This window comes from Pseudomonas tohonis (assembly GCF_012767755.2).
GTDB lineage: Bacteria > Pseudomonadota > Gammaproteobacteria > Pseudomonadales > Pseudomonadaceae > Metapseudomonas > Metapseudomonas tohonis.
In genome coordinates, this window is the sequence record NZ_AP023189.1 from 57672 (window position 1) to 113132 (window position 55461).

53 protein-coding genes (2 of these 53 running past the window's edge) are annotated in these 55461 nt (G+C 69.0%); 35 read left to right on the plus strand and 18 right to left on the minus strand.

What is annotated here, in order from left to right:
• The 13 genes from HSX14_RS00315 to HSX14_RS00375 form a co-directional block, all read left to right on the plus strand.
• A protein-coding gene (locus HSX14_RS00315; RefSeq protein ID WP_173174737.1) for a hypothetical protein crosses the window boundary here: on the plus strand, positions 1–429 show its 3' portion. It extends 159 nt beyond the left edge of the window; 429 of the gene's 588 nt are visible here — the last part of the coding sequence; the start codon falls outside the window, past its left edge; its stop codon occupies positions 427–429.
• A 95-nt stretch (positions 430–524) separates the two neighbouring features.
• Positions 525–1568 (plus strand): COX15/CtaA family protein, encoded by a 1044-nt coding sequence (locus HSX14_RS00320; RefSeq protein WP_173174739.1) that lies wholly within the window; start codon positions 525–527, stop codon positions 1566–1568.
• Positions 1569–1591: 23 nt separating this feature from the next.
• The gene (cyoE, locus tag HSX14_RS00325) at positions 1592–2497 is read left to right on the plus strand and encodes a heme o synthase (protein WP_173174741.1); all 906 of its coding nucleotides are present in this window, start codon (positions 1592–1594) and stop codon (positions 2495–2497) included.
• A gap of 88 nt (positions 2498–2585) precedes the next feature.
• The gene (locus tag HSX14_RS00330) at positions 2586–3221 is read left to right on the plus strand and encodes an SCO family protein (protein WP_173174743.1); all 636 of its coding nucleotides are present in this window, start codon (positions 2586–2588) and stop codon (positions 3219–3221) included.
• 81 nt (positions 3222–3302) lie between these two features.
• On the plus strand, positions 3303–3818 hold the full coding sequence (locus tag HSX14_RS00335; protein ID WP_173174745.1) for an RNA polymerase sigma factor: 516 nt from the start codon (positions 3303–3305) through the stop codon (positions 3816–3818).
• 68 nt (positions 3819–3886) lie between these two features.
• The gene (locus tag HSX14_RS00340; RefSeq protein WP_373874667.1) at positions 3887–4894 is read left to right on the plus strand and encodes a FecR family protein; all 1008 of its coding nucleotides are present in this window, start codon (positions 3887–3889) and stop codon (positions 4892–4894) included.
• Positions 4895–5035: 141 nt separating this feature from the next.
• Positions 5036–7705, plus strand: coding sequence for a TonB-dependent receptor (locus HSX14_RS00345; RefSeq protein ID WP_173174749.1), 2670 nt, complete (start codon positions 5036–5038; stop codon positions 7703–7705).
• A gap of 86 nt (positions 7706–7791) precedes the next feature.
• Positions 7792–8391 carry a heme acquisition protein HasA gene (locus HSX14_RS00350; RefSeq protein ID WP_173174751.1) on the plus strand — a complete coding sequence of 200 codons (600 nt, stop codon included), beginning with the start codon at positions 7792–7794 and terminating at the stop codon, positions 8389–8391.
• 159 nt (positions 8392–8550) lie between these two features.
• A complete protein-coding gene (locus tag HSX14_RS00355; protein WP_173174753.1) occupies positions 8551–10326 on the plus strand; it encodes a type I secretion system permease/ATPase in 1776 nt (591 codons plus the stop codon).
• A gap of 3 nt (positions 10327–10329) precedes the next feature.
• Positions 10330–11670 (plus strand): HlyD family type I secretion periplasmic adaptor subunit, encoded by a 1341-nt coding sequence (locus HSX14_RS00360; protein ID WP_173174755.1) that lies wholly within the window; start codon positions 10330–10332, stop codon positions 11668–11670.
• Between the two features lie 5 nt (positions 11671–11675).
• Positions 11676–13004 carry a TolC family outer membrane protein gene (locus HSX14_RS00365; protein WP_173174757.1) on the plus strand — a complete coding sequence of 443 codons (1329 nt, stop codon included), beginning with the start codon at positions 11676–11678 and terminating at the stop codon, positions 13002–13004.
• 174 nt (positions 13005–13178) lie between these two features.
• Positions 13179–13772, plus strand: coding sequence for a biliverdin-producing heme oxygenase (locus HSX14_RS00370; RefSeq protein WP_173174759.1), 594 nt, complete (start codon positions 13179–13181; stop codon positions 13770–13772).
• Positions 13765–14181, plus strand: a complete 417-nt coding sequence (locus tag HSX14_RS00375; protein WP_228723520.1) for a YbaN family protein — start codon at positions 13765–13767, stop codon at positions 14179–14181. Before HSX14_RS00370 ends, HSX14_RS00375 begins: the two co-directional genes overlap by 8 nt.
• Before the next feature lie 131 nt (positions 14182–14312).
• On the opposite strand, the gene HSX14_RS00380 is transcribed toward HSX14_RS00375, so the two are convergent.
• From HSX14_RS00380 to HSX14_RS00395, 4 genes are all read right to left on the minus strand, one after another.
• Positions 14313–15083 carry a MetQ/NlpA family ABC transporter substrate-binding protein gene (locus HSX14_RS00380; protein ID WP_173174763.1) on the minus strand — a complete coding sequence of 257 codons (771 nt, stop codon included), beginning with the start codon at positions 15081–15083 and terminating at the stop codon, positions 14313–14315.
• Between the two features lie 55 nt (positions 15084–15138).
• On the minus strand, positions 15139–15804 hold the full coding sequence (locus tag HSX14_RS00385; protein WP_173174765.1) for a methionine ABC transporter permease: 666 nt from the start codon (positions 15802–15804) through the stop codon (positions 15139–15141).
• Positions 15804–16811 (minus strand): methionine ABC transporter ATP-binding protein, encoded by a 1008-nt coding sequence (locus HSX14_RS00390; RefSeq protein ID WP_173174767.1) that lies wholly within the window; start codon positions 16809–16811, stop codon positions 15804–15806. The genes HSX14_RS00385 and HSX14_RS00390 overlap by 1 nt, the downstream gene beginning before the upstream one ends.
• A 241-nt stretch (positions 16812–17052) precedes the next feature.
• Entirely contained in the window at positions 17053–17805 is a 753-nt protein-coding gene (locus tag HSX14_RS00395; RefSeq protein ID WP_274384392.1) for a hypothetical protein, read from the minus strand.
• Between the two features lie 279 nt (positions 17806–18084).
• Here HSX14_RS00395 and HSX14_RS00400 point away from each other — a divergent pair, with 279 nt between their 5' ends.
• Positions 18085–19731, plus strand: coding sequence for a GMC family oxidoreductase (locus tag HSX14_RS00400; RefSeq protein ID WP_173174771.1), 1647 nt, complete (start codon positions 18085–18087; stop codon positions 19729–19731).
• On the opposite strand, the gene znuB is transcribed toward HSX14_RS00400, so the two are convergent.
• From znuB to HSX14_RS00415, 3 genes are read right to left on the minus strand one after another with little or no spacing between them, the layout of a single operon-like run.
• Positions 19728–20513: a zinc ABC transporter permease subunit ZnuB gene (znuB, locus tag HSX14_RS00405; RefSeq protein ID WP_021219858.1), complete on the minus strand. Its 786-nt coding sequence runs from the start codon at positions 20511–20513 to the stop codon at positions 19728–19730. The two genes, HSX14_RS00400 and znuB, sit on opposite strands and share 4 nt — an antisense overlap.
• Entirely contained in the window at positions 20506–21309 is an 804-nt protein-coding gene (gene znuC / locus HSX14_RS00410) for a zinc ABC transporter ATP-binding protein ZnuC (RefSeq protein ID WP_173174773.1), read from the minus strand. The genes znuB and znuC overlap by 8 nt, the downstream gene beginning before the upstream one ends.
• Positions 21306–21806, minus strand: coding sequence for a Fur family transcriptional regulator (locus tag HSX14_RS00415; RefSeq protein WP_173174775.1), 501 nt, complete (start codon positions 21804–21806; stop codon positions 21306–21308). The genes znuC and HSX14_RS00415 overlap by 4 nt, the downstream gene beginning before the upstream one ends.
• Positions 21807–21869: 63 nt before the next feature.
• Between HSX14_RS00415 and HSX14_RS00420 the strand changes: the two genes are divergently transcribed.
• From HSX14_RS00420 to HSX14_RS00435, 4 genes are all read left to right on the plus strand, one after another.
• Entirely contained in the window at positions 21870–22784 is a 915-nt protein-coding gene (locus HSX14_RS00420; RefSeq protein ID WP_173174784.1) for a zinc ABC transporter substrate-binding protein, read from the plus strand.
• A gap of 167 nt (positions 22785–22951) precedes the next feature.
• A complete protein-coding gene (locus tag HSX14_RS00425; protein WP_173174786.1) occupies positions 22952–25087 on the plus strand; it encodes an adenosylcobalamin-dependent ribonucleoside-diphosphate reductase in 2136 nt (711 codons plus the stop codon).
• A gap of 15 nt (positions 25088–25102) precedes the next feature.
• Positions 25103–25789 (plus strand): TSCPD domain-containing protein, encoded by a 687-nt coding sequence (locus HSX14_RS00430; protein ID WP_173174788.1) that lies wholly within the window; start codon positions 25103–25105, stop codon positions 25787–25789.
• A gap of 340 nt (positions 25790–26129) precedes the next feature.
• Positions 26130–27209 carry a DUF4419 domain-containing protein gene (locus tag HSX14_RS00435; RefSeq protein ID WP_173174790.1) on the plus strand — a complete coding sequence of 360 codons (1080 nt, stop codon included), beginning with the start codon at positions 26130–26132 and terminating at the stop codon, positions 27207–27209.
• Here the strand turns inward: HSX14_RS00435 and HSX14_RS00440 are convergent.
• Both HSX14_RS00440 and HSX14_RS00445 read right to left on the minus strand, forming a co-directional pair.
• A complete protein-coding gene (locus HSX14_RS00440) occupies positions 27206–28156 on the minus strand; it encodes a homoserine kinase (RefSeq protein ID WP_173174793.1) in 951 nt (316 codons plus the stop codon). The genes HSX14_RS00435 and HSX14_RS00440 overlap by 4 nt on opposite strands.
• Positions 28157–28188: 32 nt before the next feature.
• Positions 28189–28473 (minus strand): DUF2782 domain-containing protein, encoded by a 285-nt coding sequence (locus HSX14_RS00445; protein WP_111259321.1) that lies wholly within the window; start codon positions 28471–28473, stop codon positions 28189–28191.
• A 77-nt stretch (positions 28474–28550) separates the two neighbouring features.
• On the opposite strand from HSX14_RS00445, the gene polA reads away from it, so the two are divergent.
• A complete protein-coding gene (polA, locus tag HSX14_RS00450) occupies positions 28551–31298 on the plus strand; it encodes a DNA polymerase I (RefSeq protein ID WP_173174795.1) in 2748 nt (915 codons plus the stop codon).
• 251 nt (positions 31299–31549) lie between these two features.
• Here polA and yihA read toward each other — a convergent pair whose 3' ends face one another.
• Complete coding sequence (gene yihA / locus HSX14_RS00455; RefSeq protein WP_173174797.1) at positions 31550–32197, minus strand: ribosome biogenesis GTP-binding protein YihA/YsxC; 648 nt, start codon at positions 32195–32197, stop codon at positions 31550–31552.
• 175 nt (positions 32198–32372) lie between these two features.
• Here yihA and HSX14_RS00460 point away from each other — a divergent pair, with 175 nt between their 5' ends.
• From HSX14_RS00460 to HSX14_RS00480, 5 genes are all read left to right on the plus strand, one after another.
• Positions 32373–32663 (plus strand): c-type cytochrome, encoded by a 291-nt coding sequence (locus HSX14_RS00460; RefSeq protein ID WP_111259379.1) that lies wholly within the window; start codon positions 32373–32375, stop codon positions 32661–32663.
• Between the two features lie 53 nt (positions 32664–32716).
• A complete protein-coding gene (locus tag HSX14_RS00465; protein WP_111259324.1) occupies positions 32717–33322 on the plus strand; it encodes a c-type cytochrome in 606 nt (201 codons plus the stop codon).
• 153 nt (positions 33323–33475) lie between these two features.
• The gene (locus HSX14_RS00470) at positions 33476–34105 is read left to right on the plus strand and encodes a thiol:disulfide interchange protein DsbA/DsbL (RefSeq protein ID WP_111259325.1); all 630 of its coding nucleotides are present in this window, start codon (positions 33476–33478) and stop codon (positions 34103–34105) included.
• A gap of 21 nt (positions 34106–34126) precedes the next feature.
• Positions 34127–35005: an endonuclease/exonuclease/phosphatase family protein gene (locus tag HSX14_RS00475; protein ID WP_173174799.1), complete on the plus strand. Its 879-nt coding sequence runs from the start codon at positions 34127–34129 to the stop codon at positions 35003–35005.
• On the plus strand, positions 35002–37035 hold the full coding sequence (locus HSX14_RS00480) for a GGDEF domain-containing protein (RefSeq protein ID WP_173174801.1): 2034 nt from the start codon (positions 35002–35004) through the stop codon (positions 37033–37035). Before HSX14_RS00475 ends, HSX14_RS00480 begins: the two co-directional genes overlap by 4 nt.
• A 6-nt stretch (positions 37036–37041) precedes the next feature.
• On the opposite strand, the gene HSX14_RS00485 is transcribed toward HSX14_RS00480, so the two are convergent.
• Positions 37042–38463 (minus strand): DASH family cryptochrome, encoded by a 1422-nt coding sequence (locus tag HSX14_RS00485; protein WP_173174803.1) that lies wholly within the window; start codon positions 38461–38463, stop codon positions 37042–37044.
• A 196-nt stretch (positions 38464–38659) separates the two neighbouring features.
• Here HSX14_RS00485 and HSX14_RS31370 point away from each other — a divergent pair, with 196 nt between their 5' ends.
• The 4 genes from HSX14_RS31370 (at position 38660) to HSX14_RS00505 (ending at position 42542) form a co-directional block, all read left to right on the plus strand.
• Positions 38660–39340 (plus strand): hypothetical protein, encoded by a 681-nt coding sequence (locus tag HSX14_RS31370; RefSeq protein ID WP_173174805.1) that lies wholly within the window; start codon positions 38660–38662, stop codon positions 39338–39340.
• A gap of 74 nt (positions 39341–39414) precedes the next feature.
• On the plus strand, positions 39415–40008 hold the full coding sequence (locus tag HSX14_RS00495) for a MarC family protein (RefSeq protein ID WP_111259329.1): 594 nt from the start codon (positions 39415–39417) through the stop codon (positions 40006–40008).
• Positions 40005–40817, plus strand: coding sequence for an N-acetylmuramoyl-L-alanine amidase (locus tag HSX14_RS00500; RefSeq protein WP_173174807.1), 813 nt, complete (start codon positions 40005–40007; stop codon positions 40815–40817). The genes HSX14_RS00495 and HSX14_RS00500 overlap by 4 nt, the downstream gene beginning before the upstream one ends.
• A gap of 93 nt (positions 40818–40910) precedes the next feature.
• Positions 40911–42542: an EAL domain-containing protein gene (locus HSX14_RS00505; protein WP_420803763.1), complete on the plus strand. Its 1632-nt coding sequence runs from the start codon at positions 40911–40913 to the stop codon at positions 42540–42542.
• A gap of 146 nt (positions 42543–42688) precedes the next feature.
• On the opposite strand, the gene HSX14_RS00510 is transcribed toward HSX14_RS00505, so the two are convergent.
• Positions 42689–44464, minus strand: coding sequence for an ATP-binding protein (locus HSX14_RS00510; protein ID WP_173174812.1), 1776 nt, complete (start codon positions 44462–44464; stop codon positions 42689–42691).
• The gene (algB, locus tag HSX14_RS00515) at positions 44461–45807 is read right to left on the minus strand and encodes a sigma-54-dependent response regulator transcription factor AlgB (RefSeq protein ID WP_111259333.1); all 1347 of its coding nucleotides are present in this window, start codon (positions 45805–45807) and stop codon (positions 44461–44463) included. Before algB ends, HSX14_RS00510 begins: the two co-directional genes overlap by 4 nt.
• Positions 45808–46035: 228 nt before the next feature.
• Here algB and HSX14_RS00520 point away from each other — a divergent pair, with 228 nt between their 5' ends.
• The 6 genes from HSX14_RS00520 (at position 46036) to HSX14_RS00545 (ending at position 48724) form a co-directional block, all read left to right on the plus strand.
• On the plus strand, positions 46036–46860 hold the full coding sequence (locus HSX14_RS00520) for a BON domain-containing protein (protein WP_173174814.1): 825 nt from the start codon (positions 46036–46038) through the stop codon (positions 46858–46860).
• Positions 46861–46893: 33 nt separating this feature from the next.
• Entirely contained in the window at positions 46894–47328 is a 435-nt protein-coding gene (locus HSX14_RS00525; protein WP_173174816.1) for a ferritin-like domain-containing protein, read from the plus strand.
• A 251-nt stretch (positions 47329–47579) separates the two neighbouring features.
• Positions 47580–47843: a hypothetical protein gene (locus tag HSX14_RS00530; RefSeq protein WP_173174818.1), complete on the plus strand. Its 264-nt coding sequence runs from the start codon at positions 47580–47582 to the stop codon at positions 47841–47843.
• A 19-nt stretch (positions 47844–47862) separates the two neighbouring features.
• Positions 47863–48057 (plus strand): hypothetical protein, encoded by a 195-nt coding sequence (locus HSX14_RS00535; protein ID WP_173174820.1) that lies wholly within the window; start codon positions 47863–47865, stop codon positions 48055–48057.
• A 31-nt stretch (positions 48058–48088) separates the two neighbouring features.
• Entirely contained in the window at positions 48089–48250 is a 162-nt protein-coding gene (locus tag HSX14_RS00540) for a DUF1328 domain-containing protein (RefSeq protein WP_021218842.1), read from the plus strand.
• 9 nt (positions 48251–48259) lie between these two features.
• Positions 48260–48724, plus strand: coding sequence for an inhibitor of vertebrate lysozyme family protein (locus HSX14_RS00545; RefSeq protein ID WP_173174822.1), 465 nt, complete (start codon positions 48260–48262; stop codon positions 48722–48724).
• Between the two features lie 306 nt (positions 48725–49030).
• Here the strand turns inward: HSX14_RS00545 and wrbA are convergent, their stop codons facing one another.
• Entirely contained in the window at positions 49031–49627 is a 597-nt protein-coding gene (wrbA, locus tag HSX14_RS00550) for an NAD(P)H:quinone oxidoreductase (protein WP_173174824.1), read from the minus strand.
• 139 nt (positions 49628–49766) lie between these two features.
• Between wrbA and HSX14_RS00555 the strand changes: the two genes are divergently transcribed.
• On the plus strand, positions 49767–50993 hold the full coding sequence (locus tag HSX14_RS00555) for a nucleoside recognition domain-containing protein (RefSeq protein WP_173174826.1): 1227 nt from the start codon (positions 49767–49769) through the stop codon (positions 50991–50993).
• Between the two features lie 172 nt (positions 50994–51165).
• On the opposite strand, the gene HSX14_RS00560 is transcribed toward HSX14_RS00555, so the two are convergent.
• From HSX14_RS00560 to HSX14_RS00575, 4 genes are all read right to left on the minus strand, one after another.
• Positions 51166–52203, minus strand: coding sequence for a DUF5924 family protein (locus HSX14_RS00560; protein WP_173174828.1), 1038 nt, complete (start codon positions 52201–52203; stop codon positions 51166–51168).
• A 91-nt stretch (positions 52204–52294) separates the two neighbouring features.
• Positions 52295–53686, minus strand: a complete 1392-nt coding sequence (locus HSX14_RS00565; RefSeq protein ID WP_173174830.1) for a M16 family metallopeptidase — start codon at positions 53684–53686, stop codon at positions 52295–52297.
• A 60-nt stretch (positions 53687–53746) separates the two neighbouring features.
• The gene (locus tag HSX14_RS00570; RefSeq protein WP_173174832.1) at positions 53747–55330 is read right to left on the minus strand and encodes a methyl-accepting chemotaxis protein; all 1584 of its coding nucleotides are present in this window, start codon (positions 55328–55330) and stop codon (positions 53747–53749) included.
• Positions 55327–55461 carry the final stretch of a putative bifunctional diguanylate cyclase/phosphodiesterase gene (locus HSX14_RS00575; protein ID WP_173174834.1) on the minus strand. 2097 nt of this gene lie beyond the right edge of the window, so 135 of the gene's 2232 nt are visible here — the last part of the coding sequence; the start codon falls outside the window, past its right edge; the stop codon is at positions 55327–55329. The genes HSX14_RS00570 and HSX14_RS00575 overlap by 4 nt, the downstream gene beginning before the upstream one ends.

Sequence of the window (55461 nt, forward strand, 5' to 3'; positions counted from 1 at the left end):
GCGCTGATCGGCAACGGCCAGACCCGCGCCGACCTCGGCGTGCAGGGCGCGGGGGACGAGGCGCTGTGGCAGCTGCTGGTCACCGCACCGCAAGGCTGCGAGGCCGACTGCCAGGAACTGGTCTACGTCGCCCGGCAGATCCACATCGGCCTCGGCCGTGAGGCCGGGCGGGCCAGCCACGCCTTCGCCGTCGGCCAGCCCTTGTCGGCGGACTACCAGCAGACCCTGGAACGCGAATACCCGCGCCTGCAGCGCTACGGCCTGGACCCGGCCGTGTACGGCAAGGCGGTGGAGAGCGACGTCACCGGCCCGCAGCTGTGGATAGTCGACCCCCACGGCAACCTGGTGCTGCGCTACGACGCGAAGATCAAGGGCAAGCAGATCCTCAACGACCTGCGCCACCTGATGAAGCTTTCGAATATAGGTTGAGGGCAGCGGCAAGCTTCAAGCTACAAGCGGCAAGAGGGTCAGCTTTCTCTTGCAGCTTGAAGCTTGCAACTTGCAGCTGAGAACGGAGTTCTCCCATGCCAAGATCATCCCGTCCCGGTTTCTACCTTGCGGTGCTGGCCACCGCGCTGGCTGTCGTGGTGGTGCTGCTGGGCGCCTACACGCGGCTGACCCATGCCGGCCTCGGTTGCCCCGACTGGCCGGGCTGCTATGGCTTCATCAGCGTGCCCAAGACCGAAGCCCAGCTGGCCCACGCCGAGGTGCATTTCCCCGAGGCGCCGGTGGAGGCCGACAAGGGCTGGAACGAGATGATCCACCGCTACTTCGCCGGCACCCTGGGCCTGGCCATCCTCGGCCTCGCGGTGCACGCCCTGTTACGGCGCGGGCGTGACGGCCAGCCGCGCAAGCTGCCGCTGCTGCTGCTCGGCGTGGTCATCGCCCAGGCCGCCTTCGGCATGTGGACGGTGACCCTCAAGCTCTGGCCCCAGGTGGTCACCGCGCACTTGCTCGGCGGCTTCACCACGCTGGCGCTGCTGTTCCTGCTCAGCCTGCGCCTGTCCGGTGCCTTCGCCCCGCTGCAACTGCCCGCGCACCTGCGCCGCCTGGCGGCACTCGGCCTGTTGCTGGTGATCGGGCAGATCGCCCTCGGCGGCTGGGTCAGCTCCAACTACGCGGCGGTGGCCTGCGTCGACCTGCCCACCTGCCATGGCCAGTGGTGGCCGGCGATGGACTTCGCCAACGGCTTCCACCTCAGCCAGCACATCGGCCCCAACTACCTGGGCGGGCAGCTGGACAGCGACGCCCGCACCGCCATCCACATGACCCACCGCCTCGGCGCCCTGGTGGTGACCCTGACCCTGCTGGTGCTCGCCTGGCGCCTGCGCGGGGCCGGTCTCGGCCGCCTCGCCGCGCTCGTGCTCGGCGCCCTGGCGCTGCAGGTCGGCCTGGGCATCAGCAACGTGATCTTCCACCTGCCGCTGCCCGTGGCAGTGGCCCACAACGGCGGCGGCGCGTTGCTGCTGCTGACGCTGGTGCTGGTGAACTACCGCGTGCGCGCGCCGGCCCTCGCCGCCGAACGCTCGCCAACGGCTGTCCGGCTGCACGCCGGCAAGCCCGCCTGAACACAAGAAGAAGGAGAGACGCCATGGCCATTCTGCTCAGTGAACGCCAGGCCCGGGTCCACGCCAGCTGGCGCGATTACCTTGAGCTGACCAAGCCCAAGGTGCTGGTGCTGATGCTCATCACCTCCCTGGTGGGGATGTTCCTCGCCACCCGCGCGGGCGTGCCCTGGGAGGTGCTGGTCTTCGGCAACCTCGGCATCGCCCTGTGCGCCGGGTCGGCGGCGGCGGTGAACCACGTGGTGGACCGGCGCATCGACTCGATCATGGCGCGTACCCTCAAGCGCCCGGTGGTCAATGGCCGCGTCTCGCCCGCTGCGGCGCTGGTCTTCGCCCTGATCCTGGCGGTGGCCGGGCAGGTGCTGCTGCTGCACTTCACCAACGAGCTCACCGCCTGGCTGACCCTCGCCTCGCTGCTGGGCTACGCGGTGATCTACACCGGCTTCCTCAAGCGCGCCACGCCGCAGAACATCGTCATCGGCGGTCTCGCCGGCGCCGCCCCGCCGATGCTCGGCTGGGTCGCGGTCACCGGCCACCTGTCCGCCGAGCCGCTGCTGCTGGTGCTGATCATCTTCGCCTGGACCCCGCCGCACTTCTGGGCCCTGGCCATCCACCGCAAGGAGGAATACGCCAAGGCCGACATCCCCATGCTGCCGGTGACCCATGGCGAGCACTACACCAAGGTGCACATCCTGCTCTACACCCTGGTGATGTTCGCCGTGAGCCTGCTGCCCTACGCCATCCACATGAGCGGCATGCTCTACCTGCTCTGCGCCATCGCCCTGGGCGGGCGCTTCCTGCAGTGGGCCTGGGTGCTCTACCGCGACAGCCGACCGCACGCCGCGATCAAGACCTTCAAGTACTCTATCGCCTACCTTTTCCTGCTGTTCATCGCCCTCTTGGTGGATCACTACCTGCTGCTGAACATCTGACTCCAAAGGCTGTTACACCGCGGACCGTGCCATTGGCACGCTTCGCGGTTAGTCTTGCCGCCACCGAATTCCCGAGTGAAGACCACCCATGACCCGTGTGCAGAAAACCGTATTCGTCCTCATCGCCCTGGTGGCGCTGGTGCTCGGCCTGACCGTGCACAAGGTGCTCAACAACCAGCGCCAGGCCGACCCGACCCAGTTGCTCGACGCCGGCATCGTGCTGCTGCCGCAGAGCCGCACCCTGCCGTCCATCAGCCTCACCGACCAGGACGGCAAGCCGGTGGCGGTCAACGAGCTCAAGGACAAGTGGAGCCTGCTGTTCTTCGGCTACACCTTCTGCCCGGACATCTGCCCCACCACCCTGGCGCAGATGCGCGAGCTCAAGGGCCTGCTGCCGGAAGCGGCGCGCAACAACCTGCGCGTGGTGCTGGTCAGCGTCGACCCCAACCGCGACACCCCGCAGCAGCTCAAGCAGTACCTGGGCTACTTCGACCCGGCCTTCGTCGGCTACACCGGCGAGCTGGCCTCGATCCAGAAGCTGGCCAATGCCGTGAGCATCCCCTTCATCCCGGCCGACACCAGCAAGGAAAACTACACCGTCGACCACAGCGGCAACCTCGTGGTGATCGGCCCGGATGGCACCCAGCGCGGCTTCATCCGCGCGCCGCTGAACAACCAGAAGCTCAAGGACCAGTTGCCGACCCTGCTGGCGCCGGCCAGCTGAGAAGCTTCTTTCTCAATTGCAACTAATTCTCAATAAAAATAAGATGGCGCTCCCTCACCCTCCGCCAGTCAGGGAGCGCGCTTGTCGGAGCCCGATCTCAAGAGCCTTTTCATCAAGCATGCGAAGGCCCTGCAAAGCCTGTTGACGCGCAAGGTGCGCGACCCGCAGCTGGCCGCCGACCTGGTCCAGGAGAGCTTCCTGCGCCTGGCCGAACAACGCGGCAAGGAACGCATCGACAACAGCCCCGCGTACCTCTACCGCACCGCCCACAACCTGATGATCGACCACGCCCGGCAACAGTCGCGGCGCAGGACCGAGTCGGTGCCCCACGAGGCGCTGGAGGAGATAGTCGAGGAGCGCCCCGGTCTCGATGACCAGGCCGCCGAGGCCCAGCGCATGCGCAGGCTGCGCGAGGCGGTGGCGGAACTGCCGCCGCGCACCCGCGAGATCTTCCGCCTCAACCGCCTCGAAGGCCTGACCCACGCCGAGGTCGCGCGGCGACTGGAGATCTCCGACAGTTCGGTACAGAAGCACCTGTCCCGGGCTCTCGCGCATGTCATGCAGCGCCTGCAGGACGACGCCCGGGACGCCACATGACCAACGGTTTACCGAGTATCGGCGCCTCGGACGTCAGCATTCCCATAACGAGAACTCGAGAGACCGACGTGATCAGCCACGACCTGCGCGAGCAGGAAATCCGCCAGCAAGCCGCCGACTGGGCCGTCCGCCTCTGCGCCGGGCCCCTGGACGCCGAACAGGCGCGGGCCCTGGCCCTCTGGCAGGCCGAGGACGCGCGCCACCCGCCCGCCTTGCAGTTCGCCCAGCGCACCTGGGCCGACCTCGCGCGCCTGGGCGAGATGCCCGCGCCCGCCCAGGCGCCCGCCCCCCAGGCGACACACCTGGCCCGGCCGCGCCTGTCGGCACGCCGTCGCCCGCGCCTGCGCTGGGTGGCCAGCGCCGCCGCCGTGCTGCTGCTGGCGGGGCCCGGCGTGGAGCAGGGCCGGCAGATGCTGCGGCCGCTGCTCGCCGACCACGCCACCGCCAAGGGCGAGGTGCGCCAGGTGCAGTTGCCGGACGGCAGCCGGGTGGAGCTCGACACCCGCAGCGCCATCGACCTGGAATTCAGCGACACCGAGCGCCGGGTGCGCCTGCTCGGCGGTGATGCCTACTTCACCGTGGCACCGCTGGGGCCGAACGAGTCTCGCCCCTTCGTGGTCGAGAGCGCCGGGGGCACCACCCGCGCGCTGGGCACCCAGTTCCTGGTCAGCCAGGACGATGCGCGCGGCGCCTGGGTCGGCGTCACCGAACACAGCGTCGCCGTGGCGCTGGAACAGGCGCCCGAGCGGGGCGCGCGCGAGCAGATCCTGCAGGAGGGCCAGAGCGCCCGCTACGACGCCCATGGCGGCATCGAGGCCCTCGCCCCGCGTGACTTGCAGCGTGCCACCAGCTGGCGACGCGGCGTGCTGGTGTTCGAGCGCGTGCCCCTGGGGCAGGTCGCCGAGCAGCTCAACCGCTACCGGCCCGGCCGCGTGCTGATCAGCGACTCTGCCCTGGCCGGTCGCGAGGTCAGCGGCGTGTTCCGCCTCGACATCCTCGACGAGGCCCTGGACACCCTCACCCACGAACTCAAGGTCAGCCGCCTCGACCTGCCCGGCGTCACCTTCCTCTACTGAGCCGGCGGCCCGCCCGGTGCGGGCTCCGGCGCCCCCGCTGCAAGAATCCCGAAAAAACCTTACTGAGTTTTCCCGGCTGGCTCGTCTTGGTGTTGAGAGTGATTTTCATTCACCAAAACAACGAAGCCGTAAGGAAGACCGATGAACGTATGCAAGGGGCCGGGCCAGCGATGCCGTCGTGCGCTGCTCGCCTTGGGGGGAAGCTGGATGCTGGCCTGCGTGGGGGCGCTGCAGGCCGCCGAGTCCGATCCGCTGGCGACGCAGGCGCAGCAGGTCCTGGTCGCCTTCGACATTCCGGCGCAGCCGCTGGACAGCGCGGTGCTGGCCTTCGCCGAGCAGTCCGGCGTGCAGGTGATCTTCGACGCCGCCCTGCTCGAAGGGCTGCGGGGCAATGCGGTGCACGGTCGCCTCGACGTGCGAGCGGGCCTGCGGGCCCTGCTGCTTGGCCACCCGGTGAGCTACAGCTTCGCCTCGCCGCGCCAGGTGAGCCTGAGCCGTACCTACGCCGAGGCGGATGGCCGGGCCCTGCAACTGGGCGCCACCCATGTACAGGGGCAGGCGATCGCCGATGACTGGGTCTATGAGGCGCCCCGCTCCGTCGCCGTGATCGGCCGCGAGCAGATCGACCGCAACCCGCCGCGCCATGCCGCCGACATGCTCGAACAGAGCGCCGGCGTGTACACCGCCGTCAGCCAGCAGGACCCGGGGCTTTCGGTGAACATCCGCGGCCTGCAGGACTATGGTCGGGTCAACATGAACATCGACGGCATGCGCCAGAACTTCCAGCAGAGTGGCCACCAGCAGCGCAACGGCACGATGTACATCGACCCGGAGCTGCTCTCCGCCGTGACCATCGAGAAGGGCGCCACCTCGGGCATGGGCGGCGCCGGGGTGATCGGTGGCGTGGCCGAGTTCAGCACCCTCGATGCCCGCGAATTCATCCACCCGGGCAAGGAGTTCGGGGGCCGCCTGCGCGCCACCAGCGGGCTCGGTGGCCATGCCAATGGCACCGACTTCATCGGCAGCAGCGCCTTCGCCCTGGGCAACGAGATCGGCGACCTCCTCGTCGCGGCCAGCGAGCGCCACCTGGGCGACTACGATCCCGGCACCCACGGCAGCATCGGCGCGCTGCGCACCGGTTCGGCGAGCGACCCCGGCATCGCCGACCGCATCAAGCACTCGACCGTCGCCTACTCCGGCTCCACCCTGCGCTCGCGCCTGGCCAAGCTGGGGTGGAACCTGCCCGCCGACCAGCGCCTCCAGTTCGCCTACCTGCGCACCCAGGTCTCCTACGACGACGCCAACATGATGAACGTGCAGAACGCCGAGCTCTGGGAAAAGCTCGGCAGCAGCAACGTGGTGTCGCAGAACTTCGCCCTGGACTACAGCTACGGCCCGGACGACCCGCTGGTCGACCTCAAGGCCAAGCTCTATTACGTCGACAATCGCAACGAGCAGAGCACCCTGACCCGCGGCACCGCTGCCGGCTACGACGTCACCTACCAGACCGACACCTATGGCCTGCAGCTGCAGAACACCTCGACCCTCGCGCTGCTCGACCGTGCCGGCCTGAAGGCCAACTACGGCCTCGAGTACTTCCTTGACAAGGTCCGCCCCGACTCCACCCAGGCCACGGCCGCCAGCTCGGCTGTGGACTATCCGGTATCCGAAGGCATGACGCCCCGGGGCGAGCGCGCTATGGGCAGCCTGTTCGGCAACCTCGAATTCGACTACGACGACTGGCTGACGCTGAGCGCGGGCCTGCGTTACGACCGCTATCGCCTCGAGGGCGAGACCGGTATGAACATCAGCACCTTCACCCTCGGCACCACCCAGCAGGTCACGGTGCCGCTGCGCTATGACGTGGACCGGGAAGAGGGCCGGTTTTCCCCGACCTTCGGCATCTCGGTCAGGCCCGGAGTGGATTGGCTGCAGCTGTTCGCCCGCTACGTCGAAGGCTGGCGCCCACCGGCGGTGACCGAGACGCTGATCTCCGGCCGCCCCCACGGCGGCAGCGCGGAGACCCTGTACCCCAACCCGCTCCTCGAGCCGGAGCGCTCCCAGTCCTGGGAGGTGGGGTTCAACGTCTTCACACGGAGCCTCATCACCGAGGGCGATGCCCTGGGCCTGAAGGTCGCCTACTTCGACACGCGCATCGAAGACTTCACCTTCATGTCGGTCGGCCTGCAGCGCCCCGGCTATGGCCTGCCCGCGCTGGGCACCGCCGCCTACGTGAACGACCTCAGCAGCACGCGCTTCCGGGGTGTCGAATACGCCCTCGACTACGACACGGGCGGCTACTACGGCAACCTCACCTACACCCACATGATCGGCGAGAACCAGTACTGCCGGAACCAGGCCTGGCTGGGCGGCGTCACCTCGCCGGTGTACGGCACCGGGCGCCGCCCGCCGGTCATCGGCATGGTGCCGAACCAGGCCGCGAACGCCATGGTCGGCTGTGGCGGGATGATGGGCACCGCCGAGCACATGCCCATGGACCGCGGCAGCCTCACCCTCGGCACCCGCCTGCTCGACCGCCGCCTGGATGTCGGCATCCGCGCCCGCTACAGCGAAGGCTACGCCCTGGACAGCGGGGACCCGGATGCCCGCGACCAGATCTACCCCGCCGACTGGAAGTCCTACACCGTCTACGACCTCTACGGCAGCTACCGGGCCAGTGACTCCCTGACCCTGCGCCTGGCCCTCGACAACGTCACCGACCGCGCCTACCTGGTGCCGCTGGGCGATGTGCTGGCCTTCACCCTCGGCCGTGGCCGCACCTTGCAGGGGACCGTGGAATACAGCTTCTGAGCCGCATTTGCCCATGAAGGGCAAAACCGCCGTGCGGCTGCCTGCCGTGCGGCGCCAACCTGTGAAACCTCAATCGGAGAACGAGCATGAGCCTTTCCATCACCTACTCCACCACCTACTCCAGCTGGACCATCAGCGATTACCTGGCCGACTGGGCGGGCTACTTCGGTGACGCCAACCATCGCGTCGGTGAAGTCGAGGACGGCGTGAACACCGGTGGTTTCTACCCGGGCACCCTCAGCGGTACCCAGTACGCGCTGACCAGCCCGAACAGCGATGCCGGCTTCGTCGCCGAAGGCAACCTGACCTACTCGCTGTTCTCCGCGCCGGCCCACACCCTGTACGGCTCGCTGGACACCGTCTCGCTGGGCACCGACGTCACCCGGGATGCGTCCGGCTTCGGCTTCAGCGGCGGCGCGGAAGCCAGCTTCAGCGGCCTGGGCCTGTCCAGCCTGCTCAGCGAAGGCCATGCCGGCATCGTCCACCAGGTCGTCTACGGCCTGATGAGCGGCGACGCCACCGCCTTGCAGGGTGTGCTCGACGGCCTGCTGGACGACTACGGCGTGGACACCGGCGACACCTTCGACGTGGTGGCCGCCGCCCTGGCCGCCGGCCCGCTGAGCCTGGCTCCGGCCGAGGCGGTGGGCGTGCAGGCGCCGGTCGAGGACCTGGCCCTGGCCGCCTGAGCCCGGGCGTAAAAAAAGCGAATGGAAGATCGCTCCTCCATTCGCTCCGTTGTCGCCACCGCAGCCCGTGTCTTGCAGGGCCCAGGCTGCGGTGGCGCGAATTCTGTGGCCGCACCCGGCAGGCGTCAATCGCCGGGCGCGGCCCTTCTGGGGTCTTCGATGAAGCGCATGCCTTCTCCCAAGCCGGACGACCTGCTGCAGGCCCTCGGGGGTTGCAGGGCCGCCCTGCTCAACATCGGCCTGTTCACTGCCGTGACCAACCTGCTGATGCTCGCCCCGGCGATCTACATGCTGCAGGTCTACGACCGGGTGCTGTCGTCCGGCAACGAGATGACCCTGCTGATGCTCAGCATCATGGTGCTCGGCCTGTTCGCCTTCATGGGCGTGCTGGAGTGGGTGCGCAGCCTGGTGGTGATCCGCCTCGGCAGCCGGCTGGACATGCAGCTCAACCCGCGCGTCTTCGCGGCCGCCTTCGAGGCCAGCCTGGCGGCCGACGGCCGGGGCGCGGCGTCACAGGCCCTGGGCGATCTCAATGCCTTGCGCCAGTTCGCCACCGGGCAGGCGCTGTTCGCCTTCTTCGATGCGCCCTGGTTCCCGCTCTACCTGCTGGTGATGTTCATGTTCAGCCCCTGGCTGGGGCTGCTGGCGCTGGTCGGTGCCCTGGCGCTGATGGCGCTGGCCTGGCTCAACGAGCGCGTCACGCTGGAGCCCCTGAGCGAGGCCGGGCGGCTCTCGCAGCTGGCCGGGCAGCAGGCCGCCGCCGACCTGCGCAACGCCGAGGTGGCCGAGGCCATGGGCATGTTCGCGGCCCTGCGCCAGCAATGGGCGGGCCTGCACCAGGGCTTCCTGGCGCGGCAGAGCCAGGCCAGCGAGCGCATGGCGGCCATCACCGCGCTGTCCAAGGTCGCGCGCCTGGCCCTGCAGTCGCTGGTGCTGGGGCTGGGGGCCTGGCTGGCCATCGAGCAGCTGATCAGCCCCGGGATGATGATCGCCGGCTCCATCCTCATGGCCCGGGTGCTGGCGCCCATCGACCAGCTCATCGCCGTCTGGCGGCAATGGAGCTCCGCGCGCCTGGCCTACGCCCGGCTGCGCGACCTGCTCCAGGCCCAGCCGCCGCGCAGCGCCGGCATGCCGCTGCCGCCGCCCGAGGGGCGCCTGGCGGTCGAGCAGCTCGCAGCGATGCAGCCCGGCACCCGCAAACCCTGCCTGGCCAACATCGGCTTCGAGCTGGCCGCGGGCGAAACCCTGGGCATCCTCGGCGCCTCCGGCTCGGGCAAGTCCACCCTCGCGCGCCTGCTGGTGGGCGCGGCGCAGCCCGCCTCCGGCAAGGTCCGCCTGGACGGCGCCGACCTGCAGCACTGGGACAGGGGCGCACTCGGCCCGCATATCGGCTACCTGCCCCAGGACGTGCAGCTGTTCGCCGGCAGCATCGCCGAGAACATCGCGCGCCTGGGTGCCGTCGACCCGGACCGGGTGGTCGAGGCCGCCCGGCTCGCGGGTGTGCACGAGCTGATCCTCAAGCTGCCGCAGGGCTACGACACCCGCCTCGGCGAAGGCGGCGCGGGGCTCTCCGGCGGCCAGCGCCAGCGTATCGGCCTCGCCCGCGCGCTCTACGGCCTGCCGGCGCTGATCGTGCTGGACGAACCCAACGCCAACCTGGACGAGGCGGGCGAACAGGCACTGCTGGCCGCCATCGCCCGGCTGCGCGCGTGCGGGCGCACCCTGGTCCTCATCACCCACAAGCCGGCCCTGATCGCCGGTGCCGACCAGTTGCTGGTGCTGCGGGGTGGGCAGATGCAGGCCTTCGGGCCCGCCGCCCGGGTGCTGCAGGACCTGCAGCGCGGCGCCCGGCCCGCGCCGACCGCCCCTCAACCGGCCCCGGCCCTGCGGGTCGCGCCCACCATCAGCATGAGCTACGGCTCCCCGGGTAACTGACCGATGACCGCCTTGCACAGCCCGCCCCTCCCGCCGCGCCCCGCCCTGCACGAAGCACCCCCGGTGGATGATCGCCAGCCCGCGCGGCTCGGCCTCTGGCTGGTGCTGCTCGGCTTCGGTGGCCTGCTCCTGTGGGCCGCCCTGGCCCCGCTCGACAAGGGCGTACCGGTGGCGGGCACCGTGGTCGTCTCCGGTCATCGGCAGGCCGTGCAGCACCCGCTGGGCGGGGTGGTCGAGCGCCTGCTGGTGCGGGACGGCGACCGCGTCCAGGCCGGGCAGGTGCTGCTGCGGATGGACACCACCCGGGCGCGCGCCCAGCGCGATGCCCTGCGGGCGCAGTACCTCAACGCCCGCGCCAGCGAGGCCCGCCTGCGCGCCGAGCGCGAGGGCAGCGTGCGCATCGCCTTCCCGGAGGCGCTGCGTGCCGATGCCGGCGAGCCCTGGGTGAACGATGCCCTGGCGTTGCAGGAAGCGCTTCGCGCCAGCCGCCGCGAGACGCTTGAGAGCGAACTGGACGGCCTGCGCGAAAGCATCGCCGGCGCCCGGGCGATGCTCCAGGGCATCACCGCCTCGATGGCCCACAAGGAAGAGCAGCGCGCCGCCCTGCAGGAGCAGTTGGGCGGCCTGCGCGCCCTGGCCCGGGACGGCTACATCGCGCGCAACCGCTTGCTGGACAACGAGCGGCTCTACGCCCAGGTCAACGGTGCGATCGCCGAGGACCTCGGCAACATCGGCCGCACCCGGCGGCAGATGCTCGAGCTGAAGCTGCGCATCCAGCAGCGCCGGCAGGAATTCCAGCGCGACGTGCACCAGCAGCTCGCCGATACCCAGGCCAGCGCCGAGGACCTGGCCAGCCGCCTGCGCAGCGCCGAGGCCGAGCTGGCGGCCACCCGGGTGCGGGCTCCGGCCAGCGGCACCGTGGTCGGCCTCGCCGTGTTCACCGAGGGCGGCGTGGTCGCGGCCGGCCAGCAGCTGATGGAGATCGTCCCGGCCGATGCGCCCCTGCTGGTGGACGCGCGGGCACCGGTGGAGCTGGTGGACCGGCTGCGCCCCGGGCTGCCGGTGGAGCTGCGCTTCGTCGCCTTCAACCAGAGCCGCACGCCCCGGGTGAGCGGCGAGGTGGCGCTGGTCTCGGCCGACAGGCTGCTGGACGAGGCCACGCAGCAGCCCTACTACCAGGTGCGGGTCAAGGTCGCCGGCGAGGGCATGCGCCAGCTCGCCGGCGAGGAGATCCGCCCCGGCATGCCGGTGGAGGCCTTCGTGCGCACCGGCGAGCGCTCGCTGCTCAACTACCTGTTCAAGCCGCTGACCGACCGCGCCCACGTCGCGCTGGCGGAGGAGTGAGCCCGATGCGCCTGCTGCTGGCCATGCTCCTGCTGCTGCCCGGCCTTCCCGCCGCGGCCCTCGACCTGCGCGACGCCTACGCCCTGGCGCTGCGCAACGACCCGACCTTCCACGCCGCCCTCGCCGAGCGCGACGCCGGCCACGAAGAGCGGGTGATCGGCCGCGCCGCGCTGTTGCCCAGGCTGTCCTACAGCTACAACAGCGGTCGCAACGACTCCGAGGTGACCCAGTCCACCGCCCTCGGCGACATCACCAGCGAGCGCGACTACCGCAGCTACTCCTCCACCTTCACCCTGCAGCAGCCGCTGTTCGACTACGCCGCCTGGGCCGAATACCGCCAGGGCCAGGCCAAGGCGCTGCTGGCCGACGAGCGCCTGCGCAGCCGCAGCCAGGAGCTGGCGGTGCGCCTGTTCAACGCCTATTGCGAGGCGCTGTTCGCCCACGAGCAGATCGCCCTCGCGCAAGCCCAGCGCCGCGCCTACGCCGAGCAGCTGCAGCTCAACCAGCGCCTGTTCGAGGCCGGCGAGGGCACCCGCACCGACCTGCTGGAGACCCGTGCCCGCCATGACCTCGCCCAGGCCCAGGAGATCGAGGCCGCGGACAACCTCGATGCGGCCCTGCGTGAGCTGCAGGCCATAGTCGGCGAGCCCCTGGATATCCAGGACCTCGCGCCCCTGGCCGACGGCTTCCGCGTGCCGCCGCTGCAGCCGGCGCGCTTCGAGACCTGGCGCGACCTGGCCCTGGCCAGCAACCCGGAGCTGGCCTCGCAGCGCCACGCCCTGGACGCCGCGAGCTACGCGGTGGAACGCAACCGCGCGGGGCACCTGCCCACCCTCAGCGCCTACGCCAGCACCAGCAAGACCCGCTCCGGCTCCGAGAGCACCTACAACCAGAAGTACGACACCGACAGCGTCGGCATCCAGATCAGCCTGCCGCTGTTCGCCGGCGGCGCGGTCTCCGCCTCCACCCGCCAGGCCGCCGCCGAGATGGAGCGCGCCAGCCACGCCCTGGATGCGCAGACCGCCGAGACCCTCAACCAGCTGCGCAAGCAGTTCAACCTCTGCGCCAGCAGCGGCGCCAGGGTCCGTGCCTACGAGCTGGCGGTGGAATCGGCCACGACCCTGATCGAAGCCACCAGGCGCAGCGTGGCCGGCGGCGAGCGGGTCAACCTCGACGTGCTCAATGCCGAGCAGCAGCTCTACGGCGCCCGCCGCGACCTGGCCCAGGCGCGCTACGGCTACCTGCGCGCCTGGCTGCAGCTGAAGGTCCACGCCGGGTTGCTGGAGGCCGCAGACCTGGACGTGCTGGCGGGGTATTTCCGGGCGCGGGGGTGAGGCCCTGGGTGGGTTTGGTCGGCCCCCACGTTCGCGGGGAACGCCCGGACGGGCAGCGCGCCGGGCCCTTGAGAGATCACGGAATATTTTTTACTGAGTTTCATTCGCTACAACGTCATTCAGTGCAAAGCCCGGCCGTTCGACCGGGCATGCCACCCGAATCGAGACACCGTCATGACCGCTTCCCAGCCGCAACTCTCCCATCCCCTGCGTTCCCAGCGCCTCAACCAGTTGACCCACGAGCCCCACAGCCGCCTGGACGCCCTGGTGAAGAGCCACGACCCCTTCGGCAATCGCGAGAACTTCGCCCGCTTCGTCGCCGCCCAGTACCTGTTCCAGTACGACCTGGCGGCGCTCTACGCCGATGCCGGGCTGGGTGCGATCTTCGACGGCCTCGCCGGCCGGGCCCGCCATGAGCAGGCGCGCCTCGACCTGGCCGACCTGGGCCATGCGCTGCCGGAGGGCGACGAGACCGTGCGTGGCGCAAGCCACGGGCTCGGCGCCGCCCTGGGCTGGCTGTTCGTGTCCGAGGGTTCCAAGCTCGGTGCCGCGTTCCTCTACAAGCGCGCCGAGGCACTGCAGCTGTCCGACAGCTTCGGCGCCCGCCACCTGGGCGACCCGGAAGGCGGTCGCGCCCAGGGTTGGAAAAGCTTCGTCGCCACCCTCGACGGCATCGAGCTGGATGCCGAGCAGGAACGCCAGGCGGAAGCCGCGGCCATCGCCGCCTTCAACCGCTTCGCCGACCACCTGGAGCGCTGCTTTGCCTGAGGCCGTTGCGCGGGGGCCGCTGCGCTGGTTGTGGCAGGCCCTCGCCTACCTCTTCATCGGCCTGGCGCTGCTGGGCGTGGTGCTGCCGGGGCTGCCCACCACCGAGTTTGTGCTGCTGGCGGCCTGGGCGGCGGCCAAGGGCTCGCCGCGCCTCAGTGCCTGGCTGGAGAACCACCGCCTGCTCGGCCCCTCGCTGCGCAACTGGCGCAACGGCGGGGTCATCACCCGGCGCACCAAGGTCGTCGCCAGCCTGAGCATGAGCCTGGGCCTGACGCTGATGGCCTGCACCGTGCCGCACACGCCCTCGGTGATCATGGCCGGCATTGGCATGGCGATCGGCGCCGCGTGGATCTGGTCGCGCCCGGAGACGCTGCCGGCGCGGGTTGAAGGCCCTGGCACCGCCTCGTAGGTCGGGTGCAACCCGACGGCAGGGCACGATGTACACCCGGGTTTCACCCGCCCTACGGTGTTGATCGACGCCGTTCCGCGCCCACAAAAAAGCCCGCTCGATGAGCGGGCTTCTTCATGACCGGGAAGCGATCAGAACGCCGGTACCACGGCGCCCTTGTACTTCTCGAGGATGAACTGCTTCACCTCGGGGCTGTGCAGGGCCTTGGCCAGCTTCTGCATGTCGACGCTGTCCTTGTTGTCCGGGCGGGACACCAGGATGTTCACGTAGGGCGAGTCGCTGCCTTCGATGGCCAGGGCGTCCTTGGTGGGGTTCAGCTTGGCTTCCAGGGCGTAGTTGGTGTTGATCAGGGCCAGGTCGACCTGGGTCAGCACGCGCGGCAGGGTGGCCGCTTCCAGTTCACGCACCTTGATGCCCTTGGGGTTCTCGGCGATGTCCTTGGGGGTGGCGGTGATGCTGGTGTTGTCCTTCAGCTTGATCACGCCGACCTTGTCCAGCAGCAGCAGCGCACGGCCGCCGTTGGTGGCGTCGTTGGGGATGACCACGGCGGCGCCCTGGGGCAGCTCGTCGAGCTTCTTGATCTTGCTGGAGTAGGCGCCGAAGGGCTCGATGTGCACGCCGGCGACGCTCACCAGCTGGGTGCCCTTGGCCTTGTTGAACTCATCCAGGTACGGCTGGTGCTGGAAGAAGTTGGCGTCCAGGCGCTTCTCGGCCACCTGCACGTTGGGCTGCACGTAGTCGGTGAAGACCTTGATTTTCAGGTCCACGCCTTCCTTGGCCAGCTGCGGCTTGATGAATTCGAGGATTTCCGCATGCGGCACCGGGGTGGCGGCCACGGTCAGGGTGTCGGCCTGGGCGGAGAGGGCAGCGAAGGCGGCAGCGGCCACCAGCAGTTTTTTCATGGAACGCTCCTTATGGGAATGCGAGGGCCGGGTCGGGTGGACGCCGGCCATCCTTTCACTTGCGCGAGAAATGCACCACCAGCTTGTCGCCGATGGTCTGCAGGATCTGGACGAGCACCAGCAACAGCACCACGGTGACCACCATCACGTCGGTCTGGAAGCGCTGGTAGCCGAAGCGGATGGCGAGGTCGCCCAGGCCGCCCGCGCCTACCACGCCGGCCATCGCGGTGTAGGACACCAGGGTGATGGCGGTGACGGTGATGGCGGCGATGATGCCCGGGCGCGCTTCCGGCAGCAGGGCGTTGACCACGATCTGCCGGGTGGTGGCGCCCATGGACTGGGTGGCCTCGATGATGCCGCGGTCCACCTCGCGCAGGGCGGTTTCCACCAGGCGCGCGAAGAATGGCGTGGCGCCCACCACCAGCGGCGGGATGGCGCCGGCGACACCCAGGGAGGTGCCGGTGATGAACACGGTGAAGGGGATCATCACGATCAGCAGGATGATGAACGGCAGCGAGCGCAGCACGTTCACCACCAGCGACAGCAGGCTGTAGACGGCGCGGTTCTCGAACAGCTGGCGCGGGCTGGTGAGGAACAGCAGCACGCCCAGCGGCAGGCCCAGCAGCACGGTGAACAGCAGCGAACCGCCCAGCATCAGCAGGGTGTCCAGGCTGGCCAGCCAGATTTCGTACCAGTCGATGTTGGCGATGAGCTCTTGCATCAGCGCAGGACCTCCAGGTGCACGTCCGCTTCGCGGAAGCAGGTCAGCGCGGCCTCGATGTCGCCGCCGGTCAGGGCCAGGGTGAGCTGGCCGTAGGGGGTGTCCTTGATGCGGTCGATACGCCCCGCGAGGATGCTGTAGTCGACGCCGGTGCGGCGCGCGACGGTGCCCAGCAGCGGCGCGTAGGTGGCCTCGCCACGGAAGGTCAGGCGCAGGATGCGGCCCTGGACGTGGGCGAAGTCGTCACGCTGCTCGCCCTCGTCCACCTGCTCGTCTTCCTGGACGAAGCGCTGGGTGGTGGGGTGCTGCGGGTGGAGGAAGACATCGGCCACCGGGCCCTGCTCGACGATGACGCCGGCATCCATCACCGCGACGCGGTCGCAGACGCGACGGATCACGTCCATCTCGTGGGTGATGAGGACGATGGTCAGGTTCAGCTCGCGGTTGATCTCCGCCAGCAGCTGCAGGACCTGGCCGGTGGTCTGCGGGTCGAGGGCGCTGGTGGCTTCGTCGCAGAGCAGGATCTTCGGCTGGGTGGCCAGGGCGCGGGCGATGCCGACGCGCTGCTTCTGGCCGCCGGAGAGCTGGGCGGGGAATTTCTTCGCGTGGTCGCTGAGGCCGACGCGGGCCAGCAGTTCGGCGACGCGGGCGTCGATCTCGGCGCGGGACAGCTCGCCCGCCAGCTTCAGCGGCAGGGCGACGTTGTCGGCGACGGTCTTGGACGACAGCAGGTTGAAGTGCTGGAAGATCATGCCGACGCGCTGGCGGAAGCGGCGCAGGCCTTCGGCATCGAGGGCGGTGACATCCTCGCCGGCGATGACGATGCGGCCGCCGCTGGGTTCCTCCAGGCGGTTGATCAGGCGCAGCAGGGTGCTCTTGCCGGCGCCGGAGTGGCCGATCAGGCCGAACACCTCGCCCTGCTCGACGCGCAGGTCGGTGGGCTGCAAGGCTGGAATCTCGCGGCCTTCGACGCGATACGCCTTGTGGACGTCATGGAATTCGATCACGGGGGGAAACCTTGTGGGTTCTCGGGGGCCGGGTGGGCCTAAAAAGCCGGGTAGTTTACCTGTTCGCGCATAGGCGCCGAAAATCTTTGTCGGCCTAGGGCTATAGCCAGATGGAATATGGGTGGCGTGCGCGCGACCCCCTGCGGTGATGCCGCAGGGGGGAGTGGATGCAGGTTTCACCCGCCCTGCGCAAAGGCGTCGCGCTTCACGTCGCTCGGGTGCCACCCGGCGCGGGAGGGGCTCAGCTTCTAGGGCTGAGTACCAGGCTCGGCACTTTGGCGGGGTCGACGCTGTGGTCGACGCGCAGCTTGTAGGCGGGGTCGAGCTTCTTCACCCGGGCGGACAGCAGGGCCACGACCCAGGGGTACTGCTTGGCTTCGCGCACTTGCAGGCGCACGCCGCAGTCGAAGGCGACCACGTCGGCGGCGACGGCGTCGAGCAGGCTGCGCAGGCGCTCGTTGTCATCGTTGTCGAGCATCGGCAGGGCCACCTGGTTGGCCACGCGGCGCACGGGTTTGGCGGGCTCGGCCTTGGCGGCGGGCTGGATGGCGACCAGTTTCGCCGCCTCGGCGGCCTGGCGCTCGAGGGCGAGGCGCTGCTGGCGGGCCTGCTCGGCGGCGCGGGCGGCGTCCTTGGCGGCGGCCTGCTCGCTGGCGGTGCGGGCCTGTTCGGCACGGTCCAGCTCGCTGGCGCGGGCCTGGGCGATGGCGCCGTCGAGGCCGGTGGTCAGCGCCGGTGCCTGGGGCATCAGGCTGCGGGCGTGGCTGAGGGCGGTGGTGGCGGTGTCCAGGTCACCCTGCTGCAGCGCGGCCTGGCCCTTCTTCAGCCAGGCTTCGGTGAGCTGGCGCTGGTACTGCTCCAGGCGGGTGTCGCCGGTGGCGCGTTGCTGGAGATCCTTGAGCTGGGTTTCGGCGTCGGCCAGCTGGCCGTTGTTCAGGCTCAGGTCGAGCTGGCGGAAGCGGGTGACCAGGTCGTCGGTGGGCAGGCTGGCCACCTGCGGTTTGCTCTGGCACGCGGCTAACAGCAGGGAAATCGCGATAACGGGAAGGTATCGGGTTGCGAACTGCATCATTCCTGCAAGTCTCGTGTTGCTCAAAAAATGCGCAATTCTACACTGCGCGACCGGGCAGGACAAAAGTCGGGTCCACTTTTTTGCCATCTGCGTGCTATCAGACCAGGCGGCCTGCGCGCCGTTCGCCGTTGGTCCTGTATTTCTGCGGCGGCTTCCCTACCATGGTGAACGACAACAATTACAAGCGCTGGCGAGGTCCCCATGCAGCCTGACAACAGCCCTTACGACTACCTGATCGTCGGTGCCGGCCCCGCCGGTTGCCTGCTGGCCAACCGGCTTTCGGCCGACGGGCGGCATCGGGTTCTACTGCTGGAAGCCGGGGGACGCGACAACCACCCCTGGATCCACATCCCCGTGGGCTACCTCTATTGCATCGGCAATCCGCGCACCGACTGGTGCTACCGCACCGAGGCCGAGCCGGGCCTCAATGGCCGCGCGCTGGGCTACCCGCGTGGAAGGGTGCTGGGCGGCAGTTCGTCGATCAACGGGATGATCTACATGCGCGGCCAGGCGGCGGACTACGACCACTGGGCCGCCCTGGGCAACCCGGGCTGGGGCTGGGATGACGTGCTGCCGCTGTTCAAGCATTGCGAGGACCACCACGGCGGCGCCTCGGAGCACCACGGCGCCGGCGGCGAATGGCGGGTGGAGCGCCAGCGCCTGTCGTGGGACCTGCTGGATGCCTTCCGCGCGGCGGCGGGCGAAACCGGCATCGCCCCGGTGGAGGACTTCAACACCGGCGACAACGAAGGCTGCGGCTACTTCCAGGTCAACCAGCGCGCCGGGGTGCGCTGGAATGCGTCCAAGGCCTACCTGCGCCCGGCGCGGCAACGCCCCAACCTCACCGTGCTCACCGGCGTCGAGGCCGAGCGGGTGCTGCTGGAGGATGGCCGCGCGCGGGGCGTGCTGGCCCGCTGGCAGGGCCAGGCCCGCGAATTCCGCGCGCGCGAGGTGATCCTCAGTGCCGGGGCCGTCGGTTCGCCCACCCTGCTGCAGCGCTCGGGAATCGGCCCGCGGCCCTTGCTGGAGGGGCTGGGCATCGGCGTGCGCCACGCGCTGCCGGGTGTCGGCGGCAACCTGCAGGACCATCTGCAGTTGCGGCTGATCTTCAAGGTCAGCGGCGTGCCCACCCTCAACCAGCTGGCCGGCAGCCTCTGGGGCAAGGCCGGCATGGGCCTGCGCTATCTGCTCAGCCGCAGCGGGCCGCTGGCCATGGCGCCGAGCCAGCTGGGCGCCTTCGCCCGCAGCGGCCCGGAGCAGGACCGGGCCAACCTCGAATACCACGTGCAGCCCTTGTCGCTGGAGCGTTTCGGCGAGCCGCTGCACGCCTTCCCGGCCTTCACCGCCTCGGTGTGCAACCTGCGCCCGGCCAGCCGGGGGCGCGTGGACATCCGCGCCGCCGAGGCCAGTGCCGCGCCGCTGATCCAGCCCAACTACCTGAGCGAGGACGAGGACCTGCGCGTCGCCGCCGACGCCATCCGCCTGACCCGGCGCATCGCCGCCGCGCCGGCCCTGGCGCGCTACCGCCCCGAGGAATACCTGCCGGGTGCGGCACTGCAGAGCGAGGAGGAGCTGCGCCGGGCGGCGGGCGACATCGGCACCACCATCTTCCATCCGGTGGGCACCTGCCGCATGGGCCAGGGCCGCGAGGCGGTGGTGGACGCGCGCCTGCGGGTGCACGGGGTGCCGGGGCTGCGGGTGGTGGACGCGTCGATCATGCCGACCATCGTTTCGGGCAACACCTGCTCGCCGACCCTGATGATCGCCGAGAAGGCGGCACGGATGATCCTGGAGGATGCCGCCACGGGCCCCCTGAAGGCGGCCGTGGCGCAGGCGGTGAGCGGCTAGGCGCGCTTGGGCAGGGCGAAGCTGAGGAGGAACAGCGCCGCCGCCGAGACGACGATGGAGGGGCCGGCGGGGGTGTCCTTGAACCAGGACAGCGCCAGGCCGGCGCACACCGCCACCAGGCCCAGCAGGCTGGCGCCGGCGGCCATCTGCTCCGGGGTGCGCGCGTGGCGCTGGGCGGCGGCGGCGGGAATGATCAGCAGCGAGGTGATCAGCAGCACGCCGACGATCTTCATGGCGACGGCGATGACCACGGCGATCAGCAGCATCAGCGCCAGGCGGATGGCCGCCACGGGCAGGCCTTCCACCCGCGCCAGCTCCTCGTGCACGGTGATGGCCAGCAGCGGCCGCCACAGCGGGATGAGGATCAGCATCACCAGGGCGCTGCCGCCGAGAATCCAGGCGAGGTCGGTGGGGCTCACCGCCAGCAGGTCGCCGAACAGGTAGCCCATCAGGTCGATGCGCACTTCGCTCATGAAGCTCAGGGCCACGAGGCCCAGGGACAGGGTGCTGTGGGCGAGGATGCCCAGCAGGGTGTCCGAGGCCAGCGGCTGGCGCTGTTGCAGGGTCACCAGCAGCACGGCCAGCAGCACGCAGCCGACGGTCACCGCGAGGGTCGGGCTGACGTCGAGCATCAGGCCCAGGGCGACGCCCAGCAGGGCGGCGTGGGACAGGGTGTCGCCGAAGTAGGCCATGCGCCGCCAGACCACGAAGGAGCCGAGCGGGCCCGCCACCAGGGCCAGGGCGAGGCCGGCGAGAAGCGCGTTGACGAGGAAATCAGCCATGGTTGCAGTCGGGGCCGTGCGTGTGGACGGGCGTGAAGCGGGTGCCCTCGGGGAAGGTGGGGGTGGCCACGACCTCGCCGTGCAGGTCGTGGGCGTGATCGTGGTGGTGGTGATAGACCGCGAGGCTCTTGGCGTCCTGGCCGAACAGCTCGACGAAGGCCGGGTCGAAGCTGACCTGCTCGGGGTGGCCGGAGCAGCACACGTGGCGGTTCAGGCAGACCACCTGGTCGGTGGTGCTCATGACCAGGTGCAGGTCGTGGGAGACCATCAGCACGCCGCAGCCGAGGCGGTCGCGCAGGCGGGTGATGAGGCGGTAGAGCTCGGCCTGGCCGGCGACGTCGACGCCCTGCACGGGCTCGTCGAGCACCAGCAGCTCGGGCTGGCGCAGCAGCGCGCGGGCCAGCAGCACCCGTTGCAGCTCGCCGCCGGAAACGCTCTGCAGCGGGCTGTCGATGACATGGGGGGCGCCCACTTCCTTGAGTGCGGCCAGGGCGGCGTCGCGGTCCACCCCCGGCACCAGGCGCAGGAAACGCAGCACGGAAAGCGGCAGGGTGGCGTCCACCTGGAGCTTCTGCGGCATGTAGCCGATGCGCAGGCGCGGCTTGCGCCAGACGCTGCCGCGCTCGGGCTTGAGCAGGCCGAGCACGGTGCGCACCAGGGTGGTCTTGCCGGCGCCGTTGGGGCCGATCAGGGTGACGATCTCGCCGGGCTTCAGGCTCAGGCCGACGTCCTGCAGCACCGCCTGGCCGGCGAAGCTGACGCCGACGCCGTCGAGGCGGATCAGCGCATCGCTCATGCCGCCTCCCGGCAGGTGGCGCAGAGGCCGACGATCTCCACGGTCTGCCCTTCCACGGCGAAGCCGACGGCCTGGGCGCTGGCGACTATGGCGTCGCTGATGGTCGGCTGTTCCAGCTCGATGGCGGTCTGGCATTCGCGGCAGATGAGGAACTGGCCCTGGTGGGCCTCGCCCGGGTGGTTGCAGCCGACGAAGGCGTTGAGGGACGCGATGCGGTGCACCAGGCCGTTTTCCAGGAGGAAATCCAGCGCCCGATAGACGGTGGGCGGCGCGGCGCGGCGACCGTCTTCCTCGGTGAGCACGCCGAGGATGTCGTAGGCGCCCAGCGGCTTGTGGCTGGCCCAGACCAGCTCCAGCACGCGCTTGCGCAGGGTGGTCAGGCGCAGGCCGTCGCGAGCGCAGAGCACCTCGGCTTCGGCCAGGGCATCACGCACGCAATGGGAGTGGTCGTGGGGCAGGCAGGCCAGGGGGGCTTTGGTCTTGATGGGCTTGAGCATGGGCGGCGACGTCCGGGCAAAGAGACGTTATTCTATTACGCTTTCGAGCCGGAGTCTTTTCCCGTGTCGCGTCTGTTCGTTCTCCTCGTCCTTGCCTGCCTGGCCATCCCGGCCCAGGCCGAAGTGCGCCTGCTGGCCAGCATCAAGCCGCTGCAACTGATCGCCGCCGCGGTGCAGGACGGCGTCGGCGAACCCGAGGTGCTGCTGCCTCCGGGCGCCTCGCCGCACCAGTACGCGCTGCGCCCCTCCGACGTGCGGCGGGTGCGCGAGGTGGATCTGCTGTACTGGGTCGGCCCGGACCTGGAAGGCTTCCTCCCCCGCGTGCTCGAAGGGCGCGGCAAGCCGGCGGTGGCGGTGCAATCCCTGCCCGGCATGACCCTGCGCCACTTCGAGGCCATCGGCCATGACGAACACGAGGCCGAGGACGAACACGAGCATGACCACGATCACCGCCCCGGTTCACTCGACGCCCACCTCTGGCTGCTGCCGGCCAACGCCCGGGTGATCGCCGCGCGCATGGCCGCCGACCTGGCCGTCGCCGACCCCGCCAACGCCGCCCGCTACCAGGCCAACCTCAAGGCCTTCGGCGAGCGCCTGGACCAGCTCGATGCGCGCCTCAAGGCACGCATGGCCGCTGTCGCCGGCAAGCCGTTCTTCGTCTTCCACGAGGCCTTCGATTACTTCGAAGCCGCCTACGGCCTGCGCCACGCCGGGGTCTTCAGCGTCGCCGCCGAGGTGCAGCCCGGTGCCCGCCACGTCGCCGCCATGCGCGCGCGCCTGCAGCAGGCCGGGCCCAGCTGCATGTTCAACGAGCCGCCGGTGCGCCCGCGCCTGGCCGAGACCCTGACCGCCGGCCTGCCGGTGCACCTGGCCGAGCTGGATGCCCTGGGTATGCAGGCGCCGCTGGACGCGGGGGGCTACGAAGCGCTGCTGGAGAGCCTGGGCAACGGCCTGGCGGGCTGCTTGGAAAAGCTCTGAAGGATCGGACGGAACGCCCGGCGCAGGAGCGTTCCGACGGCTAAGGTGTCACCGAGGGTTTTGCGGCGGTGACACAAGATGTTGATATGCGTCATCGAACTGGCACTACATGTTGATAGGGTGAGCCCCTTCCAAAGGTTCATCCAGACGACAGGAGGTTCCGGCGAATGGCCAAGACAGGCACCACGATCCAGGCGCGCGAGGGCATCGCCCTGCAGGCCGCGTCCGAAGACATCTGGGACAGCAAGTACCGGCTCAAGCACAAGGACGGCACCCCGGTCGACGCCACGCTCGACCACACCTGGCAGCGGGTCGCCAAGGCCCTGGCCGAGGTCGAGACGAACGACCCCGAGCACTGGTACGAACGCTTCCTCTGGGCGCTGCGCAACGGCGCCATCCCCGCCGGGCGGATCATCTCCAATGCCGGCGCCCTGGGCCACAAGCCGGCCACTTCCACCATCAACTGCACGGTCTCCGGGATCATCCACGACTCCATGGACGACATCCTGGCCAAGGTCCACGAGGCCGGGCTGACGTTGAAGGCCGGTTGCGGCATCGGCTACGAGTTCAGCACCCTGCGCCCGCGTGGCGCCTACGTTTCCGGCGCCGGCGCGCATACCAGCGGGCCGCTGTCGTTCATGGATATCTACGACAAGATGTGCTTCACGGTGAGCTCCGCCGGTGGGCGCCGGGGCGCGCAGATGGGCACCTTCGACGTCAGCCACCCGGACGTGCGCGAGTTCATTCGTGCCAAGCGCGAGGATGGCCGCCTGCGCCAGTTCAACCTCAGCCTGCTGATCACCGACGGCTTCATGCAGGCGGTGGAGGCCGATGGCGACTGGCCCCTGGTGTTCCCCGTGCACGCCAAGGAGCTGGATGAGGTCGACCTGGGCGACCCCGAGCAGGTGGTCTGGCGCGAGTGGCCGGTGCACGAGGGCTACCAGGTGCGCGAGGACGCTCTGGTGGCCTGCCGCGTCTATGGCCGGCTCAAGGCGCGGCACCTGTGGGACATGATCATGGTCTCCACCTACGACTACGCCGAGCCGGGCTTTATCCTCATCGACCGGGTCAACGACCTGAACAACAACTGGTGGTGCGAGGCGATCCGCGCCACCAACCCCTGCGGCGAGCAGCCGCTGCCGCCCTACGGCTCCTGCCTGCTGGGCTCGATCAACCTGACCCGCTTCGTCGAGGCGCCCTTCAGCGAGGACGCGCGCTTCGACTGGGACCGCTTCCGCGAGGTGGTCGGGGTCTTCACCCGCATGCTCGACAACGTGGTGGAAATCAACGGCCTGCCGCTTGCGCAGCAGCGCGAGGAGATCACCGGCAAGCGCCGCCACGGCATGGGTTTCCTCGGCCTGGGTTCGGCACTGACCCTTTTGCGCCTGCGCTACGGCAGCCCGGAGGCCTGCGTGTTCACCGAGGAGGTGGCCCGCGAGATGGCCCTGGTGGGCTGGCAGCAGGCCCTGGAGCTGGCCCGGGAGAAAGGCCCCGCGCCGCTGCTGGCGAAGCGCTTCGCGGTGACCGCGGAGATGCTGCGCAAGCGCCCGGAGATGGCCGCGGACGGCCTCAAGGTGGGTGACGAGGTGCCGGGCAGCGTGCTGCACGCGCGCTACTCGCGCTACATGCAGCGCATCGCCGAGTACGCGCCGGAACTGGTCGAGGAGCTGGCCCGGGTCGGCGCGCGTTTCACCCACCACAGCTCCATCGCGCCCACCGGCACCATCAGCCTGAGCCTGGCCAACAATGCCTCCAACGGCATCGAGCCGAGCTTCGCCCACGCCTACTCGCGCAACCTGATCCGCCCCGGGCGCAAGACCAAGGAGAAGATCGAGGTGTGCAGCTACGAGTTGCTGGCCTATCGCACGCTGGTCAACGCCCGCGCCGTGCCGGGGGCCGAGACGGCGGCGCAGAAGCTGCCGGACTACTTCGTCGCCGCCGACGACATCAGCCCGGCCGAGCACGTGGACATCCAGGCGGCGGCGCAGAAGTGGGTGGATTCGTCCATCTCCAAGACCGCCAACGTGCCCACCGACTACCCCTTCGAGGACTTCAAGGACATCTACCGCTACGCCTGGCGCCAGGGGCTCAAGGGCTGCACCACCTTCCGCTTCAACCCGGCGGCCTTCCAGGGCGTGCTGGTGAAGGACGCGGACCTGGAGAAGACCCGCTACCGCTTCGAACTGGAAGACGGCAGCGTGGTGGAGCTCAAGGGCAACGAGCAGGTGGAGTACGACGGCGAGCTGCACACCGCCGCCAACCTCTTCGACGCCTTGAAAGAAGGCTATTACGGCAAGTACTGATTCGCGGAGGCAGCGATGAGCGTGAAGATCAGCCAGAAGATCAAGGGCTTCAAGGTGGTCGACGTCGAGGCCGAGCGCGTGCGCCTGGCCGCCGAGGAAGCGGCCGCCGTGGTGCAGATGGACGAGACCCTGCAACGCCCGGAGACCCTGGTCGGCGCCACCTACAAGATCAAGTCGCCGCTGTTCGAGCATGCCCTGTACGTGACCATCAACGACGTCGTGCTCAACCCCGGCACGGCCTACGAGCAGCGCCGGCCCTTCGAGATCTTCATCAACTCCAAGGGCATGGAGCACTTCCAGTGGATCGTCGCCCTCACCCGCATCATGTCGGCGGTGTTCCGCAAGGGCGGCGACTGCACCTTCCTGGTGGAGGAGCTGAAGGCGGTGTTCGACCCGCGCGGCGGCTACCTCAAGCGCGGCGGCATCTACATGCCCTCGCTGGTGGCGGAGATCGGCGCGGTGCTCGAACGCCACCTGATCGCCATCGGCCTGATGGAAGGCCAGCAACTGGACGAGGGGCAGAAGCTCTACCTCGCCGAGAAACGCGCCGCCTACGAAGCCAGCCTGGGGACCAGCACCGCCGAACCCGGCGAAGGCTTCCCGCCCGGCTCCCAGCTCTGCGGCAAGTGCAACACCCAGGCGGTGGTGCAGATGGACGGCTGCGCCACCTGCCTCAACTGCGGGCATTCCAAATGTGGGTGAGCCCGCTCAAAACGCATGCGTTTTGAAGGGCGAACGCCCGGCCATGGATGGCCGGGCCGGGGTTGAACCGAGGCAGCGGAGCACCGACAGGGATGTCCACAGCGAGCTTCACCTTCACTCGGACACGCATGCGTTGCGCCTGGTCGCATATTTCCTGGGCTGAAGCCCAGGCTACATCGAGTCTCAATCCGGGCTTCGGAGCCCACGTAGGGTGTGCTGCGCGCACCTGCGACGTTCCAGCCCATGCATCGTCTATCCCTGATAGCGAGGCCTGGGGTAGCTGCACCACCTTCGGCAAACCGGCAACATGTCGCCTTTTCCAGGTTCAGGGAGAACCCGAATGATCCGCTTCACCCTCTCGGATGTTGAACACGGCGCGCGCTATCGGCCCGTGCCGGCGGATACGGTCATGCGCGCGTTGCTCAACCGGCCGGTGGAGGCGCTGGACTGCATGGCCGCCGAGCTGCTGGAGGAGGACAACTGCAACGCTTTCGCCAAGGCCGCCTGCCGGGCCTTCTATGGGCACCACCCGCTGGTCCTCCGCCCGGACGACATCTGGTTCTGCATCGCCCAGGGTTTCGCCAACCACATGGCGCTGCACGGCGAGCAGCTCCGGCCCGATCTGGTGAGCCACCAGGGCAAGAAGAAGCTCTCGGTGCTCTGCCCCGACTATCCCTTTGCCGACAAGAGCCGGTGGGTCGAGCTGTTCGGTGATTTCTCCCGGAGAATCGCCGGGGAGATCCCGCAGTTCTCCGACTTCATCGCCACCGCCTTCTCCACCACCGGGCCCATTGAGCAGGCGGCCTTCTCGCTGTGCTGGATGGATGCCTTCAGCGGCTATTTCGACTACGAGATGCTGGCCGGCTGCGGCATCCCCGAGATCGAGCTGCAGGGCAGCGAGGATGACTGGAACCTGATCATCGAGCGCTTCACCGTACTGGAGGGCTACGGCCTCGGCGCCTGGGTCGCGAGCCTGAAGCCGGTGCTGGAAGCCATCGCCCGCACGGCCTCCGGCGAAGTCGACCGGGCCTTCTGGGAGTCCTTCTTCCGCTATCGCAGCGGTTCGGGCCCGTCGGAGCTGACCGGCTGGATCCTCACGCTGTTCCCCTACCTCACCGATCCCTGGACGGACGCGCTGCAGCCGAACCCCTACCTGGGGGATTGGCAGGCGCGCTTCGAGCAGGCGCGTGCAGCGGCGATCCCGGGGGATTGGCTGATGGCGGACCAGGCCCAGGGGCCGGGCCTGCAGGCGATACCCAAGAGCCTGGTGAGCGCGGCGCTGCTGATCGATGACCTGACGACCGGCACCAGGCGCGACGCGCGGCTGGTGGGCGGGCTGTTCGGCGTGGCCCAGCGCGACGCGGACGGCGCGCTTTACCCGGCGTTCGGCTGGGCGGTGGTGGAGGAGCCCGCCGCCTAGAGGGCGAAGGGCAGCGGCAGGTGCACGTCCTGGCGGTGGGCCAGGCGGCGCTGGAACTCGGCGGGGTCGTGGATCAGCACGTCCTGGCCGGCGAAGGCGTTGGCGGCGATCAGGCGCGACAGCCAGAAGCGCACGCAGGCGACGCGCAGCAGGGTCGGCCAGAGTTCCGCCTCGGCGGCGCTGAAGGGGCGCAGGGCGGCATAGGCGCCGAGCAGGGCGCGGGCGCGCTGGGCGTCCAGGCGGCCTTCGTCGTCGGAGCACCAGTCGTTCAGGCAGATCGCCAGGTCGTAGAGCATCGGCCCCGAGCAGGCGTTGTAGAAGTCGATCAACCCGGCCAGGTGCGGGCCGTCGAACAGCACGTTGTCGCGGAACAGGTCGGCGTGCAGGTTGGCGCGGGGCAGGGCGAGGATGCGCGGCTTGAGCTCGGCGATTTCCTTCAGGGCGTCACGCAACAGCGGCAGCGCGGCGTCGTCCAGCTGCAGGGCGAGGGACGGGCCTTCTTTGATCATCCAGTCCAGGCCGCGGTCGCTCTTGCGCTCGATGGGGTGTTCGCGGGTGGCCAGGTGCAGGCGGGCCAGCAGTGCACCGACTTCGCTGCAATGGTGCGCGTTGGGCTCGCGCACATGCTTGCCGGCGAGCCGGGGTTGCAGCAGCGCGGGCTTCCCGGCCAGCTCGCGCAGGGCCTGGCCGTCGCCGGTACGCAGGGCGTAGGGCACCGGCAGGCCGGCGTCGTGGAGCACGTCGAGCAGTTCGATGAAGAACGGCAGGTCGTGGCTGGGGCCGCGCTCCACCAGGGTCAGCACGTATTCACCCCGCTCCAGGCTGACGAAGAAGTTGCTGTTCTCCGAGCCTTCGGCGATGCCCTTGAAGTCCTTGAGGCGCCCCAGCCCGTAGGGGGCCAGGAAGGTTTCGAGTTCGGGGCGTTCGAGCGGGGTGAAAACGGACATTGGACTACCTTGTTACGGTCGGCACGGCGGCCTTACCAACTGAAGATTTCCCACTGCGGGATCAGCATGTCCGGGTTGTCCGACCGGATGAAGTTGCTGTCGCCGTCTGCGCGGACCAGGAAATAGGGCTTGCCGCCCTTGGGGGTGACCTTGATGGCATAGAGGAAGCCGTTGACGCGGTATTCCTGGATGGTCTTGTCGCCGTCCTGGCGGATGGTCACGTCGGGCTCGGCAGAGGGGGCGTCGTCGGCGGCGAATACGCCGGCCGGGGCGACGACCAGCAGGCTGGCAAGCAACAGGCGGTTGATGGCGCGCATGGTGGTAACCTTGTCCCTTATCGTCAATGATCGGGCCATTCTACTGCGGGTCCGGCGAATAAAGGTTGAATTCACGCATGAGCCAAGCCCCTCTCGTCCTGGTGGACGGTTCCTCCTACTTGTACCGCGCCTTTCATGCCCTGCCCCCGCTGACCACCTCCGCCGGCCTGCCGACGGGCGCGGTCAAGGGCGTGCTGAACATGCTGAAAAGCCTGCGCAAGCAGTACCCGGAAAGCCCCTTCGCGGTGGTCTTCGACGCCAAGGGCGGGACCTTCCGTGACGAGATGTTCGCCGAGTACAAGGCCAACCGGCCGTCGATGCCGGACGAGCTGCGGGTGCAGGTCGAGCCGCTGCACGCCACCGTGCGCGCACTGGGCCTGCCGCTGCTGTGCGTGGAGGGCGTGGAGGCCGACGACGTGATCGGCACCCTCGCCCGGCAGAGCGCGGCGCTGGGGCGCGCGGTGGTCATTTCCACCGGCGACAAGGACATGGCGCAGCTGGTCGACGGGCACATTACGCTGGTCAACACCATGACCGGAAGCGTGCTGGACATCGATGGCGTGAAAGAGAAATTCGGCGTCGGTCCTGAGCTGATCATCGACTACCTGGCCCTGATGGGCGACAAGGTCGACAACATCCCCGGCGTGCCCGGCGTCGGCGAGAAGACCGCCCTGGGCCTGCTGACCGGCGTCGGTGGCGGCCTGGACGTGCTCTACGCCAGCCTCGACAAGGTGCCCGAACTGGCGATCCGCGGCGCCAAGGGCCTGCCGGCCAAGCTCGAGGAGCACAAGGAGATGGCCTACCTCTCCTACAAGCTGGCCACCATCAAGTGCGACGTCGAGCTGAACGTCGAGATCGAAGCGCTGCATCCCGGCGAGCCGGACCTGGAAGCCCTCGCCGAGCTGTACCGCACTCTGGAATTCAAGACCGGCCTGGACGACCTGCAACGCCAGGCGAAGTCCGCCGGCGAGACGCTGCCGCCGCCCGTGCAGCCGGCCGAAGCGGTCGAGACCCGCTATGAAACCGTGCTGGATCAGGCGCAGTTCGATGCCTGGCTGAAGAAGCTGCAGGACGCGCCGCTGTTCGCCTTCGACACCGAGACCACCAGCCTCGACCCGCAGCAGGCGCAGCTGGTCGGCGTGTCCTTCGCCGTCAGCCCGCACGAGGCGGCCTATGTGCCGCTGGCCCACTCCTACATGGGCGTGCCCGAGCAGCTGGACCGCGACGCCGTGCTAGAGGCCCTCAAGCCACTGCTGGAGGACCCGGCCAAGGGCAAGATCGGCCAGCACGCCAAGTACGACATGAACGTCCTGGCCAACGCCTCGACGCCCATCCTCATGCAGGGCATCGCGTTCGACACCATGCTCGAGTCCTATGTGCTGGATTCCACCGCGACCCGCCACGACATGGACAGCCTGTCGCTGAAGTACCTCGGCCACAGCACCATCCGTTTCGAGGATATCGCCGGCAAGGGTGCCAAGCAGCTGACCTTCGACCAGATCGCTATCGAGCAGGCCGGCCCCTACGCCGCCGAGGACTCCGACATCACCCTGCGCCTGCACCAGACCCTGTGGCAGAAGCTCGAGGCCACGCCGTCGCTGGCCTCCGTGTTCCGCGACATCGAGATGCCGCTGGTGCCGGTGCTGGCGCGTATCGAGCGCAACGGCGCCTACGTCGACGCCAGGTTGCTCGGCCAGCAGAGCATCGAGCTGGGCGCGCGCATGGTGGAGCTGGAGCGCCAGGCCTACGAGCTGGCCGGCCAGGAGTTCAACCTCGGCTCGCCCAAGCAGCTCGGTGCCATCCTCTACGAGAAGCTCGGCCTGCCGGTGCTGTCCAAGACCGCCACCGGCCAGCCGTCGACCGCCGAGAACGTGCTGGCGGAGCTGGCCGAGCAGGACTTCGAGCTGCCCAAGGTGATCATGCAGTACCGCACCGTGAGCAAGCTCAAGAGCACCTACACCGACAAGCTGCCGGAGCAGATCAACCCGCGCACCGGGCGCATCCACACCTCCTATCACCAGGCGGTGGCGGCGACCGGGCGGCTGTCCTCCACCGACCCGAACCTGCAGAACATCCCGATCCGCACCGCCGAGGGCCGGCGCATCCGCCAGGCCTTCGTCGCGCCCAAGGGCTACAAGCTGCTGGCGGCGGACTACTCGCAGATCGAGCTGCGCATCATGGCCCACCTGGCCAAGGACGAAGGCCTGCTGGACGCCTTCCGTCACGACCGCGACGTGCACCGGGCCACGGCGGCGGAAGTCTTCGGCGTCGAGCTGGAGCAGGTGAGCAACGACCAGCGTCGCAGCGCCAAGGCGATCAACTTCGGCCTCATCTACGGCATGAGCGCCTTCGGCCTGGCCAAGCAGATCGGCGTCGACCGCAAGCAATCCCAGGCGTACATCGACCGCTACTTCGCCCGCTACCCCGGCGTGCTCGCCTACATGGAACGCACCCGCGAGCAGGCCGCGCAGCAGGGCTTCGTCGAGACACTGTTCGGGCGGCGCCTGTACCTGCCCGAGATCAACTCGAAGAACCAGGCCATGCGCAAGGGCGCCGAGCGCACCGCGATCAACGCGCCGATGCAGGGCACGGCCGCCGACATCATGAAGCGCGCCATGGTGGCTGTGGATAACTGGCTGAGCGAATCCGGCCTGGACGCGCGGGTCATCCTCCAGGTGCACGACGAACTGGTGCTGGAGGTGCGCGAGGACCTGGTGGAGCAGGTGCGCGAGGCCATCCGCCCCTTGATGAGCGGCGCGGCGCAGCTGGATGTGCCGCTGCTGGTGGAAGTCGGGGTGGGTGACAACTGGGACGAGGCGCACTGAGGCGGCGCCAGCCCTGGCTTAGGCCTCCGGCGCATAACGCCGGCGGCCTTCATAACGAACGGATTTCAGAGAGAGGGTGAACTTTTCCGCTGGGCACAGAGTCAGAGTTCGGGAATGGCTGGTGAAGCCTTCGATGCTCCTTTTGCTGTGTTTAGTGTTGGCAGATATCTGGACCCCGCCCTAGCGGTTCAGACTTGAACCCCGAACTTCCCCCTCCCCATACGAAGCTCGGGGTTTTTTTTGCCTGCGATTCAGGCTTCCGGCTCGACCTGCTCGAATTCCTCGCCCAGTTGCAGCCAGTTGGCCAGCACCGCTTGCGCTTCCTCGACGCCCTGGCGCTTGGGCGCCGAGAACAGCTGGATGGTCACGCCCTCGCCCCACCCCTTGCGGATGTCCTGCTGGACCTTGAGCAGCGCGTTCTTCGCGGCGCCGAACGCCAGCTTGTCGGCCTTGGTCAGAAGGATGTGCATGGGCATGTTGCCAGCGGCAGACCAGTCGAGCATGAGGCGGTCGAAGTCGGTCAGCGGGTGGCGGATGTCCATCATCAGGATCAGCCCGGCCAGGCTTTCGCGGCTGCTCAGGTAGGCTTCCAGGTGGCGTTGCCAGTGCTGCTTCAGCGGGATCGGCACCTTGGCATAGCCGTAGCCGGGCAGGTCGACCAGGCGCCGCTGCTCGTCCAGCGAGAAGAAGTTGAGCAACTGGGTGCGCCCCGGGGTCTTCGAGGTGCGCGCCAGGCTGGCGTGGGTGAGTGTATTCAGCGCGCTGGACTTGCCGGCGTTGGAACGCCCGGCGAACGCCACTTCCAGGCCTTCGTCGGGAGGGCACTGGTCGACCTTGGCGGCACTGATGAGAAAGCGGGCCTGTTGGCACAGGCCGATGATCGGGTTCTTGAATGACATGAGGTGTCCACGGGTGCGACGCGGTGTCGCAGGGGGCTGTTTCGTTTCCGTTTGAGCATCGCCAGTATATAATGCCGCAGATTTAGTGTGCGCTTTATCCCCCAGGGTTCAGTGTCCACGGGACTGACCGTTGCGCGACAGAACGCATGGCAGGGCCCCTCTGATGAGGTTGATCATGAAGAAAGTGCTACTCGTCGCAAGCCTTGCGGCGCTGGCCTTTGGCGCTCAGGCCGCCCAGGATCCGGAAGCGGTTTTCAACCGGGCCTGCGGTGCCTGTCACAACGGTCAACTGCCTATGGCGCCGAAAAAGGGCGACAAGGCCGCCTGGGAGCCGCGTCTGGCCAAGGGCAACGATGCTCTGGTCAAGAGCGTCACCAATGGTTTGAACGCCATGCCTCCCCGAGGCTTGTGCATGGACTGCAGTGCCGAGGACTACCAAGCGGTCATCCAGTGGATGAGCCAATAATCAAGGTAGCCCGGCGCTAACTCTTTCACCCTTAGCCGTAATTGGATTAGCTGATGAACAAAGTACTCGTGAGTCTGCTGTTGACCCTGGGCATCACCGGTCTGGCCCACGCCGCTGGCGACGCCAAAGCCGGTCAGGCGAAAGCTGCCGTATGTGGTGCCTGCCATGGTCCGGACGGCAACAGCGCCGCCCCCAACTTCCCGAAACTGGCCGGCCAGGGCGAGCGCTACCTGCTCAAGCAGCTGCACGACATCAAGTCCGGTAACCGCCAAGTGCTGGAAATGACCGGCCTGCTGACCAACCTGAGCGACCAGGACCTGGCCGACATCGCCGCCTACTTCTCCAGCCAGTCCGGCAGCGTCGGCGCCGCCGATCCCAAGCTGGTCGCCCGTGGTGAAGCCCTGTTCCGTGGCGGCAAGCTGGAAGAAGGCATGCCCGCCTGCACCGGTTGCCACTCCCCGAACGGTGCCGGCAACGCCGCCGCCGGCTTCCCGCACCTGGGTGGCCAGCACGCCCAGTACGTGGCCAAGCAACTGACCGACTTCCGCGAAGGCAACCGCACCAACGACGGCGACAGCATGATCATGCGCGCCATCGCCGCGAAGCTGAGCAACAAGGACATCGAAGCCGTGTCCAGCTACATTCAGGGTCTGCACTGAGTCCGACCCAGCGGTAGAAATCGGTAAATAAAAGGGTGGCCATGGCCACCCTTTTTCATTGGTTCCGCCGCTACAATTGCCGGAACCCGACGCACCGCGATCGGTCGAAGCAAGGCCCGCCGCAGAACCATACTGACCGCTTAGGAGTTAAGCATGCGTAACCTGATTCTTTCCGCCGTTCTTGCCAGTGCGAGCCTCTTCGGCATGACCGCACAGGCCGAGGACATCCAGGCCGGCAAACAGTACGTCGAACTGAGCAGCCCGGTCCCGGTGTCCAAGCCCGGCAAGATCGAAGTGGTGGAACTGTTCTGGTACGGCTGCCCCCATTGCTACCAATTCGAACCCACCCTGAACGCCTGGACCGAAAAGCTGCCCGAAGACGTCAACTTCGTGCGCATCCCCGCCATGTTCGGCGGCGTGTGGAACGTCCATGGCCAGCTGTTCATCACCCTGGAGAGCATGGGCGTCGAGCACGCCGTGCACAAAGCCGTGTTCGAGGCCATCCACAAGGAAGGCAAGAAGCTCTCCACCCCCGACGAGATGGCCGAGTTCCTCGCTGGCCAGGGCGTCGACAAGGCCGCCTTCATCAAGGCCTACAACTCCTTCGGCGTGAAGAGCCAGATGGAGAAGGCCAAGAAGCTCGCCATGGCGTACCAGATCTCCGGCGTGCCGACCCTGATCGTCAACGGCAAGTACCGCTTCGACATCGGCTCCTCCGGAGGCCCCGAGCAGGCCACCCAGGTTGCCGACTTCCTTATCGCCAAGGAGCGCGCCGCGAAGTAAGCGGCGCCCGGCAGAGCGAAGATGCTGCGCCGCTGGAGCAATGATCGCACCGCTGGCCTGCGGACCCCGCAGGTCAACCCGCATTGCGACTCCAGCGGCCTGCCCCAGGACGGCCGGCTCCGGCTGCTCAGCTTCAACATCCAGGTCGGCATCAGCACCGGCCACTACCGCCACTACCTGACCCGCAGCTGGCAGCACCTGTTGCCCCATGCCGGCCGTGCAGGCAACCTGCAGCGCATCGGTGCCCTGCTCGGCGATTTCGACCTCGTGGCCCTGCAGGAAGTCGATGGCGGCAGCCTGCGTTCGGGCTACGTCAACCAGGTCGAGCACCTCGCCCACCTGGCCGCGTTTCCCTTCTGGTACCAGCAGCTCAACCGCAACCTCGGGCGCATCGCCCAGCACAGCAACGGGTTGCTCAGCCGCCTGCAGCCCACGTGCCTCGAAGACCACCCCCTCCCCGGCCCGCCCGGTCGCGGCGCCATCCTCCTGCGCTTCGGCGAGGGCGAGGACGCGCTGGTGGTGGTGATGATGCACCTGGCCCTCGGCACCAAGGCCCGTACCCGCCAGCTCGCCTACATCCGCGAGCTGATCGGCGGCTACCGCCACCAGGTGCTGATGGGCGACATGAACACCCACGCCAACGACTTGCTGAAGACCTCGCCCCTGCGTGATCTCGGACTGCTCGCGCCGCAGGTCGAGGCCACCTTCCCGAGCTGGCGCCCACAGCGCTGCCTCGACCACATCCTGCTCAGCCCCAGCCTCACCCTGGAGCGCGTGCAGGTGCTCAGCCAACCCATCTCCGACCACCTGCCAGTGGCGGTGGACATCCGCTTGCCCGCCTCCCTCGCCGGGGATGCGCTGCCGGCCCTGGTGGACACCCCCCACGGAACACCTTCATGAGCGACGACGGCCAGCGCTGGAAAGAAAAGTACCTGCAGAGCCTCGAACAGCAGGAGAAGCTGGAGCGCCGCTGGGACGCCCGCCTCGACCTCTTGCGCCGTGGCCTGGTGCGCAGTTCCCTCGCCGCCGAGGGCACCGACAAGGCCGTCGACCAGTGCATGCAGGAGCTGCGCGAGATCATCCGTGGCGACCAGATCGACGCCGGCCTCTCCGCTCTGATCCCGCGCCTGGAAAAGGCCGTGCTCGATTCCGAGCAGCGCCGCCAGCAACGGATCGACCAGAACGTCGGCGCCCTCACCGGGCTGACCAACCAGCTGCTCAAGCTGGATGTGCCGCGTGACGTGCGCAAGGCCCTCAAGCAGTTCGCCAAGCGCATCGACGAGCGCGCCAGCCAGGCGCGGGAGATGCCCGCCCTCCTAGGCGAGCTCAGCGGCCTGCAACAGCGCGCCCTCGACGAAATCGTCAATGCCGAATCCGCCACGCCCAGGCCCGGCCTGCTGCAGCGCCTGTTCGGAGGCCAGGGCGACAGCGCCGAAGAGCCCCAGGAAGCCGGCGCGCCGCTCCCGGGTGGCGAAGCCCTGGCCCCGCCGCCGGCCGTCCCCGCACCCGCCGCGTTGCAGGCGGCTGCGACGCCTGCCGAGGACGACGGGCCCGCCGCGCCGGTTGCCGGCGCACCCGTCCCCGCGCCTGCCCAGGCCCCGGTGGCCCAGCCAGCGCCGGCCGCCCCTGCGGCCCCCGAACAACCGGCCCCGCTTCAGGCCGCCGCCGAGGTCGCGCCTGCCGCTGTCCCGGCGCCTGCACCCGCAGCGCCCGCCGCCGCCCCGGTCGATCCGCTCGCCGTGGAGCCCGTGGCGCCCGTCGCCGCTGTCACCGGCGGCGTGAGCCCGAGCCTGTCCCCGCGCCTCGACAGCCTGCCGCTGCCAGCGGCGCTGCTCACCGGCGAAGGCGACCCGGGCTACGCGCTGCCCACGCCGCCCGAGCCCGGCTACAGCGCCGTCGCGCCGCACGTCGCCGCCAGCCTGCGCGGGCTGCTGGACGAACTCGACCTGCCCGAGCGCCACAAGCCCCAGGGCGAAGCCCTGCGCGAGCGCCTGGAGGGCGGCCTGAACTGGTACGAGCTGGTGCCGGTGCTGGACGACCTCGCCGTGCTGGTGCTGGCCGTGACCAACAGCGAGCACCGCGACTTCGCTATCTACCTCAAGCAGCTCAACGAGCGCCTGGTCGCCTTCGTCGCCTCTATTTCCGCCGCCCAGGAGGGCTACAGCGAGACCCTGGAAAGCGCCCGCGTGCTCGACGACCAGTTGCGCGAGCAGGTCAGCGACCTGCAGAGCAGAGTGCAGGACGCCACCGACCTGGACGACCTCAAGCGCGCCGTGGAAAAGCGCCTGGACGGCCTGCTCAGCACCATGAACGACTACCAGCGCCAGCGCGCCGCCCGCGAAGAAGAAGTCGGCGGCCGTCTCAAGATGCTGGTGGACCGCGTCGCGACCATGGAGCAGGAAGCCAGCGCCTTCCGTGACCATCTCGAGGAGCAGCGGCAGAAAGCCCTCAGCGACCCCCTCACCGGCCTGCCCAACCGGGCCGCCTGGAGCGAGCGCCTGGAGCTGGAGGTGGCGCGCTGGAAGCGCTATGGCGGCGAGCTGCTGCTGGCCGTGCTGGACATCGACCACTTCAAGCGCATCAACGACAACTACGGCCACCTGGCCGGCGACAAGGTGCTCAAGATCATCGCCGGCGAGATCGCCAAGCGCCTGCGCAAGACCGACTTCATCGCCCGCTTCGGCGGCGAGGAGTTCGTCCTGCTGATTCCCGCGACCCCCCTGGAGGGTGGGCAGCAACTGCTCGACACCCTGCGCGGGGCCATCGAGCAGTGCCCGTTCCACTTCAAGGGCGAGCCCGTGACCATCACCTTGTCGGGAGGGCTGGTGTCCTTCGTCGAAGGCGAGAAGGACGACCAGGCGTTCGAGCGCGCCGACCAGGCGCTCTACCGCGCCAAACGCGACGGCCGCAACCGCATCGAGCTGGGCTGAGCCGCCTCAGGCGGCGTAGGTGAGGTAGGGCTTCCAGTCTTCCGGCACGCGCTCCAGGCGCGGGTAGTCCAGGGCGTCCAGTTGCAGGCGCGACAGCTGGAAGGGCGTGTGCCGCAGCTCCGGCGGCAGCGCACGCAGCTCCGGCAGCCAGAGGCTCACGTAGCTCGCATCCGGGTCGTAGTGACGGGCCTGGCGCAGGGCATTGAAGGCCTGGCTGCGCTGCGGGTCGCTGGCCACGCCGGCCAGGTACGCCCAGTTGCCCCAGTTGCTCGCCGGGTCGTAGTCCAGCAGGTGTTCCTCGAACCAGGCCGCGCCGTGGCGCCAGTCCTGCTCCAGGTCGTGCACCAGGTAGGCGGCCACCACCTGCCGGCCACGGTTGGACATGAAGCCCGTGGCGGCCAGCTCGCGCATGCTGGCGTCCACCAGCGGCATGCCGGTGCGGCCCTGGCACCAGCTCTCGAAACGTTCATCCAGGTGCCGTGGCGCACGCTCGGTGGCCTTCAGCCCGCCGGCCTCGAACAGCGCGCTGCCGTGGCGCAGCAGGGTCCAGCGGAAATAGTCGCGCCACAGCAGCTGCTGCCAGAGCTGGTGGGTGGAGGCATTGGCGCCGTACTGCGCCTCGTGACGACGCAGCTCGGCGGCGACGCGCCGTGGCGAGAGGCTGCCGTTGGCCAGCCAGGGGGAGAACTTGGAGGAGTATTCGCTGCCCACCATGCCGTTGCGGCTGTCCTGGTAACCGCGCACGCCCTGGCTGGTCCACAAGTAGTCGCGCACCCGTGCCAGCGCGGCGGTCTCGCCACCGGAGAAGGGGAACGCACTGATCGACAGGCTGACCGGCTCGCCCAGCCCCAGGCGGGTCGGCGTCGGCAGGGGTTCGAACAGCGCATCCACCGCCTCGGGCAGCGGTGGCAGAGACTCGGGGGCCGGCCGCGGCTGGTACACGCTGGGGCGCTGCTCGACCTGCTCGCGGAACTGGCTGAACACCGCCGGCAGCCGCTCCACCGGCGTCGGCAGCTCCTCGCGGCGCAACAGGCTGTTGCCGGCCAGCTCGCGCAGGCGGATATCGCCCAGGGCCTGGCGCACCTCCTCGACCAGGGCGCGCTCCCGGGGCGCCACCTCTTCGAGGGTCAGCACCTCGTTCAGGTCCAGGTGCTCCATCAGTGCCGGGATCACCTGCGCAGCGTCGCCCTGCACCACCAGCAGGCGCGAGCCGCGCTGGCGCAGCTCGGCGTCCAGGGCGGTAAGGCTTTCCAGCTGGAAGCGGGCGCGGTGCACACCCATGCGGCGGATGCCCAGGTCGCCCGGGCGCAGCAGCTTCGGGTCGAAGACGAACAGGGGAAGAACCCGGTCGGCCGCCAGCGCGGCCTGCACGGCGGGGGGGTCGTCCAGACGCAGATCCTGTTTGAACCAGAGCAGATGGCGGCGCATGACGTTGATCCTCGGCAGGCATTTCCCTATGCCAACGGATTCCGCTGGCCACTAGAAGTTATAGGCTTTTCGAAGGCGTTGAACAGTGCCGCCCGGAGGATGACCGGTGGCGTTGCTGCCCTCAGGCCGGGAGCTGCGTATAATCCGCCCCTTTTTTCGCGGGCCCTGCCCGCATTCACCTGTGGAGACATCGTCAATGCGTCTTTCCCTTTCGCGTATCGCCAGCTGGTTGGGTGGTTTTGCCCTGACCTTCGGCGCCGTCCAGGTCGCCGGCAACGAACTGCTGCAACTGCAGGACGGCAACCTGCAGTTCGCCACCCTTCCCTATTCCGCTGGCGAGAGCTTCCTCAGCTTCGCCGCCGAGCGCCCGGCTTTCACCGCCGGCCTCTCGCCCAAGGCCCTGGCCGACCTGCCCGGCCACACCCCCGCTCCCCTGCGCATGCGCATCGCCGGAGCCCACGCCACCCCCGCCCCCGGGCAGGGCGGCAACCTGCTCGGCCCCGCCTTCGACCTCCAGGCCCCGGGCTTCGACTACCTGACCCTCAGCCTCTACGACCGCGACGACCAGGACGAGCCCGGCCACAGCGTGCAGTTCAGCGGTGCCTGGGCCTACGCCTTCCGCCTCGGCGACGCCAGCTGGCTGCTGGACGGCGGCCTCGACTGGGCCGGCGCCGAAGGCGAGCGCGAGCAGGGCCTGAGCTTCAGCCCGCAGCTGAGCTTCGATGCCGGCGACTACTTCTTCGCCCAGGGTCGCCAGCTGTTCCTCGGCATCCAGTACCTGCAGCAGAGCGGCGGCTACAGCGAGCTGGACGACGTGCGCGGCAACGCCTCGCGCGACCAGCGCGCGGTCAACACCACCCTCAAGTACCACTTCTGACACCCGACCCGGCACGGCGGCGAGACGTCGCCGCCAGCGCCCTTTACACTTCGTCCTTCAGTTGAGGAGCGCCCATGGAAATTCTCGGCATCGCCGTGCTGATCTTTCTGGTCACCGACCCGTTCGGCAACATCGCCATCTTCCTCGCCGCACTGAAGAACGTCGCGCCGGAGCGGCGCCTCAAGGTGGCCCTGCGTGAACTGGTGTTCGCCCTCGGCCTGCTGCTGCTCTTCCTCACCTTCGGCGAGAACATCCTCAGCGGCCTCGGCCTGTCCCGCGAGGCCATCGCCATCGCCGGCGGCATCATCCTCTTCATCATCGCCCTGCGCCTGATCTTCCCGCGCCCCGAAGGCGTGCTCGGCGACCTGCCCGACGGCGAGCCGATGCTGGTGCCCCTGGCCACCCCGGCCGTGGCCGGCCCCTCCGCGCTGGCGGTGCTGATGACCCTGCGCAACACCCACCAGGGCGAGCTCTGGGAGCTCTACGTCGCCGTGCTGGTGGCCTGGGCCTGCACCGCCCTGATCCTGCTCCAGGCCGCCTTCCTGCAGCGCTTCCTCGGCCAGCGCGGCCTCATGGCGGTGGAGCGCCTGACCGGCATGCTGCTGATCATGCTCAGCGTCGACATGCTCCTGGACAACCTGCAAAGCGTGCTACACATCAGCCCATGAGAACCCTAGCCCTCGGCCTGTTGCTGGCCCTGCTCGCCGGTTGCGCCAGCGGCCCGCGCATCGACCGCAGCCAGACCTCGGTCAACCAGAACAGCCGCGTGCAGTACGTGGTGCTGCACTACACCTCGACCGACCTGGAGCACTCCCTCGCGCTGCTCACCCATGGCGAGGTCAGCGCCCACTACCTGATCGGCGCCCAGCCGCCGACCATCTACCAGCTGGTGGACGAGAACCGTCGTGCCTGGCACGCCGGCCAGAGCGAATGGCAGGGCCGCACCTGGCTCAACGCGAGCACCATCGGCATCGAGCTGGTCAACGAGGGCTACGAGCAGACCGCCACCGGGCGCAACTGGCAGCCCTTCGACGACCAGCAGATCGACGCCCTGATCGTGCTGCTCAAGGACATCGTCAAGCGCCACAACCTGCCCCTGGGCAGCATCATCGGGCACAGCGACATCGCCCCCCAGCGCAAGGTCGATCCCGGCCCCCTGTTCCCCTGGAAGCGCCTCGCCGACGCCGGCCTCGTGCCCTGGCCGGAGGCTTCCGCCGTGGCGGTGGAGCAGGCGCGCTTCGCCCAGGCGCTGCCCACCGTCGGCTGGTTCCAGATGCAGCTGGCCCGCCAGGGCTACCCGGTGCCGCGCAACGGGCAGCTGGACGAGGCCACCCGCAACGTCATCGCCGCGTTCCAGATGAAGTACCGCCCGCACCTGTTCGACGGCCAGCCCGATGCCGAGACCGCCGCCCTGTTGCTGGTGCTCAACCGCACCCCGGGGGAGAGCCTGCCGCCCCGCCCCGTGACGTTCAATTGACGCAATGACGCCGACGCGCGCCGGTCGGCGGCCGGCGCGATGATTTCCTGGCGGTGGGCTATACCTCACTGATCTCGCCAGGACGCGCTTGTCATCATGCAGCCCCCACTTTCCCGTTGGCGCCGCACCCTCTACCAGCCCCTGCCCGTGGCCATCCTGGCCGGCCTGCTGAGCGCCTGCCTGTTCGTGCTGGCGAGCCTGTGGCTGGCGGCCCAGCAGGCCCAGCGTGCCGAGCAGGAACAGATGAAGGTCCAGGGCGAACGCTTCCTGCAGCGCCTGGAGCAGGTGTTCGGCCAGCTCCACGAGGCCCTCGACAAGCTCGAAGCCCAGCCCCTGCGTGGCTGCGACATGGCCATGGTGGAGACGCTGCGGCAGATCAACTTCCGCTACCGCTTCATCTACGAGGCGGCCTTCATCGGCGGCGGCCAGTGCTGCTCCTCCTGGCCGCGGCAGAACTCCTTCGGCCCGGAGCGCCCGGCGGACATCGTCGGCCAGCGCCAGAGCTACTGGCTCAACAGCACCGACCAGCCCGACGACAACCTCGCCGCCCTGGTGGTGGGGCGCGGCTACTTCCGCCTGTCCACCTCGCGCGGGCACCTCAGCGACATGGTCGAGCTGCCCGCCGGCGCCAGCCTCCTGCTGCTGCCGAAAAGCACCGGTGCCGCCCTGCCCATCCTCGGCCTGGCGCAACCCTGGCCGCCCGGCTCCGAGTGGCCGATGCCCAAGGACTACGAGCTGGAGGTCAACGCCGATCGCCTGGCCTACCGCATGCCCACCCAGACGCCGGAGTTCGACCTGCTGGTGATGACCCCGCGCGGCGAGCTGCTGGCCCGCGCCCGTGACGCGCTGCTCGGCTGGCTGCCGGTTGCCGCCCTGCTGTCGCTGCTCTGCGGCGTGCTCGCCTACTACGCCATGTGCCGCCGCCAGTCCCTCAGCGGCGAGCTGCAGGGCGCCATCCGCCGGCGCGAGCTGCGTGTGCGCTACCAGCCGCTGTTCGACCTGGCCAGCCGCCGCTGCGTCGGCGCCGAGGCCCTGGTGCGCTGGCGCCGTACCGACGGCAACATGATGAGCCCGGACCTGTTCATCCCCCTGGCCGAGAGCACCGGGCAGATCCGCGACATCACCGATTTCATGATCGAGCAGGTGCTGGCCCAGCAGAGCGCCTTCCTGCGTGACAACCCGGAGCTGTACATCTCCATCAACCTGGCGGCCTGCGACGTCGGCTCGCCGCGCATCGCCCCGCTCACCGCCGCGCTGCTGGCGCGCTACCAGGTGCCGGCGCGGCAGATCGCCTTCGAGGTCACCGAGCACGGCCTGGCCGATATCCAGGCCGCCCAGGAGGTGCTCGGCCAGCTGCGTGCCCAGGGCCACCGCATCCTCATCGACGACTTCGGCACCGGCTACAGCAGCCTCGCCTACCTGCAGGCGCTGCCGGCGGATGTGTTGAAGATCGACAAGGCCTTCGTCGACGCCCTCGGGCACGATGCGGCCAGCAGCGGCGTGGCCCCGCACATCGTGCACATGGCCCAGGCGCTGCAACTGAAGGTGGTGGCCGAAGGCATCGAGCACGAGGCCCAGGCGCTGTTCCTCGCCAGCGAGGGTGCCCACTACGGCCAGGGCTGGCTGTTCTCGCGGCCGCTCACCGCCGCGCGTTTCCGTGACCTGGTGGCCGGCCAGCTCGACCTCGCCCAGGCCCTCAACGACGAAACCCTGCCCGCCGCCTGATCGCATTGGGAAACCCGTCGCTCCGAGGTGATGGGTTTCGCTTCGCTCTACCCATCCTGCAAGGACGTTCGAGCCCGCCCTCGTAGGAGCGAGCTCTGCTCGCGAAGCGCCCCCGCCTGTGCGGGGATGAAGGGAAAGGCGCGCCGCTAGAGCGGCAGGGCCAGGTAGAACTGCGCGCCTTCGCCGGGTCGCGAGTAGATGCCGATGCGCCCGCCATGGAGCTGGACGATCTCCTTGCACAGCGCGAGACCCAGGCCGACGCCGCCGGTGTAGCTGCCCAGCTGCACGAAGGGCTCGAAGATGCGCGCCTGCTGGCTGTAGGGCACGCCCTCGCCGTTGTCCTCGACGCTGAGGATCACCCGCTCGCCATGGCGCCGCGACTGCAGGCGGATGTGCCCGCCGTTGGGCGTGTGGCGGATGGCGTTGCTCACCAGGTTGTCCAGCACGCGCTCCACCTGCGGCCGGTCGATGGGCACGCGGGGCAGCGGCTCCAGGAGGTCCAGCTCGATGCTGATGCCCTTGGCCTGCGCCGGCTCCTGGAACCGCGCGCGCAGGCTGCCGAGCAGGTCGTCGATGTCGCAGGGCGCCAGGTTCAGGGTCTGCATGCCGTTCTGGTAGCGGGAGAAGTGCAGCAGGTCGTTGATCAGCCGCACCAGGCGCTGCATCTCCTCGTCCACGGTCAGCAGCAGGTCGGACTCGCGCGACTCCTCGGCGAAATCCAGGCGCTCGCGCAGCAGGCCGAACGCCATCTGCATGCCGGTCACCGGGGTGCGCAGCTCGTGGGAGGCGCGCAGCACGAACTCGTTGCGCACCCGCTCGAACGCGCGCTGCTCGGTGACATCGCGCAGCACCATCACCGCCCCGAGGATGCGCTCCTCGTCCAGGCTCACCGGCGTCAGGCGCCAGCTCAGCAGGCGGCTCTCGCCGTCGGCCTCGATGCTCAGGTCGTCCGGCTCCTGGGCCAGGGTCTCGCCGCGCAGCACCTGTTGGGTGGGCAGCTCCATGGCGGGGTTGTTCATGGCGTGGCTGAGGGTCTGGCCGAGCTGCTCGGTTTCCCAGGCCAGCTGGCGCTGGGCCACCGGGTTGGCGTGCTCGATGCGGCCCTGGCGGTCGAGGATCAGCAGGCCGTCGTCGATGCTGTCGAGCACTGCCTTCAGGCGCCGCTGCTCGGCCAGCAGCTTCTCGATATTGGTTTCCTTGAACAGCCGCAGGCCCTCGGCCATCAAGCCGAAGCGACGGCTCAGCGAGGCCATCTCGCTGACCGTGGAAATCGGCAGGGTCACCTGGAAGTCGCCCTGCCCGATCCGGTCGGCCGCGCGCGCCAGTGCCTCGATGGGCTGGCCGAAGCGGCGGGCGATGCCGTGGGCGGTGACGAAGCCGATCATCAGCACGGCGATGCCCAGCACGCCCAGCAGCGTCGCGACCAGGCTGGCGCGCTCGCGGGCGGACTGCTCGGCCTCGGCGGCGCTGTGCAGCGCGTGCTTCTGCAGCGCCAGCATGGCGTTGCGGGTGGCGTTGAGCGCCTGGCTGAAATCGTCGTCGCGGCTATCTCCGTCCACGCGCTCGCTGACCCGCAGGAAGTCGCCATAGGCATCGGCGATGGCCTGGAAGCCCTGGCGGGTCTGCTCGTCGCGGGCATTCATCAGGCCCTGCTGGAGGATGCCGAGGAAGCGCTTCTGCGAAGCCTGCAGCCCCGGCACGTCGGGGCGCTCGCGCGTCAGGTTGACCAACTGGTCGCCCAGGTGGGTGCGCAACTGCTCGCCCAGGCCGATGGTGGCGAAGTTGTAGGTGATCAGCTGCTCCTGCGAGCGGGCCAGCTGCATGACGCTGGTCAGCCCCAGCAACAGGCCCAGCAGGGCGACGGTGATCAGGGCCGAGATGCTGAGAAAAAGCCGCGTACGCAGCTTCATCGGCAGTTTCATAGACCGTACTGCTTGCGTTTTCGATAGAGCGTCGAGGCGTCGATCCCCAGGGTCCTGGCGGCCTGGTCGAGGGTTTCGCTGGCCGCGAGGACGGCAGCGATATGGGCTTTCTCCAGGTCTTCCAGGCTCATCGAGGCGCCTACGCGCGGTGCGTTGTTGGCCGGCGCCTCGCTCAGGCCCAGGTGGGCGATCTCCACCAGCTCCTGGCCGCAGATGATGCTGGCGCGCTCGATGACGTTGCGCAGCTCGCGTACGTTGCCGGGCCAGTGATAGCCCAGCAGGGCATCGCGCGCGGCGTCGCTGAAGCCGCGAGCCGGGCGCGCGTAGTCCTTCACGAAGCGGGCGAGGAAGCGCTCGGCCAGGCCGATCAGGTCCTCGGTGCGCTCGCGCAGCGGCGGCAGGTGCAGGGTGATGACGTTGAGGCGGTAGAGCAGGTCCTCGCGGAAGCGGCCCTCGCGGACCATTTCGTCGAGGTTGAGGTTGGTGGCGGCGAGGATGCGCACATCGGCGCGGCGGGTCACCGCGTCGCCGACCCGCTCGTATTCCTTGTCCTGGATGAAACGCAGCAACTTGGGTTGCAACGTGAGGGGAAAGTCGCCGATCTCGTCGAGGAAAAGCGTACCGCCGTCCGCCTGGTTGACCCGGCCGAGGGTGCTCTCGCTGGCCCCGGTGAAGGCTCCGCGGCTGTGGCCGAAGAGCTCGCTTTCCATCAGCTCCGCCGACAGCGACGGGCAGTTGATGGTCACGCAGGATTTCTTCGCCCGCTTGCTCCAGCCGTGGATGGCGCGGGCCAGCTCGCCCTTGCCGGTGCCCGACTCGCCGAGGATGAGGATGTTGGCGTCGGTGCTCGCCACCTGGCGCGCGGTTTCCAGCACCGCCATCATCGCCGGGCTCTGCGAATCCAGGCCGTCGCCGGGCTTGCGCACTTCGCCTTCCAGGGCCTCCAGGCGCGCCGTGAGCTGGCGCACCTCCAGTTGCTTGGCGGCCGAAAGGCGCAGCTGGTCGGGGCTGCACGGCTTGACCAGGTAATCCGCCGCGCCGGCCTGCATGGCATCCACGGCGGTGTCCACCGCCGAATGCGCGGTGACGATCACCACGCGCATCCAGGGTGCCTGCACGCGCATCTGCGCGAGCACATCCAGGCCGTTGTCCTCGCCCAGGCGCAGGTCGAGGAAGCACAGGTCGAAGACCTGGCGCTGCAGGATGGCTTCGGTCTGCGCCGCGCTGCTGGCGGTGGCCACGCTGTAGCCCTCGTCCTCCAGGCAATAACGGAAGGTGCGCAGGATCGCCGACTCGTCGTCGACCAGCAGGATGCGTCCCTTGGTTTCCGTCGCTGTTGCCATTTTTTCGCTCCGCATTGTTCAGTCGTACCGCTTAGTCCAGGAATTATCGTGCAAGTTGCATGGTTCTTTCATACATGTATTGCAGCCTGCATGCAGTGACTATCTGCAGGTTGTGACCAAGTAGCTGATTCATAAGGAAAAATAAGGCCAAAAAGGGCTGGCATGACCCTTGCCGTTTCCCTGTATCGGAAGGCGCCGGAGCGCCGGATCGCATGACAGGGGGTTTCCATGTGGCACTTGCGCAGGCTCGCGCTGGCGGTGATCGGCAGCACGCTGATGGCGGCCCCGTCGGCTCCCTCGCTGGCCCGCGAGGGCTGGAGCCAGCGTTTGCACGAGGCTCGCCAGGAAGGCTCGGTGTGGACGGCCTTCGCCTTCAACCGTCATCTCTCGCCCTTTTCCCTCAACGTCGATGTCGAAGGCAGCCTGGCCACGCTCACCGGCACGGTGGAGAGCGAGGTCAAGCGCGAACTGGCCGAGCAAGTGGCGCTGGGCATCGAGGGCATCGAGACGGTGGACAACCGCATCCGCGTCGATCCCGGCGTACGCCCGCACCTGGTCTCGGTCGCCGCCGCGGACGAGCGCCTCGACGACGCCACCGTCAAGGCACGCGTGAAATCCAGGCTGCTGTGGAACACCCGCACCGAAGGCCTGGATATCGGTGTCGAGTCCCATGCCGGCCTGGTGACCTTGAGCGGCGAGGCGGACAGCGCGCAGGCCCGCGAGCTGGCCGGCAGGCTCGCCGCCAGCACCGAAGGCGTCGAGCGGGTGGACAACGCCATTCGCGTGACCGGCGAGCCGGACAGCGCTCCCCGCGCCCAGGATCGGCCCGCCGCCCTGCTGGGCGACGCCTGGATCACCGGCCGGGTGAAGACCCGTTTTCTCTCCAGCAGCAGCCTTGGCGCCCTCGACATCTCCGTGGAGACCGAAGGGGGTGTGGTCCGCCTTGCCGGCACCGTGGCCACGGCTGCCGAAAAGGAACTGGCGGTGGAAACCGCGCGCAATGTCCGCGGCGTGCTCGACGTGCAGGCCGCATCCCTCAAGGTCGCCGGCTGAGGCGATCACCATCGGCAAGCAAGGAGAAACTCCATGACCCGAACCACCGCGCAACTCAACGAACTGATCGAGATCACCCGTGATGGCGAGCGCTTCTACCAGCACGCCATCGAGGAAGTGAAGGACCCGGTCCTGCAGGGCCTGTTCCGCGACATGGCCCAGGCCAAGACCCAGGTCATCCAGGCCCTGGCGGTGAAAGTCGCTGCCAACCACGAGGACCCGTCCACCGGCGGCACCTTCGTCGGCAAGCTGCGCCAGGTCTATGCCGATACCCGCGCGTCGCTCTCCAGCGACGAGAAGGCCACCTACGTCGGCCAGTTGGAGGAAGCCGAGGACCGCATCCTGCACGCCTTCGAGGATGCGCTGGAAAGCGCGGAGCCCGAGGTCCGCGGCCTCATCGCCCAGGAGATGCCCCGGGTCAAGGCGTGCCACGACCGCATGCGCAGCCTGAAGCAGGCGATGAAGTGAGCCGGGACCGGACAGGGATGTCCGGCCATGCAAAACGCACGACGCCGCACCGGCGATCATGCAAGTTGCCAGTCACGATGCCCGCTGATTGATAAGTAAGTTATTGAATTTAAAGGGATTTAGTTGGAAGCAAAAACTGGCATGCGCTCTGCAATCTACAGATCAGGAAGCGTCGCCAGGTGGCGATGAAAGCAGAACAGGCGGGGGGCTCCGGTCCCCCGATCGATCAACGGCCCAGGAGGTGTTTCAGGATGAACCGTCGTCACGCACGTATCGCCCTCGCGGGCAAGCTACTGCTGGCCACCCTCGCCGTGGCGCTGGTCGTGCTCGCCGGTCAGTCCTGGCGCCTGCACCTGCAGGCCGGGGAGCGCCAGCAGCCACTGCCGGCGCGGATCGACATTCTCCCGACGCCTGCCGCCTTCCATGCCAACGGGATGCTCCACGACGGCTCGCTGCAGAGCGTGGCCCAGGAGCGCTGGAACGACCAACCCCAGCAGCCCCGCTGGGTGTTCTGAGCCAACAAGGAGATTCGAGATGTGGACCATCGCCCTGTTCCTGGTAGCCCTTCTGGCCCTTCCCCTGCTGATGCTTGGCAGCGCCCTGGCGGTCGGCCAGGCCCTGCAGGACAGCAATGATTTCAGCGGCATCGATTTCGTAAACCCGGCTGCGGAGGAAACGTCCGAAGCGCAGCCCACTCAGCCGCAACCGGCCTGGTCGCCGGCGCACTGAGAACCCGACAAACCGAAGAAGGAGAACCACCATGCTCAGCTGGGCACTTACATTCCTCGTCATCGCCATCGTCGCTGCGGTACTGGGCTTCGGCGGCATCGCCGGCACCGCTGCGGGTATCGCGAAGATTCTCTTCGTGCTGTTCCTGGTCCTGTTCGTGGTGTCCTTCATCTTCGGCCGCCGCCGGGGCTAGGGAGGCGCGATGCACATCCTGCGCACCCTCTGCGCCGCCACCGCGTTCGGTTTCGCCAGCACCCTGGTGCTGGCGGCCGACACGGACGCGCAGCATAGGCTCAACGAACTGCTGGGCACCGACCCTCAGTACCGCGAGACCTGGCAGGCGCTGGTGGAAGATGAAAGCCGTCTGCCCGATTGGGTGATGAACCTGAGCGGGACGGCACCGCCGATGAAGGCGGTGGACCAGGACGGTGACAAGTTTCTGGTCGGCGAGTTGTGCGAGCCGCACGCCTGCGCCAGCCAACGCCTCCTGGTCGCCTTCAGCTGGGACAAGGAGGACGCCTACGCCCTGCTGGTGCAAGTGCCGGAAGGCCTGCCCCAGGACAAGTCGCCGAGCCGCCACGCCAGCTTCCGCTGGCTGGGCGAACCGGACGCCGAGGTGAAGGCGATTCTGGACGAACAGCTCAAAAGCGATCCGAACTGGTACTGAAGCCGTTCAGACCACAGGCCCCGCAGGCGGGGCCATGACCAGGGGGCCGGGTTGTACCGCGTCGGTAGAGCGGCATGACCTAGGGGTAAAGGGGTTACCTCCGCGACTGCGGGCCGGGTCAGGCGAAGCCGCCGCCGGGAAGCTGCGATCCAGCTTCTCGGGGGCAGCGTTATCAAGAGCAGCTGCAAGCTGCAAGCTGCAAGTTACAAGCTGCAAGTTACAAGCTGCAAGTCAAGCCAAGAACAGAAGCCCCGAGCCACTCGCTTTTAACTTGGCGCTTGTAGCTTGCCGCTTGCCGCTATCCCTCTATTGCAACCTGATTGCCAACTTGGCCACATGGGCGCCCTGGAACTTGGCGAGTGCGAGTTCCTTGTCGGTCGGCGTGCGCGAGCCGTCGGCACCGGCGATGGTGGCCGCGCCGTAGGGCGAGCCGCCGCGTACTTCGCTGATGTCGGTCAGCTCGGGGGCTGCGTAGGGCAGGCCGACGATGAGCATCCCGTGGTGGGCCAGGGTGTTCCAGAACGAGGTGATGGTGGTTTCCGAGCCGCCGCCGGTGCCGGTGGAGGTGAAGACGCTGCCGAGCTTGCCCACCAGCGCGCCCTTCGCCCAGAGCCCGCCGGTCTGGTCGAGGAAGGTGCGCATCTGCCCGGCCATGTTGCCGAAGCGGGTCGGGGTGCCGAAGAGGATGGCGTCGTAGTCGGCCAGCTCCTGCGGGCTGGCCAGCGCGGCCGGCTGGTCGAGCTTGGCGCCGGCGTTGCGCGCGATGTCCTCGGGCATGGTCTCGGCGACGCGCTTGAGGGTCACCTCAACGCCCGGCACGCTGCGCGCACCCTCGGCCACCGCTTCGGCCAGGCGTTCGATATGGCCGTACATGGAGTAGTAGAGCACCAGGACCTTCTTCATCGTCATCTCCCAGGTCTGAGGTCATAAGCGACCGACCCGGTTCAGCCTAGATGGCTTTCATGACATTGCCGGGTGGCTTCCTGGCGCGGGCCGGCTTCGCGCCGCTATCATCCGCGCATCGTTTTTCGGGGGATCGTCCATGCTCAACGGCCTTTGGCTCGGCTTCTTCATGGTCGCCGCGACGGCGGCGCTGGTGCGCTGGATCGGCGGCGACCCGGGCGTCTGGGCGGCCATGGTGGAAAGCCTGTTCGCCATGGCCAAGCTCTCGGTCGAGGTGATGATCCTCCTGTTCGGCACCCTGACCCTGTGGCTGGGCTTCCTGCGCATCGCCGAGAAGGCCGGCCTGGTGGAGGCGCTGGCGCGCCTGCTCGGCCCCCTGTTCCACCGGCTGATGCCCGAGGTGCCGCCGGGGCACCCCGCCCTGGGGCTGATCACCCTCAACTTCGCCGCCAACGGCCTGGGCCTGGACAACGCCGCCACGCCCATCGGCCTCAAGGCCATGCGCGCCCTGCAGGAACTCAACCCCAGCGCCACCACGGCGAGCAACGCGCAGATCCTATTCCTGGTGCTCAACGCCTCGTCCCTGACCCTGCTGCCGGTGTCGATCTTCATGTACCGCGCGCAGCAGGGTGCCGGCGACCCGACCCTGGTGTTCCTGCCCATCCTGCTGGCCACCAGCGCCTCCACCCTGGTGGGCCTGCTGTCGGTGGCCGTGATGCAGCGCCTCAGGCTGTGGGACCCGGTGGTGCTCGCCTACCTGGTGCCCGGCGCCCTGCTGCTGGGCGGCTTCATGGCGGTGCTGGCCGGCCTCTCCGCCACGGCCCTCGCGGCCTTGTCGTCGCTGCTGGGCAACCTGGTGCTGTTCGGCCTGATCCTGTCGTTCGTGTTCGTCGGGGCGTTGAAGAAGGTGCCGGTGTACGAAACCTTCGTCGACGGCGCGAAGGAAGGCTTCGACGTGGCCAAGAGCCTGCTGCCGTACCTGGTGGCCATGCTCTGCGCGGTGGGCGTGCTGCGCGCCTCCGGTGCCCTGGAGTTCGGCCTCGACGGCATCCGCATGCTGGTGGAATGGGCAGGGCTGGATACGCGCTTCGTCGACGCCCTGCCCACGGCGCTGGTCAAGCCGTTCTCCGGCAGCGCCGCCCGCGCCATGCTCATCGAGACCATGCAGAGCCAGGGCGTGGACAGCTTCCCCGCGCTGGTGGCGGCCACCGTCCAGGGCAGCACCGAGACCACCTTCTACGTGCTCGCGGTGTACTTCGGCGCCGTCGGCATCCAGCGCGCCCGCCATGCCGTGGGCTGCGCCCTGCTGGCCGACCTGTCCGGCGTCATCGCCTCGATCCTGGTGTGCTACTGGTTCTTCGGCTGATGCCGGTTCGGCGATTCCGGGCTGAAGCCCGGGCTGCATGCCGAGCCTGTGGGAGCGGATTCATTCGCGATGGGCGGCGGGTTTCACCCGCCCTACGGGACGCCATCTGCCCAGGGGCCCTGTAGGGGCGCCTTCAGTCGCCAAGCGATGCGTGGCTCCGCTGCGCCGGGGCTCAATGGGGCTTGGGCGGCAGCGGGTCGTCGGTGACCTCGAAGCGCAGGGTGCCGATCATCTGGCCGGCCTCGGTCACCACGCGCACCTGCCAGCTGCCCACCGGGTTGGCGGGGAAGTTCTGCTTGTGGGTCCAGGCGCGGTAGCCCTTTTCGCGGCCGCCGTGGATGTCCAGGGCGATGCGGTCCACTTCCTTGCCCTCGAAACGCCACAGGTGATAGATGCGCTCGTTCAGCCCGCGCGGCGCGTTGATCGCGGTGTAGGCGTAGAGGCCGTCGCTGCGCAGGTCGGCGGCGGTGACGGTGTGCACGCCCTTGCCGGGGGTGCGCTGGTGGTCGTCCAGCTCCGGGGTCACCGCCACTTCGGTCAGCCACAGGGTCGCCGGCGGCACCATCACCCGGGTCAGCCAGCCGGTGGCACCCAGTGCCAGGGTCAGCCCGACCAGGGCCAGCCCGCGCCACCAGCGCTGCACGCGGATGATGCTGTAGAGGCTGAGGAAGGACAGCAGCACGGCGATGCCCAGGGACCACTCGAAGCTCTGCGCGGTGGTCAGGTGGAGGATGATCGGCAGCGCCGTGAGCAGCACGGCGAACAGGGTCAGGGTGTGGTAGGCGAGGAACAGCCAGCGGTGCGGCGCCAGGAAGCGGTTGTACAGCGGGTCGGTGATGGAGATCACCGCGGCCACCGCCAGCATCCCGGTGAACAGGGCCTGGCCGCTGTTCCAGCTGGTGGTGATGAGGAAGAAGGGCAGCACGAAGAACAGGCTTTCCTGGTGGATCAGCTGGGTCAGGAAGCGTGTCAGCGGTGGCGGCAGCTCGATCTTGAACAGGCGCTCGATGCTGCTGCGGAACAGATTCTCCAGCAGCAGCCATACCCAGCTCACCAGCATGATGATGGCGATCACCTTGGCCAGGCGCGCCCCGCGGTCCACCAGCAGGAAGCTGCCGACCCCCGAGCAGAAGCCGTAGAGCGCGATGAGCCGGGGGTGGCGCTGGATCAGCGCGATCAGGGCGAGCAGGCGGTTTTTCCAGATCGACATGGGCAGGTCGGACGAGGCTGCGGGGGCCGCAGGATACTGCCCGTCCGCCGGCCTGAGAAGGCGCGCGACGGCCGGGCCGACGGCCTGCGGCTCAGGCGGGCGCGGTGCGCGGGGCCTTGCGGCGCCGGTGCCACAGCAGGGCGCCGGGCAGGGCCAGGGCGAGCAGCGCCGGCAGCAGCCAGCCCAGCTGGTCATAGCCCAGCAGCGGCTGTTCGATGCGGATGTAGCCCGGCTGGCGGAACAGCTCGCGGGCGATCGCATCGACCTGCTGCGGCGTCACCGCGCGCAGGGCGGCGGCTTCGTCGCCGAAGTGGCCGTCCTGGTAGTCGCCCAGGGCGCCCCAGTAGTAGTCGGCGAGCGCGGTGTTGCCTTGCGCCGCCCAGGCCTGGCGGCTGATGGCGAGGCCGCGCAGGCGTTCGAAGGTGGCCGGGTCCAGCCCCTGGTCGCGCAGGCGGGCGGTGATCCGCCGCAGCACCGCGAGGGCGGGCTCGACGTCGTCGCGCTCCAGGTCGGCGTTGAGGCTGAGGAAGACCTCGGCGCCGAAGGCGCGGCGCTCGGTCCAGGGCCCGTAGGACAGGCCGCCCTGGATGCGCAGCTGCTGGTAGAGCTCCCAGTTCAGGTAATCCTTGAGCAGTTCCCAGGCGGCGTAGTCGGCACCCGCCACCTCCGGTTCCGGGAAGATCCAGTGCAGCGTGGCGCTCTCGCCCACCAGGCCGCGACGCAGGATGCGGCGCTCGGCGGCGTTGCCGTTGCTGGTGGGCAGCTCCGGGTGCTCGCGCACCTCCACCGGCGCCAGGGCGCCGAAGCGGCGCTCGATGAAGGCCGGCAGCAGGCGATCGAGGTCGCCGACGACGATCAGGCTCATGTTGTTCGGCGCGTACCAGTCGCGGCGCAGGGCCTCCAGGGCCTCGCGCTGCAGGTGCGCCACCTGGGGCCGTTCGGCGCAGGCCAGGCCCAGTTCGACGGCGAGCTGCTCGTGGGCCTCGCGGCCGAGATCCTGCTGGTCCAGCAGGCGCTCCAGGTGCGAGTAGTGGCCGCCCCCCTCGCGCTCCACCACCTGCTTGGCGGTGGCGATGCGGGCGTCGTCCAGGGGCGTGTCGCCGAGCACCTGCAGCAGCAGGTCGAGCACCTTGCGCTGGTTCTGCGCCGGCGCCTCGATGACGAAGGCGGTGTCGCTGGTGCTGGTGAAGGCGTTCCATTCGCCGCCCAGGGCCTGCATGCGCGCCTCCAGGCCCGCTTCGCCCTCGCCGTCCAGGCCGCTGAAGAACAGGTGCTCCAGCAGGTGCGGCAGCTCCTTGTCGCGGCAGGCGAAGTCGTCGAAGCCGACGCCCACCACCAGGCGGATGGCGACATGGCCGCGCTCGGAGGTGGGCTTGAGGATCACCTGCAGGCCGTTCTGCAGTTCGTAGCCCTCGACCCGGTTGCGGTCGGCGGCGTGCACCGTGGCACCGAGCAGGAGCAGCAGGCAGAGCAGGTAGCGCATGGCGTGGGTCTGGTGGCGAGGAAGCGCCGAGCATAGCGGATCGCCCCCGCCCCTGCGCAATCACCCCAGGCCGCGGCGGCTGCTCCAGAACTGCAGGGCCAGCTGGCGCAGGTCGGCGGCCAGGCCGGCCACCTCGCCGGCGCTGCGCTGGCTGCACAGGCCGCTGTTGGCGTTGTCGTCGGCGGCGCGGCGGATGGTCGCCAGGCTGCGCTGGATCTCCTCGCTGGCGGCGCTCTGCTGCTCCACCGCGCTGGCGATCTGCAGGCTCATGCCGTTGATGGCGCCGACCTGCTGGTTGATCCGCTCCAGGGACTCGGCCGCGCGCTGGGCCTGGGCCAGGCTGCTCTCGGCCTGGGCGCAGCTGCGCTGCATGGCCGCGACGGCCTGCTCGGCGCCGCTCTGCAGGCTGTTGATCATCTGGTTGATCTGCGCGGTGGACTGCTGGGTGCGCCCGGCCAGGGCGCGCACCTCGTCGGCCACCACGGCGAAGCCGCGCCCGGCATCCCCGGCCCGCGCGGCTTCGATGGCGGCGTTCAGGGCCAGCAGGTTGGTCTGCTCGGCGACGCCCTGGATCACGTCCAGCACCTGGCCGATCGCGCTGCTGTGGTCCTGCAGCTCGCGTACCACGCGGGTGGCGTTGCGCACTTCCTCGTCCAGTTCGGCGATGCGGGCGCGGGTCGCGCTCACCTCGTGCTGGCCGATGCGTGCGGCATCGTCGGTCTGGTCGGCGGCGCAGGCGCTCTGCTGGGCGCTGCGCGCCACTTCCTGGACGCTCCCGGCCATCTGCCCGACGGCGGTGGCCACCTGGTCGGTCTCCAGCTGCTGGCGGTGGCTGCCGGCACTGCCGTGGGCGACGGCGGTGGCCAGCTCCTCGGCGTGTTCGGCGAGCTGGCGCGAGGATTCGGCGATGCGCCCGACCAGCGCGCCGGTCTCCATTTCCAGCATCTGCAGGCAGAAGCCGAGCTGGCCGAATTCGTCGCTGCGTTGGCCGTAGACCGCCTGGCTCAGCGGGTTGTCGGCGATGCCCCGGGCGCGGCCCAGGAGTTCGCGCAGCGGGCGCAACTGGCGGCGCAGGGTCAGCCCCGCGCAGCCCAGCGCCAGGCCCCAGGCCGGCACGGCGGCGAGCAGGCCATAGGGCGCCAGGGCCTGGTACAGGCCGATGCCCAGCGCCATGCCCAGGGCCGGGCCGGCGAGCAGGCGCAGGTGCAGCGGCAGGCGCGAGCGGGCGGGCATGCGGCCGGCCTCGAGCCCGGCGTAGAGCCGTTCGGCACGCTGCACCTGCTCGGCGCTGGGGCAGGTGCGCACCGACTGGTATTCCAGCACCTGGCCGTCACGCACCACCGGGGTGACGAAGGCGCTGACCCAGTAGTGGTCGCCGTTCTTGCAGCGGTTCTTGACCAGGCCCATCCAGCTGCGCCCGGCCTTGAGCGTCCGCCACAGGTGGGCGAAGGCGGCCGCCGGCATGTCCGGGTGGCGCACCAGGTTGTGGCTCTGGCCGATCAGCTCGGGGCGGCTGAAGCCGCTGATGTCGACGAAGTCCTGGTTGACGTGGGTGATCACGCCCTTGAGGTCGGTGGTGGAGAGGATGTTGGCGTCGTCGGCGAAGGCGACGGCGCGCCCGCTGACCGGCAGGTTGCGTTTCATGGGGTGGCTCTCGTGGTGGCTTCGGGCAGCAGGCACCAGTGCCCGTCGAAACATTCCTCGCCGTTGAACAGGCGCTCCAGTGCCTCGGGCGGACGCGGGCGGCTGAACCAGAAGCCCTGGGCGTAGTGGCA

Excerpts from the sequence above, each read along its gene's own strand:
- HSX14_RS00320 (WP_173174739.1), top strand. The coding sequence starts at position 525 with ATGCCAAGATCATCCCGTCCCGGTTTCTACCTTGCGGTGCTGGCCACC.
- cyoE (WP_173174741.1), top strand. The coding sequence starts at position 1,592 with ATGGCCATTCTGCTCAGTGAACGCCAGGCCCGGGTCCACGCCAGCTGG.
- HSX14_RS00330 (WP_173174743.1), top strand. The coding sequence starts at position 2,586 with ATGACCCGTGTGCAGAAAACCGTATTCGTCCTCATCGCCCTGGTGGCG.
- HSX14_RS00345 (WP_173174749.1), top strand. The coding sequence starts at position 5,036 with ATGAACGTATGCAAGGGGCCGGGCCAGCGATGCCGTCGTGCGCTGCTC.
- HSX14_RS00350 (WP_173174751.1), top strand. The coding sequence starts at position 7,792 with ATGAGCCTTTCCATCACCTACTCCACCACCTACTCCAGCTGGACCATC.
- HSX14_RS00355 (WP_173174753.1), top strand. The coding sequence starts at position 8,551 with ATGAAGCGCATGCCTTCTCCCAAGCCGGACGACCTGCTGCAGGCCCTC.
- HSX14_RS00360 (WP_173174755.1), top strand. The coding sequence starts at position 10,330 with ATGACCGCCTTGCACAGCCCGCCCCTCCCGCCGCGCCCCGCCCTGCAC.
- HSX14_RS00365 (WP_173174757.1), top strand. The coding sequence starts at position 11,676 with ATGCGCCTGCTGCTGGCCATGCTCCTGCTGCTGCCCGGCCTTCCCGCC.
- HSX14_RS00370 (WP_173174759.1), top strand. The coding sequence starts at position 13,179 with ATGACCGCTTCCCAGCCGCAACTCTCCCATCCCCTGCGTTCCCAGCGC.
- HSX14_RS00380 (WP_173174763.1), bottom strand. The coding sequence starts at position 15,083 with ATGAAAAAACTGCTGGTGGCCGCTGCCGCCTTCGCTGCCCTCTCCGCC.
- HSX14_RS00385 (WP_173174765.1), bottom strand. The coding sequence starts at position 15,804 with ATGCAAGAGCTCATCGCCAACATCGACTGGTACGAAATCTGGCTGGCC.
- HSX14_RS00400 (WP_173174771.1), top strand. The coding sequence starts at position 18,085 with ATGCAGCCTGACAACAGCCCTTACGACTACCTGATCGTCGGTGCCGGC.
- znuB (WP_021219858.1), bottom strand. The coding sequence starts at position 20,513 with ATGGCTGATTTCCTCGTCAACGCGCTTCTCGCCGGCCTCGCCCTGGCC.
- znuC (WP_173174773.1), bottom strand. The coding sequence starts at position 21,309 with ATGAGCGATGCGCTGATCCGCCTCGACGGCGTCGGCGTCAGCTTCGCC.
- HSX14_RS00415 (WP_173174775.1), bottom strand. The coding sequence starts at position 21,806 with ATGCTCAAGCCCATCAAGACCAAAGCCCCCCTGGCCTGCCTGCCCCAC.
- HSX14_RS00425 (WP_173174786.1), top strand. The coding sequence starts at position 22,952 with ATGGCCAAGACAGGCACCACGATCCAGGCGCGCGAGGGCATCGCCCTG.
- HSX14_RS00430 (WP_173174788.1), top strand. The coding sequence starts at position 25,103 with ATGAGCGTGAAGATCAGCCAGAAGATCAAGGGCTTCAAGGTGGTCGAC.
- HSX14_RS00435 (WP_173174790.1), top strand. The coding sequence starts at position 26,130 with ATGATCCGCTTCACCCTCTCGGATGTTGAACACGGCGCGCGCTATCGG.
- HSX14_RS00440 (WP_173174793.1), bottom strand. The coding sequence starts at position 28,156 with ATGTCCGTTTTCACCCCGCTCGAACGCCCCGAACTCGAAACCTTCCTG.
- HSX14_RS00445 (WP_111259321.1), bottom strand. The coding sequence starts at position 28,473 with ATGCGCGCCATCAACCGCCTGTTGCTTGCCAGCCTGCTGGTCGTCGCC.
- polA (WP_173174795.1), top strand. The coding sequence starts at position 28,551 with ATGAGCCAAGCCCCTCTCGTCCTGGTGGACGGTTCCTCCTACTTGTAC.
- yihA (WP_173174797.1), bottom strand. The coding sequence starts at position 32,197 with ATGTCATTCAAGAACCCGATCATCGGCCTGTGCCAACAGGCCCGCTTT.
- HSX14_RS00460 (WP_111259379.1), top strand. The coding sequence starts at position 32,373 with ATGAAGAAAGTGCTACTCGTCGCAAGCCTTGCGGCGCTGGCCTTTGGC.
- HSX14_RS00465 (WP_111259324.1), top strand. The coding sequence starts at position 32,717 with ATGAACAAAGTACTCGTGAGTCTGCTGTTGACCCTGGGCATCACCGGT.
- HSX14_RS00470 (WP_111259325.1), top strand. The coding sequence starts at position 33,476 with ATGCGTAACCTGATTCTTTCCGCCGTTCTTGCCAGTGCGAGCCTCTTC.
- HSX14_RS00475 (WP_173174799.1), top strand. The coding sequence starts at position 34,127 with ATGCTGCGCCGCTGGAGCAATGATCGCACCGCTGGCCTGCGGACCCCG.
- HSX14_RS00480 (WP_173174801.1), top strand. The coding sequence starts at position 35,002 with ATGAGCGACGACGGCCAGCGCTGGAAAGAAAAGTACCTGCAGAGCCTC.
- HSX14_RS00485 (WP_173174803.1), bottom strand. The coding sequence starts at position 38,463 with ATGCGCCGCCATCTGCTCTGGTTCAAACAGGATCTGCGTCTGGACGAC.
- HSX14_RS31370 (WP_173174805.1), top strand. The coding sequence starts at position 38,660 with ATGCGTCTTTCCCTTTCGCGTATCGCCAGCTGGTTGGGTGGTTTTGCC.
- HSX14_RS00495 (WP_111259329.1), top strand. The coding sequence starts at position 39,415 with ATGGAAATTCTCGGCATCGCCGTGCTGATCTTTCTGGTCACCGACCCG.
- HSX14_RS00500 (WP_173174807.1), top strand. The coding sequence starts at position 40,005 with ATGAGAACCCTAGCCCTCGGCCTGTTGCTGGCCCTGCTCGCCGGTTGC.
- HSX14_RS00510 (WP_173174812.1), bottom strand. The coding sequence starts at position 44,464 with ATGAAACTGCCGATGAAGCTGCGTACGCGGCTTTTTCTCAGCATCTCG.
- algB (WP_111259333.1), bottom strand. The coding sequence starts at position 45,807 with ATGGCAACAGCGACGGAAACCAAGGGACGCATCCTGCTGGTCGACGAC.
- HSX14_RS00520 (WP_173174814.1), top strand. The coding sequence starts at position 46,036 with ATGTGGCACTTGCGCAGGCTCGCGCTGGCGGTGATCGGCAGCACGCTG.
- HSX14_RS00525 (WP_173174816.1), top strand. The coding sequence starts at position 46,894 with ATGACCCGAACCACCGCGCAACTCAACGAACTGATCGAGATCACCCGT.
- HSX14_RS00530 (WP_173174818.1), top strand. The coding sequence starts at position 47,580 with ATGAACCGTCGTCACGCACGTATCGCCCTCGCGGGCAAGCTACTGCTG.
- HSX14_RS00535 (WP_173174820.1), top strand. The coding sequence starts at position 47,863 with ATGTGGACCATCGCCCTGTTCCTGGTAGCCCTTCTGGCCCTTCCCCTG.
- HSX14_RS00540 (WP_021218842.1), top strand. The coding sequence starts at position 48,089 with ATGCTCAGCTGGGCACTTACATTCCTCGTCATCGCCATCGTCGCTGCG.
- HSX14_RS00545 (WP_173174822.1), top strand. The coding sequence starts at position 48,260 with ATGCACATCCTGCGCACCCTCTGCGCCGCCACCGCGTTCGGTTTCGCC.
- wrbA (WP_173174824.1), bottom strand. The coding sequence starts at position 49,627 with ATGAAGAAGGTCCTGGTGCTCTACTACTCCATGTACGGCCATATCGAA.
- HSX14_RS00555 (WP_173174826.1), top strand. The coding sequence starts at position 49,767 with ATGCTCAACGGCCTTTGGCTCGGCTTCTTCATGGTCGCCGCGACGGCG.
- HSX14_RS00560 (WP_173174828.1), bottom strand. The coding sequence starts at position 52,203 with ATGTCGATCTGGAAAAACCGCCTGCTCGCCCTGATCGCGCTGATCCAG.
- HSX14_RS00565 (WP_173174830.1), bottom strand. The coding sequence starts at position 53,686 with ATGCGCTACCTGCTCTGCCTGCTGCTCCTGCTCGGTGCCACGGTGCAC.
- HSX14_RS00570 (WP_173174832.1), bottom strand. The coding sequence starts at position 55,330 with ATGAAACGCAACCTGCCGGTCAGCGGGCGCGCCGTCGCCTTCGCCGAC.